Origin of the sequence: Streptomyces sp. NPDC059861, assembly GCF_042731435.1 — a bacterium.
Classification (GTDB): Bacteria; Actinomycetota; Actinomycetes; order Streptomycetales; family Streptomycetaceae; genus Streptomyces.
Genome location: NZ_JBHWJQ010000027.1, coordinates 1 through 57238 on the forward strand (window position 1 = coordinate 1; position 57238 = coordinate 57238).

The 57238-nt window shown below is 71.7% G+C and carries 49 protein-coding genes and 1 pseudogene (1 of these 50 cut by a window edge); 20 read left to right on the top strand and 30 right to left on the bottom strand.

Annotated elements, in window-relative coordinates; genetic code table 11:
* Positions 1-282, top strand: a 282-nt coding sequence (locus ACFV6X_RS22905) for a hypothetical protein (RefSeq protein ID WP_385386232.1), incomplete at its 5' end; no start/stop codon positions are given.
* Positions 283-411: 129 nt separating this feature from the next.
* On the opposite strand, the gene ACFV6X_RS22910 is transcribed toward ACFV6X_RS22905, so the two are convergent.
* Entirely contained in the window at positions 412-1419 is a 1008-nt protein-coding gene (locus tag ACFV6X_RS22910; RefSeq protein ID WP_385386234.1) for a stage II sporulation protein M, read from the bottom strand.
* Positions 1420-1550: 131 nt separating this feature from the next.
* Here ACFV6X_RS22910 and ACFV6X_RS22915 point away from each other — a divergent pair, with 131 nt between their 5' ends.
* Positions 1551-2627 (top strand): RDD family protein, encoded by a 1077-nt coding sequence (locus tag ACFV6X_RS22915; protein ID WP_385386236.1) that lies wholly within the window; start codon positions 1551-1553, stop codon positions 2625-2627.
* Positions 2628-2658: 31 nt separating this feature from the next.
* Here the strand turns inward: ACFV6X_RS22915 and ACFV6X_RS22920 are convergent, their stop codons facing one another.
* Together ACFV6X_RS22920 and ahcY are read right to left on the bottom strand one after the other, a co-directional pair.
* On the bottom strand, positions 2659-3273 hold the full coding sequence (locus ACFV6X_RS22920) for a hypothetical protein (RefSeq protein WP_385386238.1): 615 nt from the start codon (positions 3271-3273) through the stop codon (positions 2659-2661).
* A 173-nt stretch (positions 3274-3446) separates the two neighbouring features.
* Entirely contained in the window at positions 3447-4904 is a 1458-nt protein-coding gene (ahcY, locus tag ACFV6X_RS22925; RefSeq protein WP_385386240.1) for an adenosylhomocysteinase, read from the bottom strand.
* A gap of 667 nt (positions 4905-5571) precedes the next feature.
* Between ahcY and ACFV6X_RS22930 the strand changes: the two are divergent.
* Positions 5572-6033 (top strand): annotated as a pseudogene (locus tag ACFV6X_RS22930) (PTS sugar transporter subunit IIA); the annotation flags it as partial.
* Positions 6034-6122: 89 nt separating this feature from the next.
* Here ACFV6X_RS22930 and ACFV6X_RS22935 read toward each other — a convergent pair.
* The 7 genes from ACFV6X_RS22935 to ACFV6X_RS22965 all read right to left on the bottom strand — a co-directional run bounded on the left by ACFV6X_RS22935 (position 6123) and on the right by ACFV6X_RS22965 (position 14164).
* Positions 6123-7100 carry a cation diffusion facilitator family transporter gene (locus tag ACFV6X_RS22935; protein ID WP_385386242.1) on the bottom strand — a complete coding sequence of 326 codons (978 nt, stop codon included), beginning with the start codon at positions 7098-7100 and terminating at the stop codon, positions 6123-6125.
* Between the two features lie 132 nt (positions 7101-7232).
* Entirely contained in the window at positions 7233-8384 is a 1152-nt protein-coding gene (gene manA, locus ACFV6X_RS22940) for a mannose-6-phosphate isomerase, class I (RefSeq protein ID WP_385386244.1), read from the bottom strand.
* A 157-nt stretch (positions 8385-8541) separates the two neighbouring features.
* Positions 8542-9681, bottom strand: a complete 1140-nt coding sequence (locus ACFV6X_RS22945; protein ID WP_385386246.1) for an SIS domain-containing protein — start codon at positions 9679-9681, stop codon at positions 8542-8544.
* Positions 9682-9774: 93 nt separating this feature from the next.
* A complete protein-coding gene (locus ACFV6X_RS22950; RefSeq protein WP_141360461.1) occupies positions 9775-9945 on the bottom strand; it encodes a Trm112 family protein in 171 nt (56 codons plus the stop codon).
* Between the two features lie 570 nt (positions 9946-10515).
* Entirely contained in the window at positions 10516-11880 is a 1365-nt protein-coding gene (locus tag ACFV6X_RS22955; protein ID WP_385386249.1) for a phosphomannomutase/phosphoglucomutase, read from the bottom strand.
* Between the two features lie 102 nt (positions 11881-11982).
* Positions 11983-13599 carry an L-lactate permease gene (locus ACFV6X_RS22960; RefSeq protein ID WP_385386386.1) on the bottom strand — a complete coding sequence of 539 codons (1617 nt, stop codon included), beginning with the start codon at positions 13597-13599 and terminating at the stop codon, positions 11983-11985.
* Positions 13600-13741: 142 nt separating this feature from the next.
* Positions 13742-14164 (bottom strand): DUF3499 domain-containing protein, encoded by a 423-nt coding sequence (locus tag ACFV6X_RS22965; RefSeq protein WP_385386251.1) that lies wholly within the window; start codon positions 14162-14164, stop codon positions 13742-13744.
* Between the two features lie 294 nt (positions 14165-14458).
* Between ACFV6X_RS22965 and ACFV6X_RS22970 the strand changes: the two genes are divergently transcribed.
* On the top strand, positions 14459-14908 hold the full coding sequence (locus ACFV6X_RS22970) for a metallopeptidase family protein (protein WP_385386388.1): 450 nt from the start codon (positions 14459-14461) through the stop codon (positions 14906-14908).
* Positions 14909-14948: 40 nt separating this feature from the next.
* Here the strand turns inward: ACFV6X_RS22970 and ACFV6X_RS22975 are convergent, their stop codons facing one another.
* The 3 genes from ACFV6X_RS22975 to ACFV6X_RS22985 form a co-directional block, all read right to left on the bottom strand.
* A complete protein-coding gene (locus tag ACFV6X_RS22975; protein WP_385386252.1) occupies positions 14949-16409 on the bottom strand; it encodes a DUF5719 family protein in 1461 nt (486 codons plus the stop codon).
* Complete coding sequence (locus tag ACFV6X_RS22980; protein ID WP_385386254.1) at positions 16406-20116, bottom strand: glycosyltransferase; 3711 nt, start codon at positions 20114-20116, stop codon at positions 16406-16408. Before ACFV6X_RS22980 ends, ACFV6X_RS22975 begins: the two co-directional genes overlap by 4 nt.
* 181 nt (positions 20117-20297) lie before the next feature.
* Positions 20298-20561 (bottom strand): WhiB family transcriptional regulator, encoded by a 264-nt coding sequence (locus tag ACFV6X_RS22985; protein ID WP_003975777.1) that lies wholly within the window; start codon positions 20559-20561, stop codon positions 20298-20300.
* A gap of 710 nt (positions 20562-21271) precedes the next feature.
* Between ACFV6X_RS22985 and ACFV6X_RS22990 the strand changes: the two genes are divergently transcribed.
* The 4 genes from ACFV6X_RS22990 to ACFV6X_RS23005 all read left to right on the top strand — a co-directional run bounded on the left by ACFV6X_RS22990 (position 21272) and on the right by ACFV6X_RS23005 (position 25148).
* A complete protein-coding gene (locus tag ACFV6X_RS22990; protein ID WP_365447343.1) occupies positions 21272-21763 on the top strand; it encodes a cysteine dioxygenase family protein in 492 nt (163 codons plus the stop codon).
* A gap of 41 nt (positions 21764-21804) precedes the next feature.
* Positions 21805-22788, top strand: coding sequence for a 2-phospho-L-lactate transferase (gene cofD, locus ACFV6X_RS22995; RefSeq protein ID WP_385386256.1), 984 nt, complete (start codon positions 21805-21807; stop codon positions 22786-22788).
* Positions 22785-24080, top strand: coding sequence for a coenzyme F420-0:L-glutamate ligase (locus tag ACFV6X_RS23000; RefSeq protein WP_385386258.1), 1296 nt, complete (start codon positions 22785-22787; stop codon positions 24078-24080). Before cofD ends, ACFV6X_RS23000 begins: the two co-directional genes overlap by 4 nt.
* A 63-nt stretch (positions 24081-24143) precedes the next feature.
* Positions 24144-25148: a DNA-3-methyladenine glycosylase family protein gene (locus ACFV6X_RS23005; RefSeq protein ID WP_385386260.1), complete on the top strand. Its 1005-nt coding sequence runs from the start codon at positions 24144-24146 to the stop codon at positions 25146-25148.
* Between the two features lie 651 nt (positions 25149-25799).
* Here ACFV6X_RS23005 and ACFV6X_RS23010 read toward each other — a convergent pair.
* Together ACFV6X_RS23010 and ACFV6X_RS23015 are read right to left on the bottom strand one after the other, a co-directional pair.
* On the bottom strand, positions 25800-26882 hold the full coding sequence (locus tag ACFV6X_RS23010) for a sugar phosphate nucleotidyltransferase (protein WP_385386262.1): 1083 nt from the start codon (positions 26880-26882) through the stop codon (positions 25800-25802).
* A 180-nt stretch (positions 26883-27062) separates the two neighbouring features.
* Complete coding sequence (locus ACFV6X_RS23015; RefSeq protein ID WP_385386264.1) at positions 27063-28463, bottom strand: N-acetylmuramoyl-L-alanine amidase; 1401 nt, start codon at positions 28461-28463, stop codon at positions 27063-27065.
* Positions 28464-28592: 129 nt separating this feature from the next.
* On the opposite strand from ACFV6X_RS23015, the gene ACFV6X_RS23020 reads away from it, so the two are divergent.
* The 4 genes from ACFV6X_RS23020 (at position 28593) to ACFV6X_RS23035 (ending at position 34613) form a co-directional block, all read left to right on the top strand.
* Positions 28593-29348, top strand: coding sequence for a TIGR03089 family protein (locus tag ACFV6X_RS23020; protein ID WP_385386266.1), 756 nt, complete (start codon positions 28593-28595; stop codon positions 29346-29348).
* A 229-nt stretch (positions 29349-29577) separates the two neighbouring features.
* Positions 29578-30825: an LCP family protein gene (locus tag ACFV6X_RS23025; protein ID WP_385386268.1), complete on the top strand. Its 1248-nt coding sequence runs from the start codon at positions 29578-29580 to the stop codon at positions 30823-30825.
* Positions 30826-31069: 244 nt separating this feature from the next.
* The gene (locus tag ACFV6X_RS23030; RefSeq protein ID WP_385386270.1) at positions 31070-32842 is read left to right on the top strand and encodes an LCP family protein; all 1773 of its coding nucleotides are present in this window, start codon (positions 31070-31072) and stop codon (positions 32840-32842) included.
* A 94-nt stretch (positions 32843-32936) separates the two neighbouring features.
* Positions 32937-34613 carry an LCP family protein gene (locus tag ACFV6X_RS23035; protein WP_385386271.1) on the top strand — a complete coding sequence of 559 codons (1677 nt, stop codon included), beginning with the start codon at positions 32937-32939 and terminating at the stop codon, positions 34611-34613.
* 40 nt (positions 34614-34653) lie between these two features.
* Here ACFV6X_RS23035 and ACFV6X_RS23040 read toward each other — a convergent pair whose 3' ends face one another.
* Positions 34654-35688, bottom strand: coding sequence for a glycosyltransferase family 2 protein (locus tag ACFV6X_RS23040; RefSeq protein ID WP_385386272.1), 1035 nt, complete (start codon positions 35686-35688; stop codon positions 34654-34656).
* 138 nt (positions 35689-35826) lie between these two features.
* Here ACFV6X_RS23040 and ACFV6X_RS23045 point away from each other — a divergent pair, with 138 nt between their 5' ends.
* Complete coding sequence (locus ACFV6X_RS23045; protein WP_385386274.1) at positions 35827-37290, top strand: LCP family protein; 1464 nt, start codon at positions 35827-35829, stop codon at positions 37288-37290.
* Positions 37291-37333: 43 nt separating this feature from the next.
* Here the strand turns inward: ACFV6X_RS23045 and ACFV6X_RS23050 are convergent, their stop codons facing one another.
* Entirely contained in the window at positions 37334-37900 is a 567-nt protein-coding gene (locus ACFV6X_RS23050) for an acyl-CoA thioesterase (protein WP_385386276.1), read from the bottom strand.
* A gap of 119 nt (positions 37901-38019) precedes the next feature.
* Between ACFV6X_RS23050 and ACFV6X_RS23055 the strand changes: the two genes are divergently transcribed.
* Entirely contained in the window at positions 38020-39312 is a 1293-nt protein-coding gene (locus ACFV6X_RS23055; RefSeq protein WP_385386277.1) for an LCP family protein, read from the top strand.
* On the top strand, positions 39305-39928 hold the full coding sequence (locus ACFV6X_RS23060) for an HAD family hydrolase (protein ID WP_385386279.1): 624 nt from the start codon (positions 39305-39307) through the stop codon (positions 39926-39928). The genes ACFV6X_RS23055 and ACFV6X_RS23060 overlap by 8 nt, the downstream gene beginning before the upstream one ends.
* A 26-nt stretch (positions 39929-39954) precedes the next feature.
* On the opposite strand, the gene ACFV6X_RS23065 is transcribed toward ACFV6X_RS23060, so the two are convergent.
* The gene (locus ACFV6X_RS23065; RefSeq protein ID WP_385386280.1) at positions 39955-40305 is read right to left on the bottom strand and encodes a four-helix bundle copper-binding protein; all 351 of its coding nucleotides are present in this window, start codon (positions 40303-40305) and stop codon (positions 39955-39957) included.
* Between the two features lie 231 nt (positions 40306-40536).
* Positions 40537-41694: an acyl-CoA dehydrogenase family protein gene (locus ACFV6X_RS23070; RefSeq protein WP_385386282.1), complete on the bottom strand. Its 1158-nt coding sequence runs from the start codon at positions 41692-41694 to the stop codon at positions 40537-40539.
* Positions 41695-41878: 184 nt separating this feature from the next.
* On the opposite strand from ACFV6X_RS23070, the gene ACFV6X_RS23075 reads away from it, so the two are divergent.
* Positions 41879-43222, top strand: coding sequence for a UDP-glucose dehydrogenase family protein (locus ACFV6X_RS23075; RefSeq protein WP_385386284.1), 1344 nt, complete (start codon positions 41879-41881; stop codon positions 43220-43222).
* A 100-nt stretch (positions 43223-43322) separates the two neighbouring features.
* Here ACFV6X_RS23075 and ACFV6X_RS23080 read toward each other — a convergent pair whose 3' ends face one another.
* The gene (locus tag ACFV6X_RS23080) at positions 43323-43829 is read right to left on the bottom strand and encodes a CGNR zinc finger domain-containing protein (RefSeq protein ID WP_385386286.1); all 507 of its coding nucleotides are present in this window, start codon (positions 43827-43829) and stop codon (positions 43323-43325) included.
* Between the two features lie 82 nt (positions 43830-43911).
* Here ACFV6X_RS23080 and ACFV6X_RS23085 point away from each other — a divergent pair, with 82 nt between their 5' ends.
* Complete coding sequence (locus ACFV6X_RS23085; protein ID WP_385386288.1) at positions 43912-44271, top strand: VOC family protein; 360 nt, start codon at positions 43912-43914, stop codon at positions 44269-44271.
* A gap of 16 nt (positions 44272-44287) precedes the next feature.
* A complete protein-coding gene (locus tag ACFV6X_RS23090; protein ID WP_385386290.1) occupies positions 44288-44680 on the top strand; it encodes a VOC family protein in 393 nt (130 codons plus the stop codon).
* A 59-nt stretch (positions 44681-44739) separates the two neighbouring features.
* On the opposite strand, the gene ACFV6X_RS23095 is transcribed toward ACFV6X_RS23090, so the two are convergent.
* From ACFV6X_RS23095 to ACFV6X_RS23110, 4 genes are all read right to left on the bottom strand, one after another.
* Positions 44740-45861 carry a dipeptidase gene (locus ACFV6X_RS23095; RefSeq protein ID WP_385386292.1) on the bottom strand — a complete coding sequence of 374 codons (1122 nt, stop codon included), beginning with the start codon at positions 45859-45861 and terminating at the stop codon, positions 44740-44742.
* 181 nt (positions 45862-46042) lie between these two features.
* Positions 46043-47221 (bottom strand): dipeptidase, encoded by a 1179-nt coding sequence (locus tag ACFV6X_RS23100; protein WP_385386294.1) that lies wholly within the window; start codon positions 47219-47221, stop codon positions 46043-46045.
* A 76-nt stretch (positions 47222-47297) separates the two neighbouring features.
* On the bottom strand, positions 47298-47822 hold the full coding sequence (gene purE / locus ACFV6X_RS23105) for a 5-(carboxyamino)imidazole ribonucleotide mutase (RefSeq protein ID WP_385386296.1): 525 nt from the start codon (positions 47820-47822) through the stop codon (positions 47298-47300).
* The gene (locus ACFV6X_RS23110) at positions 47819-48958 is read right to left on the bottom strand and encodes a 5-(carboxyamino)imidazole ribonucleotide synthase (RefSeq protein ID WP_385386298.1); all 1140 of its coding nucleotides are present in this window, start codon (positions 48956-48958) and stop codon (positions 47819-47821) included. The genes purE and ACFV6X_RS23110 overlap by 4 nt, the downstream gene beginning before the upstream one ends.
* A gap of 140 nt (positions 48959-49098) precedes the next feature.
* Here ACFV6X_RS23110 and ACFV6X_RS23115 point away from each other — a divergent pair, with 140 nt between their 5' ends.
* Complete coding sequence (locus ACFV6X_RS23115) at positions 49099-49602, top strand: GtrA family protein (RefSeq protein WP_385386300.1); 504 nt, start codon at positions 49099-49101, stop codon at positions 49600-49602.
* A gap of 29 nt (positions 49603-49631) precedes the next feature.
* Here the strand turns inward: ACFV6X_RS23115 and ACFV6X_RS23120 are convergent, their stop codons facing one another.
* Positions 49632-50900 carry an ATP-binding protein gene (locus ACFV6X_RS23120; RefSeq protein ID WP_385386302.1) on the bottom strand — a complete coding sequence of 423 codons (1269 nt, stop codon included), beginning with the start codon at positions 50898-50900 and terminating at the stop codon, positions 49632-49634.
* Positions 50901-50954: 54 nt separating this feature from the next.
* Positions 50955-51632: a response regulator transcription factor gene (locus tag ACFV6X_RS23125; RefSeq protein WP_141311399.1), complete on the bottom strand. Its 678-nt coding sequence runs from the start codon at positions 51630-51632 to the stop codon at positions 50955-50957.
* 489 nt (positions 51633-52121) lie between these two features.
* On the opposite strand from ACFV6X_RS23125, the gene ACFV6X_RS23130 reads away from it, so the two are divergent.
* The gene (locus ACFV6X_RS23130; RefSeq protein WP_385386304.1) at positions 52122-53624 is read left to right on the top strand and encodes a peptide MFS transporter; all 1503 of its coding nucleotides are present in this window, start codon (positions 52122-52124) and stop codon (positions 53622-53624) included.
* A gap of 58 nt (positions 53625-53682) precedes the next feature.
* Here the strand turns inward: ACFV6X_RS23130 and ACFV6X_RS23135 are convergent, their stop codons facing one another.
* From ACFV6X_RS23135 to ACFV6X_RS23150, 4 genes are all read right to left on the bottom strand, one after another.
* Positions 53683-54936, bottom strand: coding sequence for a hypothetical protein (locus tag ACFV6X_RS23135; protein WP_385386390.1), 1254 nt, complete (start codon positions 54934-54936; stop codon positions 53683-53685).
* Between the two features lie 35 nt (positions 54937-54971).
* Positions 54972-56021 carry a hypothetical protein gene (locus ACFV6X_RS23140; protein WP_385386392.1) on the bottom strand — a complete coding sequence of 350 codons (1050 nt, stop codon included), beginning with the start codon at positions 56019-56021 and terminating at the stop codon, positions 54972-54974.
* Positions 56022-56023: 2 nt separating this feature from the next.
* Positions 56024-56887, bottom strand: coding sequence for a hypothetical protein (locus ACFV6X_RS23145; protein WP_385386306.1), 864 nt, complete (start codon positions 56885-56887; stop codon positions 56024-56026).
* 203 nt (positions 56888-57090) lie between these two features.
* Positions 57091-57238: the final stretch of an LPXTG cell wall anchor domain-containing protein gene (locus ACFV6X_RS23150; protein ID WP_385386394.1), read on the bottom strand. The gene runs 539 nt beyond the window's last position; the window shows 148 of its 687 coding nt (coding positions 540-687); its start codon lies beyond the right edge, outside the window; its stop codon occupies positions 57091-57093.

Genomic DNA, 57238 nt, shown 5'->3' on the forward strand with positions numbered 1-57238 from the left:
TTTGGCACGCTGTTGAGTTCTCAAGGAACGGACGCTTCCTTTGTACTCACCCGAGAATCTCTCTCGCGGCTTTCCTCCGGGCGCTTCCCTTCGGTCTTGCGTTTCCGACTCTATCAGATCTTTTCTCGACCCGATTTCCTCGGTGCTTTCCAGGTTTGCGCTTTCGCGTTTACCTTTCCGGCGGATCCGACTTTATCAGAAGTTTCGGCCCGGACTTACCGGCCATCCATTCCGATTAATCGGGAGGAGCTTCTCGAAGCTGGTGTTCCAAGAAGCAAGTAGGTTCTCAAGGTGCCGACCGGATCCTCTCCAGTCCAGGCAACTGTTTGAATCTACCTCCCCAGCTGCTCCGTGTCAACGGCTCCTGTGGGGCGAAGAGGAGACTAGCAGTCCGGCGGGCCTGTCCGCACATCAGGCGGCGGTCGGCACCGTGGCGCTCTGCTCGGCCGCGTCCACGTCACCCGTTGCGCCGGTCTCGGCGGCACGCCGGCCGAGTACGTAGACGTATGCGAGGAAGGCAACCTCGGCGACGACACCGATGCCGATGCGAGCCCAGGTCGGCAGGCCCGACGGGGTGACGAAGCCTTCGATGGCACCGGCGACGAAGAGCACCAGGGCAAGGCCGATCGCCATGCCGACGGCGGCTCGGCCCTCCTCGGCGAGGGCCTTCCTCCGCGTGTGTGGTCCTGGGTCGATCACTGTCCAGCCGAGGCGTAGCCCTGTGCCGGCGGCCACAAAGACCGCGGTCAGCTCCAGCAAGCCGTGCGGGAGGACCAGGCCGAGGAAGGTGTCGAGTCGGCCTGCCGAGGACATCAGGCCGAAGCCGATGCCGAGGTTGAGCATGTTCTGGAACAGGATCCAAAGGACGGGGATGCCAAGGAAGACGCCGAAGACCAGGCACATGGCGGCGGCCTGGGCGTTGTTCGTCCAGACGCGGGCCGCGAAGGACGCTGCCGGGTGAGAGGAGTAGTAGCTCTCGTACTGCCCGCCGGGGCGGGTGAGCTCGCGCAGTTCGCTGGGCGCCGCGATGGTGGCCTGGACTTCGGGGTGCGCGCCGATCCACCAGCCGAGGAGCGCCGCGACAAGCGTCGACAGGAGTGCGGTGGGGACCCACCAGTGGCGCGCTCGGTAGACGGCGGCGGGGAAGCCGTAGGCGAGGAAGCGGGTGACATCGCGCCAGGACGCCCGTCGCGTACCTGTCACGGCACTACGCGCGCGTGCGACCAGTTGGCTGAGGCGACCGGTGAGCTGGGGATCGGGTGCGCTGGACTGGATCAGGGAAAGATGAGTGGCAGTGCGCTGATAGAGCGCGACGAGTTCGTCCGTCTCGGCGCCGGAGAGCCGACGCTGGCGCCGGAGCAGGTCCTCCAGGCGGTCCCATTCCGCTCGGTGGGCGGAGACGAAGACGTCGAGGTCCATCGGTTTGCCTGCTCCTCGGCTGCTCGTCGGCGGGCCCGTCGTGAGTATCGGCTTGTCGTACTGCGATGCTCGATGCCCTCAGCTTGGCAGACTGGCCGTTCCGGGGGCAGGCCAGGGGAAGGACGGCGGGCGTGAGTGAGCTGGTGACGGGCGAGGCGGTGGCGCTGGAGTTGCGCCCTGCGAGGCTGCCCAGCAGGGCGCTGGCCGTCCTGCTCGATCTGGTCGTGGCCTTTGCCGCGTACGTGATCGTGAGCGTGGTCCTGGTGATCTCCACGGCCTCCCTTGACGAGGCCGCGCGGATCGCGGTGTCCATCGCAACGTTCCTGCTGGTTCTGGTGGGCGCGCCGATCGCCGTGGAGACGCTCAGCCATGGGCGGTCGCTGGGGAAGATGGCGTTGGGGCTGCGCGTGGTGCGCGACGACGGCGGGCCGATCCGGTTCCGGCACGCACTGGTGCGAGGTGCGATCGGCGTCGTCGAGATCCTGCTGACGCTCGGGGTCATCGCCTGTATCGCTTCGCTCGTGTCCGAACGCGGGCGTCGGCTCGGGGATGTGTTCGCCGGGACTCTCGTCGTGCGGGAACGGATTCCCACTGCACGTGCGCGTTTCGTTCCGCCTCCACCGCCCTGGCTGGCCGGGCGCTTCTCAGGACTCGATCTGTCGGCGGTCCCTGACGGGCTGTGGCTGGCCATACGGCAGTACCTCACGCGCATGCGGCAGCTGGACCCCCAAGTCGGCGGGGCCATGGCCGAACGGCTCGCCGCCGACCTCGCGGAGCGGACGGGGACTCCGATACCGCAGGGGATACCCCCGGCCGCCTATCTGGCCGCGGTCGTGCAGGAGCGGCAGGCGCGGGAGATCCGGCGGGCCCAGTCGAACGCGGCCGGTGTCCATGGGCCCGGCGGGGAGGGGCAGTACGGGGGTGGTGCGGCGCCGGGCGCGTATTCCGCCAACCCCTTCCACCCCGCCCAGTCCGCCTACCCCGTCTATCCCACCCAGCCCGCCTATCCCGCCCAGCTCACGGTCGCTCCCCCGCCACCCGCCGGGCAGTTCGCCGCGCCACAGCCGGCACACGATGCCGCGCAGCCCGAACGCCGTCCCGAAGCCCCAGTGCAGACGCCACAGGCCGCTCCGGCTGGGCAGGGCGGCCCGGCCGCCAATCCGGCAGACACGGATCGGCCATCGACCGGCTTCGCGCCGCCCGCGTAAGCCAGGCGACACACTCCCCGCAACCGCCCGCTCAAGGAAAGACGGACGGCGGCGACTCCAGGTCCTCCAGCTCGATGCCGGGCGCCGCGAGGACCACGTCCCCGGCGATGTGGACGACGTGCTGCTCGCCCGTGTCGAGGGCGGTGACCTGGTACTCCTCCACCGTCAAAGGGCCGTTGTCAGTGCCGTGTGCTTCTCTTTTCAGCAGAGCCCAGGACTGGTCCACGGTGCGCGGAGCGAGGACCGGATCCGTGAAGGCGACCAGGCGTACCCGGGTCGCGGAGCCGGAAGGGGTGAGGCGCAGCAGACGGGTGGTGGCGATGAGGAACGCGGGGGAGGTGCCGGTGAAGGCGTGGGCGCCCACGTTGCCTTCCGTGGCATCGGTGCCGGTGGGGTCGGTGCGGACCCAGGTGACGCCGTCGAGGGCGGCACCGCGCACCTGCCAGCCCCCCGCGTGGAGTTCGAGACGGATGGGGCGGCCGAGTTCGTCGAGGGCGAGGTCGACGGAGCCGTGGTGATCGCCTGAGGGGGCGGTCAGCTGGGAGACATAGCGCCAGCCGGACGGGCCGGGGGCGCAGTGGAAGTGCTCTTCTGCGAGGGGGGTGTGATCGTGCGGATCGTGGAGCGAATAGCGGCCGCGGGGCATAGGGGTCCTGGGGTGTGACGGGCTGGTCCGGTTCGCCGCGACCAGTCGGTGACAGCCTGCACGGCCAAAGGGACAGGCCCCCGGCACGGGGGTGCGGGGGCCTGTCTCCGAGGACCTGCTGCTGAGCCGCGCGTCAGTGCACGGGCGGGCAGCTCAGCGGGCCGGCTGCGGACTCAGTAGCGGTAGTGGTCCGGCTTGTACGGGCCCTGGACGTCGACGCCGATGTACTCGGCCTGCTCGGGGCGGAGCGTGGTCAGCTTCACGCCGAGCGCGTCGAGGTGGAGACGGGCGACCTTCTCGTCGAGGTGCTTGGGCAGCACGTAGACGTCGGTCGGGTACTCGTCGGGCTTGGTGAACAGCTCGATCTGGGCCAGGGTCTGGTCCGCGAAGGAGTTGGACATCACGAACGACGGGTGGCCGGTCGCGTTGCCCAGGTTCAGCAGGCGGCCCTCGGACAGGACGATGAGGACCTTGCCGTCGGCGAAGGTCCAGGTGTGGACCTGCGGCTTGACCTCGTCTTTGACGATGCCGGGGATCTTGGCGAGGCCGGCCATGTCGATCTCGTTGTCGAAGTGGCCGATGTTGCCGACGATCGCCTGGTGCTTCATCTTGGCCATGTCCGCGGCCATGATGATGTCCTTGTTGCCCGTCGTGGTGACGAAGATGTCGGCCTTGTCGACGACCTCGTCCAGCGTCGTCACCTGGTAGCCGTCCATCGCCGCCTGCAGGGCGCAGATCGGGTCGATCTCGGTGATGATCACGCGGGCGCCCTGGCCGCGCAGGGACTCCGCGCAGCCCTTGCCTACGTCGCCGTAGCCGCAGACGACGGCGGTCTTGCCGCCGATGAGCACGTCCGTCGCGCGGTTGATGCCGTCGATCAGGGAGTGGCGGCAGCCGTACTTGTTGTCGAACTTCGACTTGGTGACGGCGTCGTTGACGTTGATCGCCGGGAACAGGAGGGTGCCGTCGCGGTGCATCTCGTAGAGACGGTGGACACCGGTCGTGGTCTCCTCGGTCACGCCGCGGATCTCGGACGCCAGCTGGGTCCACTTCTGCGGGCTCTCACCCACTGTGCGGGTGAGCAGTTCGAGGATGACGCGGTGCTCGTCGGACTCGGCGGTGTCGGGCGAGGGGACCTTGCCGTCCTTCTCGTACTCGACGCCCTTGTGCACCAGGAGGGTGGCGTCGCCGCCGTCGTCCAGGATCATGTTCGGGCCGCCGGTGGGGGTGTTCGGCCAGGTCAGAGCCTGCTCCGTGCACCACCAGTACTCCTCCAGGGTCTCGCCCTTCCAGGCGAAGACCGGGATGCCCTGGGGGTTGTCGGGCGTGCCGTTCGGGCCGACGGCGATGGCGGCGGCCGCGTGGTCCTGGGTGGAGAAGATGTTGCAGGATGCCCAGCGGACCTGCGCGCCCAGGGCGGCCAGGGTCTCGATGAGCACGGCGGTCTGCACGGTCATGTGCAGGGAGCCGGTGATGCGCGCGCCCTTCAGGGGCTGCGTCTCGGCGTACTCCCTGCGGATCGCCATCAGGCCCGGCATCTCGTGCTCGGCGAGGGTGATCTCCTTGCGGCCGAACTCGGCAAGGGAGAGGTCGGCGACCTTGAAGTCCTGTCGGTTCTCGACAGTGGTCATGCGGGCTGCTCCTCGGTGGTTTGGGTCGAGGTGGGTACGGCTGATCTGCGCGGCGGCGGACACAGGGGTGCCCGAAGAGCACACGGGCACGCCCGCGTGCGCGCAGCGCAGTCCGTCGGAGGCCCTCTCTCCCTCGGCCGGTCCGCTGGGGACCGCCCGACCGCCATCAGCAGCGACGTCTGACTCGGTCCCAAGCTACACCGGGCGGCCCAGCCGTCCCCAGTCCGCCTGCGAACAATTCGCGCCGAAGACGGCAGGCGGTCACTGTCGGCGACGGATCGCCGTGACGGCGGCTTGGCGCGCCGGCGATGGGAGCGCCTATGGGCCGACATAGGTGGTCAACCAGGGCTTTCCGCTGTGGAGAAGTCAGAGGCCGAGCTCGCCAGTGGCGCGAAGCCAGAGGGTGAGCTCGCCAGTGGCGCGAAGCAGAGGCAGTGCCTGCCGGTGACGCGAAGGCCGAGGCGGAACCGCCGGTGACGCGGAGGGTGAGGCGGAACCCGCCGGTGATGCGACGGCCCACGCGGCACCCGCCGATGACGCGCAGGCCGACACGGAAAACGCCGGTGACGCGAAGGCCCACGCAGCACCCGCCGATGACGCCTAAGCCGACGCGGAACCCGGCGGTGACGCGGAGGGTGAGGCGGGGGCGGCCGGTGGGGTCGGCGGCGGTGCGGAGGGGGAGGTTCTTTCGGGCTATTTGAGCGGGGAGACCGTGCTCGTCGGGCTCGCGGCGCGGGACAAGGACGCGGCCATCCGTGAGATGGCCGATCTGCTGGCGCGCAGCGGCAGGGTCGCCGACGTCGACGAAATGGTGCGGACGGCGCTGCGCCGCGAGAGGCAGGGCACGACCGGGCTCGGCGAGGAGATCGCGATCCCGCGCGCCAAGACGGACGCGGTGACCGCGCCGGTCGTGAGGTTCGCACGGTCGGACGAGGGCGTGGAGTGGGGTTCGCCGGACGGTACGAAGGCGAGGCTCGTGTTCATGATCGCCGTACCGGAGGCTGCCGCAGGGGACGAGCATCTGCGAATCCTGGCGCTGCTGTCGGGGAAGTTGATGGATGCCGGGTTCCGTGACCGGTTGCTGACGGCGTCGCAGGGCGCGGTGCCGGGCGTTCTGCGCGAGGTCGGGTCAGCCGGGCCGGGTCCGCCGGGGCTCACAACCGGCCGGGGGCCCGCCGAGCGACTCGGCGGGCCCCCGGCGTGGGAGAGCGAGGGAGATCAGTGCCCCGTGGTCTGGCTCGGGCCACCCGGTGAGGCTTCCTCGTCCGGGCCCTTGGCCGCTTCCGACTCGCTGTAGATGTCGGGCTCCAGGTAGATGACGCGGGCGATCGGGACGGCCTCGCGGATGCGGGCCTCCGCGGCGTCGATGGCGGCGGCGACCTCGCCTGCCGTGTTGTCGTGGCGCACGGCGATCTTGGCGGCGACCAGGAGCTCCTCGGGGCCGAGATGCAGCGTGCGCATGTGAATGATGCCGGTGACGGTGCTGCCGTCGACGATCGAGTCCTCGATCTTCCTGACGTCCTCGACGCCGGCCGCCTCGCCGAGCAGCAGCGACTTGGTCTCGGCGGCCAGGACGAGCGCGATCAGGATGAGCAGGACGCCGATGCACAGGGTGCCGATGCCGTCCCAGACGCCGTCGCCGGTGAGCAGGGCGAGGCCGACGCCGCCGAGGGCGAGGATCAGGCCGACCAGGGCGCCGAGGTCCTCCAGGAGAACGACCGGCAGCTCGGGCGCCTTGGCGTGCCGGACGAACTCCTTCCAGGACTTGCTGCCACGCAGGACGTTGGACTCCTTGATGGCCGTCCGGAAGGAGAAGGTCTCGGCGATGATCGCGAAGACCAGCACGCCCACCGGCCAGTACCAGTGCTCGATCTCGTGCGGGTGCTTGATCTTCTCGTAGCCCTCGTAGATGGCGAACATGCCACCGACCGAGAAGAGCACGATCGAGACGAGGAAGGCGTAGATGTAGCGCTCGCGGCCGTAGCCGAACGGGTGTTGCGGGGTCGCCTCGCGCTGGGCCTTCTTGCCGCCGAGGAGCAGCAGGCCCTGGTTGCCGGAGTCTGCGAGCGAGTGCACCGACTCGGCCAGCATCGACGACGAGCCGCTGAAGAGGAACGCCACGAACTTCGCTACCGCGATCGAGAGATTGGCGAGCAGTGCCGCCACGATCGCTTTGGTGCCGCCTGACGCGCTCATGTGTTCGCGTTGTCCCTTCGTACGCCGTCCACCGGGGCTTGGCCCGCTCACGGGCTTTGCCGGTCCTTTGCCGGTGGGCCATTGTTGCAGCCCCGCCCGGCAGGGGCGCGCCAGGTCAGCACACCCGTGGAATCAGGCCACCACGGTCGCCCGGAAGAGCGTGCCCGTACCGGACACTTCGGCCTTTTCGCCGGCCGCTGCGAAGACGGAGCGGCCCGGCGTCAGTTCGTGCTCGCCCGCCCGGACCGAACCCGCGGTGCAGAGCAGGATCTGCGGGGTCGGGCGGGTGAGGTCGCGGGGGGCGCCGCCCTCGGAGAGGACGTAGCGGGACAGCCGGAACTCGTCGATCGGGGTGTCGTAGACCTCCTCGCCGTCCGGGGACGCCTCAGGCCGCAGGACGCCCGCGTCGTTCGCCTCCAAGCGGACGACGCGCAGGAGTTCGGGGACGTCGATGTGCTTGGGGGTCAGACCGCAGCGCAGCACGTTGTCGGAGTTGGCCATGATCTCGACGCCGAGACCGCTGAGGTAGGCGTGCGGGATGCCGGCGCCGAGGTACAGGGCCTCACCGGGCTGCAGGCGGACGTGGTTGAGCAGCATCGCGGCGATCACGCCGGGGTCGCCCGGGTAGTGGTGGGCGAGGTCGGCGTAGGGGGCGTAGTCGCCGCCGAGGCGGGCGCAGGCGGCGGTGGTCTCCGCGACCGTGCGGGCCATCTCCTCGGGGTCCGCGGTGAGAACGGCGGTGAGGACCTCGCGCAGCGCCGCCTCCTCGGGGTGGGCGCGCAGCAGATCGGCGTACGGCTTGAGGGAGTCGACGCCGAGGCCCGCGAGGAGGTCGGCGGTCCGGTGCGGGTCACGGAAGCCGCACAGGCCGTCGAACTCGGTGAGGGCGCAGATCAGTTCCGGCTTGTGGTTGGCGTCCTTGTAGTTGCGGTGCGGGGCGTCCACGGGGACGCCCCGGCGCTCCTCCTCCTCGTAACCCTCCTTCGCCTGCGTCAGGTTGGGGTGCACCTGGAGGGAGAGCGGGGCGCCCGCGGCGAGGATCTTCAGGAGGAAGGGGAGTCCGGGGCCGAACTTGGCCACGGTGGCCGCGCCCAGTTCCTTCTCGGGGCCGGCCGCGATGAGGTCGACGAGCGTGCCGCGGTCGGTGCGCGAGGGTGCGCCCGGGTGGGCCCCCATCCACATCTCCGCCTGCGGTTCGCCGGTCGGCTCGACGCCCAGCAGCTGCGGGATCGCGGTGGTGGAACCCCAGGCGTAGGGGCGGACGGTGTTGTCGAGGCGGTCCATTCGATTCTCTCTGCCGGGTCAGCTGCGCGGCGGACGGGCGCACGAACGGCGTACCTGGTTCGTACGTCGTTCGCACGTCGTCCGTACGCCTTCGGTCTTCTTCGCGTACGGGCGCCGATTCTCCGCGCGTGCGGAGATCGGGGCGTTCCGAGCCAGATCAGGCCCTCGAGGCGAGCGCCAGGTAAACGGCGGCGAAATCCGTGATGGCGATCAGTTCGGAGAGGGTCTCCAGTTCGCCGCCGGGTTCGGGCTCCAGCTCGCTGATCGGCGTGTCGTGGCTGAGGGCCAGCTCACGGGCGGCGGGGGCGGCGGTGAGGCCGCCGATCGGGCGGTCGCGAAGCAGCACCACGTGCGCGTGCAGTGCGGGCGGCTCCTCCACACGGTCGCGGAAGAAGTCGTCGGGGTCGGCGCTGGCGGCGAGCCGGCCGGCCAGCAGGGCGCTGTGCGCGGCGAGCGCCTCCGGGAGTTCGGCCATGACGGCGGGCCGGCCGGCCAGTTCCCCGAGGGCGGCGGCGAAACGGCGGCCCGCGGGACCGGCCGAGGCGCCCTCCGTCCAGATCACCGGAAGCGCGTCGGCGAGCTCGCCGGCGAGGGTCTTGGCGGCGTTGCTGTACGCCTCGATGGCGGGCCCGCACCGTTCGGCGATCTGGTCGAGGCGGTCGGCGACCTTCTCCAGCGCGTCCGGCGGCGCGGTGAGCAGGCCGATCCGGTCCAGCAGCGCCAGCAGCGGGGTGAGCAGCGCCCACAGGACGCCGGGGGCGGACGCGGCGAGCGGCTGCTCGTCCCTCTCGTCCTGCTCGTACGGGGCGGTCGCCATCGGTACGAAGAGGCCGTGGGCGCCCCCGACGGCCTCGGCGAGCGGGGTGCCGGCCGGGGCCACAGCGGCGACGGTGGAGCCACGCCGGTAGGCCTGCTCGGCGAGCAGGGACAGGCCCGGTTCCGTGCCGTCGGGGGTGGCGATCAGGAGCAGGTCGACGGAGCCGGCCCAGCCGGGGAGCTCCCAGCGCAGCGCGCCCGCGACGGGGGCGACGCCGGTCGGGGCGAGGCGGATGACCGGGCTGCCCGGGCCTGCCAGCGTGCCGAGGAAGTCGGCGGCGTGGGTGGCGGCGGCGCCGGGGCCGGCGATGAGGACGGCGCGGGGGCGGCCGTCGGGTTTCAGCTCGCCGACTCCGGCCTCGACGGCGAGCCGGGCGGCGGTGCGGACACGGGCACCGGACTCGGCGGCACCGCGCAGCAGGCCGCGCTGGTCGGCCTCTGCGAGGCCCTCCGGGGAGTCGAGCAGCGATTCGTCGAGCATGGGCGGCAGCCTCCGAACGCCGGGGTCGGCGGTTGTGCGGGCGGCGGGCCCCTCCTTGGGGCGGGCCCGGTCTGCGCGGACGTCTACGGGCCGTTACGCCGGGCGGCGGGCCTCGTCGACGAGGAGGACGGGGATGCCGTCGCGGACGGGGTACGCCAGGCCGCAGTCCTGGCCGGTGCAGACCAGCTCGGTGTCCTGCTCCTTGAGGGGGGCGTGACAGGCCGGGCAGGCGAGGATCTCCAGGAGGCCGGCTTCGAGCGGCATGTGGGGTCCCTTCGGGGCGGGTTGTGGGTACCGGTTCGGGTACGTGTGGTTGTGCGGATGTGCCTGGTCAGGGTACCGCCGTGCGGGCGGGGGTGTGGGGGGTTGGGGGCATGGTCGCGGGGTTTGGGGGCTGGGCCGGGTCGGGGGCCCGGTGACCGGGGACACGGCCGCCGGGCCGGGGCAACTCGGGAGAACCGCGACCGGGGCCTAGACCGCCATGACCGGCAGGAGCCGCCGTGACCGGCGACGCAGCCGATAAGCCGGGGCAGGTGGGAAGCGCCATGACCGGCGACATAGCCGCCACGCCGGGGCAACTCGGGAGAACCGCGACCGGGGCCGAGGCCGCGCGGCCGGGGCTGGAGCACCATGACCGACGACATAGCCACCAGGCCGGGGTGGGGCGGAGGCCGCGGTGAGCGGCGACGAGACCACCGGGCGGGCGCTCGGCCCGGCGCGACGGGGCGCCGCCGCCCCGAACCCGCAGCCCCCGGTCCACTCGCCACCGGGACTCCGTCACCCTGGGCCCCGGTCACCCGGCCCCTCACCCCAGCCGCCCCACCCCGGCTTCGCTCACCCCCGGATGATCGCCAGCGCCTCGTCCCGCACCCGTGCCATCGTCGCCTCGTCGCGCGCCTCCGCGTTCAGGCGCAGCAGCGGCTCCGTGTTGGACGGGCGGACGTTGAACCACCAGTCGGCGGCCGTGACCGTGAGGCCGTCGAGTTCGTCGAGGGTGACGCCCTCGCGGCCCTCGAAGGCCGACTTGAGCGCGTCGAGGCGGCCCTGCTGGTCGTCCACGGTGGAGTTGATCTCGCCCGAGCCCGCGTAGCGGTCGTACTCGGCGACCAGCGCCGAGAGCGTGCCCTTCTGGCCGCCGAGGGCCGCGAGGACGTGGAGGGCGGCCAGCATGCCCGTGTCGGCGTTCCAGAAGTCTCGGAAGTAGTAGTGCGCGGAGTGCTCGCCGCCGAAGATCGCGCCGGTGCGGGCCATCTCGGCCTTGATGAAGGAGTGGCCCACGCGCGTGCGGATCGGCGTGCCGCCGTTCTCCTTCACGACCTCCGGGACCGTCCACGACGTGATCAGGTTGTGGATGACGATGCCCTCGCCGCCGTGCTTGGCCAGCTCGCGCGCGGCGACCAGGGCGGTGACCGCGGACGGCGAGACCGGGTCGCCGTTCTCGTCGACGACGAAGCAGCGGTCGGCGTCGCCGTCGAAGGCGATGCCGAGGTCTGCGCCCTCGGTGCGCACCCGCTCCTGGAGGTCGACGATGTTGGCCGGATCCAGCGGGTTCGCCTCGTGGTTGGGGAACGTGCCGTCCAGCTCGAAGTACATCGGCACGAGGTCCAGGGGCAGGCCCTCGAAGACCGTGGGGACCGTGTGGCCGCCCATGCCGTTGCCCGCGTCGACGACGACCTTCAGGGGGCGGATGGAGGTCAGGTCGACGAGCGAGCGCAGGTGGACCGCGTAGTCCTCCAACGTGTCACGCTGCGTGATCGTTCCCCGCCGTGCGACGGGCTCGGGTGAGCCCGATTCGCTCCACCGCTCGACGAGTTCACGGATCTCGGCGAGGCCGGTGTCCTGCCCGACCGGGGCGGCGCCCGCACGGCACATCTTGATGCCGTTGTACTTGGCCGGGTTGTGCGAGGCCGTGAACATGGCGCCCGGCAGGTTCAGCGCGCCCGAGGCGTAGTACAGCTGGTCGGTGGAGCAGAGGCCGATCTCGGTGACGTCGACGCCGCGCAGCGCCGCCCCGCGCGCGAAGGCGCGGGACAGTCCCGGGGACGAGGGCCGCATGTCGTGCCCGATCACGATCGCGTCGGCATCGGTCACCTGGGCGAAGGCCGCTCCGAAGAGCTCTGCCAGCGACTCGTCCCACTGGTCGGGGACGACGCCGCGCACGTCGTAAGCCTTCACGATCTGCGACAGATCAACAGCCACGGCCAACCCTCCTGGAAGTCCTATCGGAACCCCCAAACTACCCGCCCCGGCCGACGACGCACGGCGTGGACCGAAACTGGTCCCCCAGCCGTAACCCTGAGGTCAGGGCAGCATCCAGCCGAGCACCGGTGAACTCTGGCCGACCACAATCAGACACATCACGAGCAACAGCGCCAGGCTCCACGGGAGCACCTTGCGCAGCAGGTCACCCTCCCGGCCCGCGAGACCGACCGCGGCGCAGGCGATGGCGAGGTTCTGCGGGGAGATCATCTTGCCGAGGACACCGCCCGAGCTGTTGGCGGCGGCCAGCAGCTCCGGCGACAGTCCCGACTCGCGCGCGGCGGTCACCTGGAGCGCTCCGAAGAGGGCGTTGGCCGAGGTGTCCGACCCGGACACGGCGACTCCGAACCAGCCGAGGACCGGCGACAGGAAGGCCAGCCCGGCGCCGGCCGCCGCCACGAAGTGACCGATGGTGGCCGCCTGCCCGGAAAGGTTCATCACGTACGCGAGGGCCAGCACGGAGGTCACCGTGAGGATCGCGAACCGCAGCTCGTACACGGTCGCGAGCCACTCCTTGACCGCCACGCGCGCGTGCACCCCGATCACGACCGCCGTGAGCATGCCCGCGAGCAGCACGAGCGTGCCGCCGGTGGAGACGATCGGCCAGGTGAACACGTTGCCGCCGACCCGCTCCCCGTCCGGGTCGAGGACGTCCAGGAAGGGCCAGTCGTAGGTCTGCGTGGCTCCGGCCAGCCAGTCCTTGACCACCGGGATCTGCGCCACGGAGAAGACGGCCACGATCAGCGCGTACGGCGCGTACGCCCGCACGACCTCCGCGCGGGGGTCCTCCTCGTCGAGCTCCTCGCTGCGGGCGCCGGTCAGCACGGACGCGCGGACCGGTTCGGCGGCGGGCCTGCGCGACTGCGGTACGGCGACCAGGGCGCCCGCGCCCGCCAAAGCGGCCGCGATGTCGGCGAGTTGCGGGGAGAAGTAGTTCGAGGCGGCGAACTGGGCGACGGCGAAGGCGATTCCGCACGCCATGGCCGGCACCCAGGTCTCCCGCAGGCCACGCTTTCCGTCCACGAGAGCGACCAGCACCAGAGGCACCACGAGAGCCAGCAGCGGGGTCTGCCGCCCCACCACGGACGCCACGTCCTCCAGGGGCAGACCCGTGACCTGAGCCAGCGTCACCACCGGCGTCCCCATGGCACCGAACGCCACCGGCGCCGTGTTGGCGACCAGCGCCACGATCGCGGCCTTCACCGGATCGAAGCCCAGGGCGACCAGCATCACCGCGCTGATCGCGACCGGCGCACCGAATCCGGCAAGCGCTTCCAGGAGGGCACCGAAACAGAAGGCGACGACGAGCGCCTGGATGCGCGGGTCGTCGGAGAGCCGCCCGAACGACCGTCGCAGGATGTCGAAGTGTTGGGTCCGCACCGTCATGCGGTACACCCACAGGGCGTTGACGACGATCCACAGGATGGGGAAGATCCCGAACACCGCCCCGTGGACCGCGCTGGAGATCGTCTGGTCGATCGGCATGCCGTACGCGAGCGCGGCGACGAGGACGGCCGCCAACAGACCTGTGAGGCCCGCCAGATGGGCCTTCATGCGCACACCGCCGAGCAGGATCAGGACGATCACCAGAGGCAGGGCCGCCACCAGGGCGGACAGGCCTAGTGAGCCGGCTACGGGGGCCAGTTCCTGGACGTACACGAGCGCCTCCCCGGATTCCGCCATGCGGAAAGCGATTTCTCACGGGTGACGGAATGATCGTGTCCGCGACAAGCGCGCGTCAATGGGTGTGCAGCATTCGACGAAATGAGGCGAACGGGACCGAGGGGAACTGACCGACCGCTCAGTTGTCGGGGGAGCGCAGAACCCGCAGGTGACCGCGGCGCGCGACCTCCATCGGGTCCGCCGCACGGCCACCGCCGCCGGCCTGCGCCGCGCGCTCCTGGGGCCGGGCGGCCTCGCGCACCGCGTTGGCGAGCGCTTCCAGGTCGTCGCCGCTGGGACGGGCCGGAGCGGAAGCGTCGAGGAGCCGGACGACCTCCCACCCGCGAGGGGCGGTGAGGCGCTCGGAGTGCTCGGCGCACAGGTCGTAGCAGTGGGGTTCCGCGTAGGTGGCGAGCGGGCCGAGAACCGCGGTCGAGTCGGCGTAGACGTACGTCAGCGTCGCTACGGCGGGACGGCCGCAAGCGGTGCGCGAACAGCGACGTACAGGGCTCACGACGTTGGACGGTACCGCACTCTTGAGCGGGCCGCGACGACTCTCCACCAGGTCACTCCACCGTGTCGTGTTGTGAAACGCCCCACAGGCCCCTTCCAGCACCCGCCGCTGACCTGCATGGACATACTTGTGCAGGGTCCCGTACGACCATGAAACCGGTCAACACTCCACATAAACGCCGTCAATTGGCTTCTGATCGCCGGTCTCGGAGAGATACGGAATCGAGCCCAATCTTGGCTGGAATGGTCATCCGGCGACATGCCGTACGGCGGCGGGCGGAGGGCCGGAATGGAGCGTGGACGCCCGGCACGCGCCTCGCGCGAGGACTACCCTTCACCAGTGATGGACAACCGAGTACCGCCCCGTGCCGCCGGCCCCGGGCCCCGCCGTCGTGATCGTCACGGCAGGGGCATGCGCGGGCCGATCGCGCCCCCTCAGGTGCCGCTCGCGGCGAGCCGTGCCGAGGCGTTCGCCGATCTGGTGCAGGACTCCGTGGAGCGCCTGGAGCGGCGGTGGCCGCAGCTCGCCGACGTCGATTTCCTCGTCCTCGAAGTACCGCGGCTGGACGGTCCCGGACAGGCGTGGAACGACGAGGCGGTTCCGCTCGGGAGCACCGTTCCCGCGCGTGAGGGGCGTCCCGCGCGGGTGGTCGTCTACCGGCGCCCCGTAGAGATCCGCACCAAGGGCCGCGACGAGCGGGCGGCACTGGTCCACGAGGTCGTCGTCGAACAGGTCGCCGAGCTGCTCGGTCTGACCCCGGAGACGGTGGACCCGCGCTACGGCGAGGACTGAGCAGCCCGGTACGACACCTGCCGGGCTGCCCGTGCGGCGCCTACTTCTGCAGCACCGACAGATCCTGCTCCGCCTCAGGCACGGCCACCGTCCCCCGGTCGTCGGGCAGGGTCTGGACCGTGAACGCCGGGACGCCGTCCTGCGTCGCGGCCAGGGTCCGGGACGCGTGGACCGGGCCCCCCGAGACCCGCTCCACCGTCAGTGCGTACGTGCCCTTGAGGCCGCTCGGCACCGGTACCTCGACGTCCTGCGTCGTGCCCGCCTTGACCGCGAACGTCTTCGACACCGTCCCGCCGCCCTCGGTGCCCGCCGACGCCGTGACCTTGACCTGCGCCGACTCCCCCGGTGCCACCAGCGACAGGGTCACGCCCTTCCCGGTGTTGCCGACCGACGTCGCGCGCGTGCCCACGGCTCGCGTGGCGGGAATGAACGCCGTCTCCTGGGCGGCGCCCTTTCCGCGCACCACCTGCACGGCGGCCACCACCGGCACCGCCTGGTCCGAGGGGGTCAGGACCAGGGACCCGGGCTCGCCGCGCGTCACGTCGCCGAGGTCGACGGCGGTCGTCATGCCCGACTTCAGGTGCAGGGTCTCGTTCCCGGCCGGGGTGATCAGCCCGTTCGGCGAGGCGAGGCGCACCTTGAGGTCCGCGTCGGCGTCGCCCGGTGTGAACGCGATCAGGCGCACCGCCGTCGCGTCCCTGGGGATCCCCGGGACGACCAGGCTCCCCGCCGGATCCGCGGCCGCCGAGAGCCAGTCGCCGCCCGCCTTGTCGTCCAGCGCCTGCACCGCGGCGCCGACCCGCCCGCTGCGGACGTTCACATGGACCGTGAGGTCGGCCTCCTCGGCGTCGGTCAGCGTCGACAGCAGGATCGGCTCGCTGGACCGGGGGGCGACGGTGATGCCCTCGCCCACGGTGGACTGGAGCGCCCCGTCCTTGCCGTACAGCTCGATGTCCACCACGGCGGCGGATTCGTCCGGGTTGGTCAGGTGCGCGTAGTCGGTCCGCCCGCCGGTCGTACTGGCCCCCGGGAACCAGAAGTCGGTGTCCGGGGCCGAGCAGTTGACCCCGAGCAGCCCGCGCCCTGCGCCGGCCGCGACCTCGGTCGTCTGCTGCACGGTCCAGCCGGGCGCGAACTTCCCCTCCGCCGTGCCGATCAGCGCGGGCGCCTCACCGCCCGAGCTGTCCCCGGAGACCGGCGAGCCGGGCTCCTTGGGCTTCAACACGGGCTTCTTGTCCTTGCCTCCGCCGGCGGGCAGCAGCTCGCCCTTCCCCTCGCTTCCCGTGCCCTCGGTGACCGGGGTGAAGGACGAATACGTCGTCTCGGCGAGGTCGGAGGTGCTCGGCGCGGGGCAGGCCAGGCTCGAGCGCTCCACCGGCAGCTGGGCCGCGGCCTTGGCGGTGTCCGTGCCGGTCGCCTCCGGGGCGGACAGCGTGGCGAACCCGGTGACGGCGGCGAGCGCGCCGACGCCGGCGATCAGGGACAGGGTGGTGCGGTTCACTGCTGACTCCCGTCGGGGCGCTCGTTGCCGCTGCCATGCGGGTGTTGCTGCTCCGGGTCGTACGCCGGGTCGTAGCCCTGCGGGTACTGGTCGTAGGGCTGCTCGTACGCCCCCGGCTGCTGCTGTCCGTACGCGTACGGGTCGTACTGGCCGCCCTGGTACGGGTCCGCCTGGTACTGGTCGTTCGGGTACTGCTCGTTCTGGTACTGCTCATTCTGGTACTGGTCGTTCTGGTACGGCTGCCCGTAGCCGTCCGCGGGGTACTGCCGGCCGGCGCTCTGGTACTGCTCGCCGCCGTACGTGCCGTACTCGGCGCCCGCGTAGGTGGCCGTGTCGTACTCGCCGTAGGCGGGCTGCTGCGGGACCGGCACCGGGGTCTCCTCCGATGCCACAGACGGGAACTCCTCGTCCCGGGCGGCCTCTTCGGCCTCGGCCTGCGCGCGCAGACGGCGGGCCCGGCGGCCCTCGCCTGCGACGGCCTGTGCGGGGATCACGGGCTCCTCGGGAAGGTCGTCGTCGACGTCGCGGCGGCGCCCGGGCAGCGCCAGCACGACCAGGACGACGGCGAGGAAGCCCTGCGCCCACAGCCAGGCGGTGTGGCTGATCGGGTCGTCGTAGGTGACGTCCAGGGTGCCGCCGCCGGCGGGGAGTTCGAAGCCCTGGGCCCAGCCGTCGACGGTGGTGCGGGTCAGCGGCTTGCCGTCGACGGTGGCCGTCCAGCCGTCGGACGCGGCGTCCGCGAGGCGCAGGATCCGGCCGTCGGCGCCGGCGGGGACCTTGGTGTGGATCTCGACGGGTCCGGCGGCGACCGGCTGCGGGGCGCCCGAGCCGGAGGCCGGGACGACGAGCGCGCGCGCGACCTGGCGGTCGACCCGCCACAGGGCGCCGCCGTCCTGCTGGCTGAGCCGGCTCAGGCCGGGCGTGGCGTCGAGGACGCGGCTGACCTCGCGGGGCGCGCCCTTGTGCACGAGGACGTAGCGCACGGCGAAGTCGCCGAGCTGATCGGCCTGGTCGGCGCCGGAACCGGCGACGAGGTTGGCGACGACCTTGTCGAGCGCGGCGTTGCCGCCGTCGGCCGCGGCGAGTTCGGCGTCGCCGAGGCGGGCGCCGGAGCCGCGGACCAGGGTGTAGCCGACGTGGGCGGCGGAGTCGCTGTCGAGGACGAGGGTGCGGGCCTGGTCGCGCGTGCCGCTCTCCTCGGCGACGAACGCGGGCACCTGCACCGGGTCGCGACGCTCCACGGGTCCGTCGGCGCCGCGGGTCATCCAGCCGGCGGCGACGAGCAGCGGGCCCGCGACCGAGGCGAAGGCGATCAGCGCGGCGACCGGCTGGCGCCAGCCGAAGCTCTGCTCGGCCACGCGCGTGCGCCCTCCCTCGGCGCCGATCACGGCGGCGGCCAGGAGCGCGATGCCGTATACGAGGGTCGCGGGGCCGGCCCAGGCGGAGCCGTTGGACAGCACCGCGAGGACGAGGCCCACCAGGGCGACCGCCCAGGCCGACCAGATGCCCCGTCGGCGCTCGCCGCGCAGCAGGGCGGCCAGCGCGGCCAGCACGATGCCGATCAGCATCAGGCCGCTGACCGTGCCGGGCCCGCCCGGGCTGGCGCCGAGCAGGTCGAGGGCGGAGGCGGCCGAGGCGCCGTACTCCAGGCCGGCCTCGCGGAAGAAGCCGAACGGCAGCAGGGACAGCGACCAGGGCGCCAGCACCAGCAGGGGCGTGCCCAGCTGGGCCAGGAAGCGCAGCCCGTAGGCGGCGATGTCGCCGCGGTGCACGGCGAGCAGCCCCACACCGAGAATCAGCGCCACGGGCCACACGATCGGCGTGAACGCGGTGGTGACCGTCAGCAGCAGGGCATAGGCCCAGGTGGCGCGCCAACTGCCGCGCGCACCGGAGGTGTTCGCGAGGCCGCTCGCCGCGACGGCCGCGCGCGCGAGCAGCGGCAGCAGCAAAGCGAGGACGGCGGTGCCGAGCCGGCCACCGGCGAGGGCGCCGGTGGCGGCGGGCAGGAAGGCGTACGCCACGGCGGCCCAGGCGCGCAGCAGCCGGGACTCGACGAGCGGGCGGGAGGCGAAGTACGCGGTGAGTCCGGCCAGCGGCACCGAGCAGACCAGCAGCACCGTGACCGCGAGGCCCGTGGAGCCGAACAGCGTCGAGGCCAGCATCGCGACCAGCGCGAGGTACGGCGGCGCGGAGCCGTCACCGCCGGCCCCCACCGGGTGCCAGGAGTCGAGGTAGCGCGACCACAGCTCGCCGGAGTCGGCGGGGGCGGGCAGCAGGGCGCCGCCCGCGAGGGAGCCGCCGCCGAAGAGTTCGCGGCAGGCGGCCAGCGAGACGAGCAGCAGGACCAGGAAGAGCATCGGTGCGGGGTTGCGGGCGATGCGCTTGAGGCGGGCGAACTGCTCGATCTCCAGGAAGTCCACGTCGTCGCCGCCGGGCCCGGACTCGACCGCGCCGCCGTGCCGTCCGGCGCCGGAGGTGACCTCCGGGTCGGAGCTGCCCAGGACGCTGCCCGCCACCTGTTCGACGGTGGCCCGCACCGTCGCGCCGGGCGGCGGGAAGAGGGGGCGCAGCTCGCCCTTGTCGACCATCGGCCGGCCGCGCCCGCGGCGGCCCGCGATGATCCGCTCGGGCCGCAGGAGTACGCCCATCAGGCCGCGGATCTCGTCGACCGCCTGCCCGGGCACCTTGCCGACGAGGTAGGCGACGGTGCGCAGCAGGGTGCCGAGGACCAGGCGGAGCAGCACCCAGGGCAGCGTGGCCGAGCGGGCGTTGACGAGGAGGGTGTAGACGGCGCCGGCCTTGTCGACCTTGTGCGGGGAGGCGGTGGTGCGGCCCGCGCAGTCGACGGCGCGGCGCTCGCGGGAGGCCGCCTCGGCGTGGCGTACGACCGCGTCGGGGGCGACGAGGACGCGGTGGCCCGCGGCGTGGGCGCGCCAGCACAGGTCGACGTCGTCGCGCATCAGCGGCAGGCGCCGGTCGAATCCGCCGAGCTCCTCGAAGACGTCGCGCCGGATCAGCATGCCGGCGGTGGACACGGACAGCACGGTCCGGACGTGGTCGTGCTGGCCCTGGTCCTGCTCGCGGCGGTCCAGGCCGGTCCAACGGCGGCCGGAGTTGGCGATGCTGACACCGACTTCGAGGAGCTGCCTGCGGTCGTACCAGCCGCGCAGCTTGGGGCCGACGACGGCCACGTCGTCGCGGCCGAGTTCGAGTTCGTTCTCCACCACCCGCAGCAGCTCGGCCAGCGCGTCCGGTTCGGGTGCGCAGTCGTCGTGCAGCAGCCACAGCCACTGCACGGGCTCGCCGTGCGGCAGCTCGGGCATGTCGTAGGCGTCGTCGCGCCAGGTGCGCGTGACGGGGTCCCAGCCGCTCGGCCGCTTCAGGTACGGCAGCTCCTCCGGGGTGAGGAGCGGCGCCGTGCGGTTGACCTCCTCGACGGCCTGGCCGAAGCCGGTGCGCCGTGCGAGGTGCAGGACGCGGTCGGGGCCGAGCGCGTCGGTGACCTGCTGCGCGGAGTCGTCGGCGCTGCCGGTGTCGGCGCCCATGGCGAACTGAACCGGCCGCTCCTGGCCGAGCAGCCCGGCGAGCGCGTCGGGCAGCCAGCGGGCGCCGTCGTGGGAGACGAGGACCGCGGTCACCACATGACGCGGGAACTCTGGTGTGGCAGCGGCATCGTGATGGGCTGCCGTGTGGCTGTGCACGGACATCGAGGTACGGGCCCCGGTTCGGTGGACTGCGGTGGACACCTGTGCCGTATGGGGGCGGCGGGGTGTCTCGGACGAGCGCCCACACTATCGGCTGCCCATGACGACGGCCCGCCGCCTGTGGACAACCCACCCGCGACGGGCCGTTCGCCCCGTATGTACGAGGACGACGCATGCCGTCGGGTCAGACCGCCGCCTTCTTCAGGCGGCGGCGCTCACGTTCGGACAGACCGCCCCAGATGCCGAATCTCTCGTCGTTGGCCAGGGCGTACTCAAGGCATTCGGAGCGGACCTCGCAGGCGAGACAGACCTTCTTGGCCTCGCGGGTCGAGCCGCCCTTCTCGGGGAAGAAGGACTCGGGGTCGGTCTGGGCGCACAGCGCGCGCTCCTGCCAGCCGAGTTCCTCGTCCGCGTCGTCGACCAGCAGTTGCTGCACCAGCTCGGTCATGTGCGCCCCTCGTCTGTCTTTCGCGTCCCCGTGATGTAGCCGTTACCGATTCCGGCTGAACGACACGAGTGAAATTACAAGTGTGCTGCTCCGGGCGAGTCAAGCCGAGATCTGCTATTGAGCCCCTTATTCACTCTGCGGAACCAAGGCCGAGCGGAAAGTGTTCAAATCGCCATAAACCTTGACACGCTGTTGGGGCCCGGGAGGCCATCGGCCCCACGCGAGCCCTGTACGGAGAAGGACGCCCAGTGGCTCAATCTCGTTCCGACGCGCGCATCGAAGCGAACCGGATCACATTCGGATCACGGGATCACCACGAGGCTTGCGCACCGGTTGTGCGCCATGTGTCCCGGTCAACGCATGAGCAAACCTTTCATCTGAGTGATGAACCGGAACAGGTGAAACAGGTCCCACAAATCGGGCGTCGAGTTGACAGTGAAGGTGTGAGCCGCTGTGCTAGTGGGCATGCTCGCGAACTTGGCGCCCACCTCGACCCGCTCCGCCGGGTCACGCGGTGCTGCCCACGCTCGCCGTAGCTGTTGTTGCTGTTCCAGCTGTTGAGCCCAACGCGCTCCGGCTGCCCCTGAGTCCACCGCGACTCGGCTGCTGTTCCCCACGCCCGCACCCGGGCACCCCTCCCGCCCGTGACCCGGGCGGACGGTCGTGACATCCAGCCCCCACCTCTTCCCGCCGAGGAAACACCGCATCCCATGAACAGCGACAGCGACCTCCAGATCGCCGGCGACATCCTCGAAGTCCCGCACCTCCTCCAGGCCCCGCGCGAGCACCCGGCCACCGTCGCCGAATTCGTCGGCCTGGCCCGCTCCATCGCCGCCGACCGCGCCCAGTGGGAGCACCTCGTCCGGTACGACGCCACCAGCCGCTGGTACCACCGGCTGCGCACCGGCCCGGGTTACGAGGTCTGGCTGCTGTCCTGGGTGCCGGGCCAGGGCAGCGGACTGCACGACCACGGCTCCTCCTCCGGCGTCCTCACCGTCCTGGAGGGCACCCTCACCGAGCGGACGGAGCGGGGCACGCGCGTGTGGGAGCCGAGCGGGCAGCTGGTGTTCGCGCCGGGCTATGTGCACGAGGTGCTGAACGACACCCTCGAACCGGCGGTCAGCCTGCACGTCTACTACCCGGGCCTCACGGAGATGCCGATGCACACCCCGCAGTGCACGGCCCTCGCCGAGCTCCCGTAACCGCGTGCCACGTTGTCGTACCCGCCTGCAACACTTGCTCCATGCGGATTGTGGTTCTGGCAGGCGGCATCGGCGGTGCCCGGTTCCTGCGCGGTCTGAAGCGGGCCGTGCCGGACGCGGACATCACCGTCATCGGCAACACCGGTGACGACATCCACCTCTTCGGGCTGAAGGTCTGCCCGGACCTCGACACGGTGATGTACACGCTCGGCGGCGGCATAAACGAGGAGCAGGGCTGGGGGCGGGCCGACGAGACCTTCCATCTGAAGGAGGAGCTCGCGGCGTACGGCGTGGGGCCGGAGTGGTTCGGCCTCGGCGACCGGGACTTCGCCACGCACATCGTGCGGACGCAGATGCTCGGCGCCGGATACCCGCTCAGCGCGGTGACCGAGGCCCTCTGCGACCGCTGGCAGCCCGGCGTACGGCTCATCCCGATGACGGACGACCGCGTCGAGACGCACGTGGCCGTGACCCTGCCCCCCAGCGGCCCCGGCGCGGGCGAAGGCGAGCGCAAGGCGATCCACTTCCAGGAGTACTGGGTCCGGCTGCGGGCCTCGGTCCCCGCCCACGCGGTCGTGCCGGTCGGGGCCGAGCAGTCCAAGCCGGCGCCGGGCGTCCTGGAGGCGATCGCCCAGGCGGACGTCATCCTCTTCCCGCCGTCCAACCCGGTCGTATCGGTCGGCACGATCCTGGCCGTGCCCGGTATCCGCGAGGCGATCGCCGATGCCGGGGTGCCGGTGGTCGGCCTCTCCCCCATCGTCGGGGACGCGCCGGTGCGCGGAATGGCCGACAAGGTGCTCGCCGCGGTCGGCGTGGAGGCCACGGCGGCGGCGGTCGCCGAGCACTACGGCTCCGGGCTGCTCGACGGCTGGCTCGTGGACACCGTGGACGCGGGCGTGGTGGAGCGGGTCGAGACGGCGGGCATCCGCTGCCGGGCCGTACCGCTGATGATGACCGACGAGGAGGCGGCCGCGCAGATGGCGCGTGACGCGCTGGCGCTGGCGGAGGAGGTGCGGGCGTCATGACCGGTTACCGGGTCTGGGCGGTGCCCGGCCTGCCGGAGGTGGCGCCGGGCGACGACCTCGCCAAGCTGATCGCCGCCGCCGAACCGGGTCTGGCCGACGGGGACGTGCTCCTCGTCACGTCGAAGATCGTCTCCAAGGCGGAGGGCCGGATCGTCCAGGCGGACGACCGGGAGGCCGCGATCGACGCGGAGACGGTGCGGGTGGTGGCCCGGCGCGGGCCGCTGCGCATCGTCGAGAACCGGCAGGGCCTGATCATGGCGGCCGCCGGTGTCGACGCCTCCAACACGCCCGGCGGGACGGTGCTGCTGCTCCCGGAGGACCCGGACGCCTCGGCGCGGGCGATCCGCGAGGGCCTCCGCGACGCGCTCGGCGTCGACGTCGGTGTGGTCGTCACCGACACGTTCGGGCGGCCCTGGCGCGCGGGGCTCACGGACGTGGCGATCGGCGCCGCCGGTGTGCGGGTGCTCGACGACCTGCGCGGCGGCGTGGACGCGCACGGCAACCCGCTCAGCGCCACCGTCGTCGCCACCGCGGACGAGCTCGCCGCCGCGGGCGACCTGGTCAAGGGCAAGGTGGCCGGGCTGCCGGTCGCCGTCGTGCGCGGCCTGGCGCACACGGTGGCCGAGGAGGACGGGGAAGGGGCGCGGGCACTGGTACGGAGCGCACGTGACGACATGTTCCGGCTGGGCACGTCGGAGGCGGTGCGCGAGGCGGTGACCCAGCGGCGTACGGTCCGGTCCTTCACGGACGAGCCCGTGGACCCCGGCGCGGTACGCCGGGCGGTCGCCGCGGCCGTGACGGCGCCGGCGCCGCACCACACGACGCCGTGGCGTTTCGTCCTGCTGGAGTCGCCCGGGTCGCGGGCCGAACTGCTGGACGCGATGCGGGACGCCTGGATCACGGACCTGCGGCGGGACGGCAAGACCGAGGAGTCCATCGCCAAGCGCGTGAAGCGCGGGGACGTCCTGCGCCACGCGCCGTACCTCGTGGTCCCCTGTCTGGTCATGGACGGCTCGCACACCTACGGGGACGTGCGGCGGGACGGGGCCGAGCGGGAGATGTTCGTGGTCGCCGCCGGGGCGGGCGTACAGAACTTCCTGGTGGCGCTGGCCGGGGAGCGGCTGGGTTCGGCGTGGGTGTCGTCGACGATGTTCTGCCGGGACGTGGTCCGTGAGGTGCTGGGGCTGCCCGGCGACTGGGACCCGATGGGGGCGGTGGCGGTCGGTCATCCGGCGGAGGAACCCCGGCCGCGTCCGGACCGGGACGCGGGCACGTTCATCGAGGTGCGGTGACCATGCCCCTCGGGCGCCTACCCTCATAGGGCACCTTGTCCTCTCTCCCCTGGGATCACCTTCGTGGCCGGCCGTTTCGCTCCGCGTCCCACGCGTACGACAGTGCGCGGCGGGGAGGTCGCCGTGCCCGCGGGCGTGCCACGGCAGGCGGCGCGGGCGGCGGCACGGGTCCGGACCTGGGCGCCCGACGGCCCGCTGGAGCTGGGGCTGGCCCTGGGACCACTGCGGCGGGGCCCCGGCGACCCGACGTTCCGCACGACGCCCGACGGATCGGTGTGGCGGGCCTGCCTCACCCCGGCCGGACCGGGGACCTTGCGCGTGTCGGCGCACGACGGTCAGGTGCGCGGCGAGGCGTGGGGTCCCGGTGCGGACTGGCTCCTCGACCAGCTCCCCGACCTCCTCGGCGCCTCGGACGACCCGTCCCGCTTCACCCCACGGCACCGGATCGTCGCCACCGCCCGCCATCGGCGGCCAGGGCTGCGGCTGGGGCGGAGCGGCCTCGTACTGGAGTCCTTGATCCCGTCGATCCTTGAGCAGAAAGTCACGACCGACGAGGCGTACCGGGCGTGGCGGTTGCTGGTCCGGAAGTTCGGCGAGCCGGCGCCGGGGCCGGTGCCCGGGGGCATGCATGTGATGCCGGGGCCGCGGACCTGGGCGCTGATCCCCTCCTGGGAGTGGCACCGGGCCGGTGTCGACGACAAGCGGGCGTCCACGATCCTGCGGTCGGTACGGGTCGCTGCGCGGCTTGAGCAGGCGATGGGCATGGAACCCGCGGCCGCGCGGGCGCGCCTGGAGGTCGTACCCGGGGTGGGGCCGTGGACGTCGGCGGAGACCGTCCAACGCAGCCATGGCGCACCGGACGAGGTGACCGTCGGGGATCTGCATCTGCCGGGGATCGTCGGCTGGGCGCTGGCCGGGGACCGGGACGCGGACGACTCCGTGATGCTGTCCCTGCTGGAGCCCTACGCCGGACAACGGCATCGCGCGGCCCGTCTCATCCTCCTCAGCGGCAGGGTCCCCCCGAGACGAGCCCCCCGAATGCCTCGCGGCGACATCGGCCGCCTGTAGCCTCGCGGCACGGCCCCGCGCGGGTGCTGAGGCCCCGGCGATGCGCAACCCGGCGCGACGGCGTGCCGCCCGCGCCCACCCGTGCCGCCTCAGGCGGCACGCATATCCGCGGCGTGCGCGGCCGGTTGCCCGCGGCGTGCGCGGACCGGCTGCCCGGGGCCAGGCGGATGGCGCAGCCGGGCACACGGCGCCGCACCCGCGTACAGCGAGAAGCCCGACACACTGGGGGCACCCGCCTCCGGCGAGAAGGAACCGTGCCCGGAGCCGGCGCACGGAGCGGCACCCGGACATGACGGGAAGCCGGGCGCACGAAGCCGCACCCGCCCACGGCGAGAAGCCCGGCCCCCGAGGGCGGCACCCGCCCGCGGCGAGAAGCCCGACACACGCGGGGCACCCGCCCACGGCGAGAAGGAACCGTGCCCGGAGCCCGGCCCCCCGAGGGCGGCACCCGCCCGCGGCGAGAAGGGGTCGTGTCGGGGGGTGTCCGCCCGCAGCGGGTGGCGCGTCAGCCCGGGTGCGTCGGTAAAGGACCGATTCCGCGCCGTTCCGAGGACGGACACCCCCCGACACGGCCCCGACCCACCCCCGGCACGGCGCGGACCCACCCCCGGACAGAAGGCGCCGCAGCAACCAGGCACGCTCTCAGCCTGGCTACTGGTCCGACGAGAACCGCACCGCACCCCCCGGAATCCGCACGTCGCACCACACCCGCGCGCCCTCGCGCAGTTCGTTGTCGGGACCCACCACCGCACCGTCGCCGATGACCGTGCCGGTCAGGACGGAGCGCCGGCCGACGCGGGCGTGGTTGCCGATGAGGGAGTCGGTGATGACGGCGCCCGGCTCGATCACCGCGCCCGGCAGGATCGTGCTGCCGAAGACGCGCGCGCCCTCCGCGACGAACGCCCCCTCACCCACCACCGTGCCGCCGGCCAGCTTCGCGTCCGGCGCCACCCTCGCCGTAGGCAGGACGAGACGGTCACCGCAGCGCCCGGGCACCGCCGGAGAGGGCGCCCGGCCCAGCACCAGGTCCGCCGAGCCCCGCACGAACGCCGCCGGCGTGCCCAGGTCGAGCCAGTACGTGGAGTCGACCATCCCCTGCAGGTGCGCGCCCGCCGACAGCAGCCCGGGGAACGTCTCCCGTTCCACCGACACCGGCCGGCCCGCCGGGATCGTGTCGATGACCGACCGGCGGAAGACATACGCCCCCGCGTTGATCTGGTCGGTGACGATCTCCTCCGGCGTCTGCGGCTTCTCCAGGAACGCCGTCACCCGCCCCGTCTCGTCCGTCGGCACCAGCCCGTACGCCCGCGGGTCCGTCACCTGCGTCAGGTGCAGGGACACATCCGCGCCGGTCGTCTCGTGCGTGCGCACCAGCGCCCTGATGTTCAGCCCGGTCAGGATGTCGCCGTTGAAGACCAGGACCGGATCGTCAGGACCGGAGTGCAGCCGCGACGCCACGTTCCGGATCGCGCCACCCGTACCGAGCGGCTCGTCCTCCGTGACGTACTCGATGTGCAGCCCCAGCGACGAGCCGTCCCCGAAGTGCGGTTCGAAGACCTCCGCCAGATAGGACGTGGCGAGCACGATGTGCTCCACGCCCGCCGCCCTCGCCCGCGCCAGCTGATGGGTGAGGAACGGCACCCCCGCCGCCCTGACCATGGGCTTGGGCGTGTGCACCGTGAGCGGGCGCAACCGGGTGCCCTTGCCGCCGACCAGGAGGATCGCTTCTGTCACCTGTCGTCTCTGCTTCCTGCCGGGACCGGCCGAACTGTCTTTCGGCCGGCCAGTGTATGCAGACCGATGTCCGGTGCCTTCGACGGCCGTACGCCCTCACCGAAAGCCCCCCTCTGAACACGTCCGCCCCGTATCTCCACCTAGTGGATCCGCAGAGCCCCGCGACACGCCTCCCGGCCCTCACGGCCGCCCCTGGAGACGTGACGCCTGCTCACGGATGGATCCGAGCTTGCCGTACAGAACCCGTCCTGGGCAGTCCGTCGCGAAACCGTCCCGGTGCCCCGAGACGACATTCAGTCGTACGTTCGTACCTTTTTTGTAGAGGTTGCCACCCCCGGACTTCAGGTATGTCCTGCCTCCCGGATTGCTTCCGAAGAGCCCGAGCTTCCAGGCCGCCAACTGCCCCACGGCCTTCACCGTCGTCGCGGACGGTGAAGCGGTGTTGAACGTGCCGATGACGGCGATGCCCGTGCTGTCGTTGTTGAACCCGAGGGTGTGAGCCCCCATGACCGCCTTCGCCACGCCCCCGGCGCGTCCCTCGTAGATGTTTCCGCACTTGTCGACGAGGAAGTTGTAGCCGAGGTCCCGCCAGCCCATGCTCAGGACGTGGTAGCGGTAGATACCGCGAATGACGGACGGGGCCTGTGCGCAGGTGTAGTTGTTCCCGGTGGCGGTGTGGTGCACGAAGGCCGCCTTGACCGTCTTGGTGTAGAGGAACCCCTTCTCACGCACCTTCTCGTCCGCTCCCCAGCCGTGCCGGGTGGTGATGCGCGGACGCGGGCCGATGTACGGCTGGGCCAGCTGTTCCTGCGTCATCTCGCCGGCGCGCAGCACGAACAGCTCGTCCTCGGTGTCCGCCCGGCCCAGCGCGGGGATCTCGGTGGCGCCGAGCGGGGCGAGCAGGGCGTTGGGCTCCGCGGATGCGGCGGTCTCCGCGCTGAGGGGACCGGTGAGCGGGGGGTCGTCGTCGGCACCGGCACGCCGGGCGGGGGCGCCGGCTGTGGCGCCTGCGGTGGCGTCCGCGGTCTCCGCCCGGCCGGGGTCGACGAGTTCGAGGCGGAGGCCGGCGGGGAGCGGGGCGGCCGTACGCCCGGCCGGGCTCTCGGGTTGGACCCGCACCTCCACGCCGTCGGAGTCCCCGACCCACAGCGGTGCGGTGGCGCCGCGGAGGCGGCCGGAGGTGGCCTCGGGGCTGCCCGGGTCGGGAGCGTGCTCGGCGGTGTGGGTCTCGACGTCCTGCCAGCCGGACCAGGCGCCGGTCCCGGCAGCCCGGGTACGGACCTGGACCCGGCCGTGGAGCGCGGTGTCCGGGTCGTCCCAGACGACACCGACGAGGGAGAACCGCCGTACGTCCTGACGGGGCAGGCCTTGTGCGGCAGGCGCGCCGGGAGCACGCTCACCGGTCAGAGGGACGAGGGGAATGGACTGGGTGCTGCCCGGCACTGCGGGCTGCACGGACCGGCCGGCGGCTTTGCCGGCCTCGGTGCCCGGTGCTGCCAAGGCGTTCGCGGGCAGGGTCAGCGGTAGGGAGAGGGCGGCGGCACACGTCACGCCGATGGAGGAAGCAAGGAGTCCACGCATGCTCCTGATCCTGGACATAGCCCTATAAATCTGTCCATCGGGGAATTGACACGCCGTCGGAACGGACTCGCCCGAACCGGTGGCCCCGCCACTCGATGCGCGCCCGGCCGCGCGCGTACGCTTGCGCGGGTGAACGCCACCGATCGCACCCCTGCCGACCTGCTGCGTTCCGCGCTCGCCGCGGACCCCGCGCGCCCCCTGGTCACCTTCTACGACGACGCCACCGGAGAACGGGTCGAATTGTCCGTGGCCACCTTCGCCAATTGGGTGGCCAAGACGGCGAACCTCATCCAGGACGGACTGTCGGCCGAGCCCGGCGACCGGATCGCGCTGCTGCTGCCCGCGCACTGGCAGACGGCCGTATGGCTGCTGGCGTGTTCGTCGGTCGGCGCGCTCGCGGACATGGACGGCGATCCGTCGCGGGCGGACTTCGTGGTGGCCGGCCCGGGCCGGTTCGAGGACGGCCTCGCCTGCCGCGGCGAGCGGTACGCGCTGTCCCTGGCACCGCTGGGCCGGCGCTTCCCGTCGCCGCCGGAGGGATATGCCGACTACGCCGTGGACGTGCCCACTCACGGCGACCGCTTCGCGCCGTACGCGCCGGTCGACCCGGAGGCGCCCTCGCTGATCGTGGCCGGAGCGGAGTACACCGGGGCCGAGGTCGTGGAGCGGGCGGCGGCCGACGCACCCGGGCTGGACCTGACGGGTCCCGGATCACGGATCCTGTCCGCACTGCCGTACGACACCTGGGAGGGCCTGAGCGCCGGGCTGTACGCCCCGCTCTCGATCGGCGGGTCCGTGGTGCTGTGCCGGAACCTGGACCAGCTGGACGGCGAGCCCCTGGCCAAGCGCATCGAGGCCGAACGCGTCACGGCGACCGCCCGCTAAGGCCTGTCCGAACCCGGTGCGGCATCCGGGAGGGGGCCCCTCCAACGCCCCCCTCACGGGGGTCCCCTTGAGGAACCCGGCGTCACCCGATCGGCCCACCACCACCCGCGCCCCCACCCCGTCCGGGTCATGGTCGTAGGAGCAGTAAGGGCAGCACGACACGATCGGACCGTTCGTACACGCTCGTACTCCATGAGGGGTGGATTCCGTCGTGAGGGACACCGCAGGCATGCCATCCGGGGGCCCGGACGACAACACGCCGGCGGTGGCTCTGGGGCCGGGCGCCGGGGCGTCCGCCTCCGGCGACGGGCTCATACGCCGGCGCCGGCGGCGCTGGACCTGCGGGGGGACCGTGGGGATGGTGGGGGTCCTGGCCGGCGCGCTGGTGGCCGGATGGGTCGTGTACACGAAGCTCGACGGGAACATCACGCCCGACGAGGCCGCGGCCGCCGAGCTCGCACGCTACGAGCGGGAGCGGCCCACCGCGCTGGTGCGGGGCGCGCAGAACATCCTGCTCATCGGATCGGACTCGCGGGCCGGCGAGGGCAACGGCGAGTACGGTCGGGACACCGGGACCGAGCGCTCGGACACCACCATCCTGCTGCACCTGTCGGCCGGGCGGGGCAGCGCCACCGCGGTCTCCATCCCCCGCGACCTGATGGTGGACGTGCCGGGTTGCCGGCGCCCGGACGGCAAACGCAGCGCCCCGATGTTCGCGATGTTCAACTACGCCTTCGAGACGGGCGGTTCGGCCTGCACCATCCGCACCGTCGAGCAGATGACGGACATCCGGATCGATCACCACGTGGTCGTCGACTTCAGCGGGTTCAAGAAGCTGGTCGACGCCGTCGGCGGCGTACGGATCTGTGTGGCCGAGCCGATCGTCGACAAGGAGGCCAAGCTGCGGCTGCCGGCCGGCCTCGTGACGCTCGACGGCGAGCAGGCCCTCGGTTACGTCCGCGTCCGCAAGTCCCTCGGCGACGGCAGCGACACCGACCGGATGGAGCGCCAGCAGCAGTTCCTCGCGGCCCTGGTGCAGAGGCTGCGCGGCAACGACGTCCTGCTGAATCCCGTGAAGCTGTATCCCGTCCTTGACGCGGCCACGTCGGCGCTCACCACGGACCCGGGTCTGGCAAGTCTGCGTGGTTTGTACGACCTTGTCCGTGGTCTGCGTGACATTCCCACGGAACGTGTGCAGTTCCTGACGGTGCCGCGGGAGTCGTACGCGGGCAATGCCAATCGCGACCAGTTGATGGAGCCGGCGGCGCAGCGGCTCTTCGAGCGGCTGCGTTCCGACGCGCCGGTGCAGGTCTCAGGAAAGACGGTCCTGGATTTCGCCGGAAGCGCGCACGAAGGGGACGGCGGCACGGTTTCGGAGTCGAACGGTCACGGGGAGTATGCCGATTCCGTCCTCTCCCCTGCGTCTCCGGCACCCACGTTCAGCGGGAAGACCGCCGCCGAGGACGACTGCCGGTAAAGCGCGCACCAAGTCATCGGACATTCGTTCCGGGAAATGGGCGGATTGCCCAGTTGTAGGGAAGTGGAATTTGTCACCGTCGTCGCTCGACGTCGAACTGGGCGGATAGTGTGAGCGCTTCGGTGCACCCGGCCCCCGGCCACGCAGTCCATTTCCGGGGTCGCGCACTGTACGAGGTTTGTACGAGACCGAGCGCCTCAAGGGGGAAGGCGCCGCGTGGCCCCGACGGAGGATTCAGGCAACCGTGGACGCGCAAGGCCGTGGGCGGGCGGAGAACATCGATCCCGCAGACCAGTGGGTACTCAATCCGAACACCGGCGAATACGAACTGCGACTGAGCCCTTCCGCACCGCAGTCGACGGTTCCCGGCCCGCGCAGAGCAGGCACCCGCGGTTCCGGCGGAGCACCACGCGCCCGGACCTCGCCCGCAGCGCGGGAGAAGACCGGGCGGGAGCAGGCCGGAGGGGAGAGGCAGAGCGCGCCGGAGCGCGGTGAGGTGCCGGGTCAGCGCAGACGCCGTGGCGCGCCCGCCGAGCCCGCGGCCGGGCGACGCGGACGCCGGCCGGCGAAGAAGCCCAAGGGGCGCAAGGCCGTGCTGTGGACCGGCGGCGTCCTGGCCTTCCTGCTCGTCGCTGGGGCCGGTGCCGGATACCTCTACATCGAGCACCTCAACGGCAACATCACCTCCGTCGCCGACGACGGTGCCAGCACCGGTGGCTTCCAGAAGGACAAGGCCATCAACATCCTGCTGATCGGCACCGACAAGCGCACCGGCGCGGGCAACGAGGCCTACGGCGACTCGGGCAGCCCGGGCCACGCGGACACCACGATCCTGCTGCACGTCTCCAAGGACCGCTCCAACGCCACCGCGCTGAGCATCCCCCGTGACCTGATCGTGGACGTCCCGGACTGCCCGACCACCCAGGAGGACGGCACCAGCGAGGTGATCCCGGGAACACCGGGCGTCCGCTTCAACACGAGCCTCGGCCAGAGCGGTCGTACGCCGTCCTGCACCATGCGCACGGTCACCGAGCTGACCGGGATCACCCCGGACAACTTCATGGTCGCCGACTTCAACGCGGTCAAGACGCTGACGACGGCGGTCGACGGCGTCGAGGTGTGTCTGGCCAAGGACATCGACGACACGGACTCCAAGCTCAATCTGCCGAAGGGCACCCACACGATCCAGGGTGAGCAGGCCCTCGCCTTCGTGCGCACCCGGTACGCCGTCGGCAACGGCGGCGACCTGAGCCGGATCGGACTCCAGCAGCAGTTCCTCAGCGCGCTGATGCGCAAGCTGAAGTCCAACGACACGCTCACCGACCCGTCGAAGATGCTGAAGCTGGCCGAGGCGGGCACCAAGGCGCTGACCGTCGACTCCCAGCTGGACAGCATCGGCAAGCTCAAGGACCTCGGTCTGGAGCTGGGCAAGCTCGACACCAAGAACCTGACGTTCACCACCGTGCCGGTCATCGACAACCCGGCCGAGACGGTGAAGGCCACGGTCGTGCCCAACCCGACGACGGCGCCCCAGGTCTTCCAGATGATCAAGGAGGACGTCTCCTTCACCGAGGTCAAGCAGCAGAAGGCCAAGGAGAAGGCCGCGGTGGCCGCCCGGCTCAAGGGCAGCAAGGCCGATCCGGCCGAGGTGCGGGTGCGCGTCCTCAACGGCGGTGCCCCCTCGGGCAGCGCCCAGGAGACCCTCAACTGGCTGCAGAACGACGAGGGCGTCACGAAGTCCGAGAACGCGGGCAACGCCGACTCGGCGCTGAGCAGGACCACCCTGGAGTACGCGCCGGACCAGGCGGACCAGGCGCGCAGGCTGGCGGCCATCATGGGCCTGTCCGGGTCGGCGATGAAGCCCGGCGAGAGCGTCGACAACTCCCAGGGCCTGCCCACGATGACACTGACGCTGGGCAAGGACTTCAAGGGCGCGGGAGTGTCGCTCACCGCTCCCGCCAAGGCGCCGGAGGGCGTCGAGAAGTCCACGGCGGACAAGGTCGTGTGCGCCGAATAGAAAAATTGAGGGGTAACCCAACGGGTCCGTCGCGCGTCTGACTTGGCGCGGGGCGGACCCGTTCTCGATGGTGCAGGGGTGGGAGGGCAGGCAGGTGGCGCAGAGCAGTGTGCACAAGGACGTGCCCGCGGTGGAGGGCACGGACACGGGGTCCGTCGCCACGCGGGACGAGAAGCCGACGGCCACGCCCGGGGCGGACCGCCGCGGGCGGGGTGGCGGGGGCGGGCGGCGCGGGGGGCGCCGCGGCACCCCACGGCGGCCTCGCAGACGGCGCGTGCTGCGCTGGTCGGCGACGGTGCTGTCGGTGGTCATACTCGGGACCGCGGGCGCGGGTTATCTCTACTACCGGCATCTCAACGACAACCTGGAGACCGGCCGGCGCAGCGGCGGCGACTCCAAGGCCGAGAAGCCGCAGCCGAACGCGGCGGGGCAGACGCCGCTGAACATCCTGCTGATCGGCTCCGACAGCCGGAACTCGGCGGAGAACCTGAAGCTCGGCGGTTCCAGGAGCAGCGTCGGCGGCAAGCCGCTCGCGGACGTGCAGATGCTGGTGCACCTCTCGGCGGACCGCAAGAACGCGTCGGTGGTGAGCATTCCGCGGGACACCCGGGTCGACATACCCGCGTGCACGGACCCGGAGACCGGCGAGACCTATCCGGCGACCAACCGGATCATCAACGAGTCCCTCGCCCGCGGCGGCCCCGGCTGCACGCTGACCACCTGGGAGAACCTCACCGGGGTCTACATCGACCACTGGATGACGATCGACTTCGCGGGTGTGGTGGACATGGCCGACGCGGTCGGCGGCGTCGAGGTGTGCGTGGAGCAGAACGTGTGGGACCGCCCGCTGCCGAACGTGCCCGGCGGCTCCGGACTGAAGCTGGCGGCCGGCACCCGGAAGGTGCAGGGCAAGCAGGCCCTGCAGTGGCTGCGCACCCGGCACGCCTTCTACAGCGACGTGGGCCGGGCCAAGGCCCAGCACATGTACATGAACTCGATGATCCGTACCCTGAAGCAGCAGAACGTCTTCACGGACACCGGCCGGCTGATGACCCTGGCCGAGACGGCCACGAGGGCGCTGAAGGTCTCGGAGGAGATCGGCACGGTCACAGCCCTGTACGACCTCGCCATGCAGCTGAAGACGGTGCCGACGAACCGCATCACCATGACGACCATGCCCACCGCCACCGACCCGCAGGACCCCAACCATCTGGTGCCGGCCGGGGCGGACGCCGAGCAGATCTGGTCGCTGGTCCGCGACGACGTGCCCTTCGACAAGAACGGCAAGCCGTCCTCGAAGAAGCCGCAGGACCGGGACAAGAGCACCGGCAAGCCGTCCGGCGACCCGGCCGCCGACGACGCCGAGATCGGTGTGCTGGTGCAGAACGCCACCCGGTCCACCTCCGAGGGCGCGGTCGACGGGCGGGCGAGCGCGCTCGCCGGCGCGCTGGTGGCGAAGGGCTTCACACGGGCGGCGGCGGACACGACGGGCGGGCTGTCCGTGGAGAAGACCGTCGTCCGCTACCCGAGCGCCGAGTTGGAGGGCGACGCCCGGCGGGTCGCCGAGTCCCTCGGGATCCCGACGAGTTCGGTGCAGAAGTCGACCGATGTCACCGGGGTCACGCTCGTCGTGGGCGCCGACTGGCGCGAGGGCACGACGTATCCGAAGCAGAAGGCGCCGAAGGCCGGGGACGTGCCCGAGTCGGCGGGCGCGATCAACGGGTCGGACCGCAGCCAGTGCATGGACGTGTACGCGCCCTACCGCTGGTAGTCGTGCCGGGGGGCGCGCCGGCCGGCACGCCCCCTGACGGTCACGCGGTGGCGGAGTCCCGCACGGCCGGGCGGCGGGACGCGATGACCCGCTTCGCCAGGGACTTGGGGCTGGTCAGGAAGCCGTACCCCCACGACATGTGCATCGTGGCGAGGGCCACGGGGATCTGGAGCCGGGCCTTCAGGGGCAGGCCCTTGCCCGCCGGTACGGAACCCAGGGCGATCGCCGCCAGATAGCCGCCGGGGATCAGGAACCCCCACGGCGTGAGAGCCGCGCCCACGACCAGACCGGCGGCGATCGCGCAGACGGCGGTCGGCGGGGCGAGGTAGCGCAGGTTGATGGAGCCGGAGTGGTAGCGGGCGACGACGTGCCGCCAGCGGCCGTAGTCCTTGTACTGCTTGGCCAGCGCCCGCACGCCGGGCCGCGGCCGGTACGAGACCCTGAGCTCGGGCGAGAACCAGATCAGCCCGCCGGCCTCGCGTATGCGGAAGTTGAGCTCCCAGTCCTGGGCGCGGATGAACTCCTCGTTGTACCCGCCCTGCTGTTCGAGGGACGCGCGGCGGAAGACACCCAGGTACACGGTCTCGGCGGGGCCCGCCTGTCCGCCGGTGTGGAACGCGGCGTTGCCGACGCCGATCTTCGAGGTCATCGCGGCGGCGACGGCGTGCTCCCAGTCGTTCTCGCCCTCGGCGTGCATGATGCCGCCGACATTCTGCGCGCCGGTCTCCTCCAGGAGCCGCACGGCGGTCGCGATGTAGTTCGGGGAGAGGATGCCGTGGCCGTCGACGCGGACCACGACCGGGTGCCGGGAGGCCTTGATCGCGGCGTTCAGCGCGGCGGGCGTCCGGCCGGTCGGGTTCGGGACCGTGTGGACGCGGGGGTCCTCGGCGACCAGCTCGGCGGCGATCTCGTCCGTGCGGTCCGCGGAGGGACCGAGGGCGATCACGACCTCCATCTCGCCGGCGTACTCCTGGGCGAGGATCGCGTGGACGGCGCCGCGCAGATGCCGCTCCTCGTTGAGGACGGGCATGATCACGGACACGGCGGGGAGCTGCACGTCGGGCTTCGCGTTCATAGGGGGCTCACGTTACCGCGAACGGGGGACAGCGAGCCGCCCCGCCCGTGGCGGTGCACCGGTCCACAGATCGTATGGGCCTACGGTGCTGATGATCCCACGTACGGCCGTAGCGCCCGCTCCAGCGGAGGTTTTCCCATGCCCGCCTCGCCGCCTCGGTCCCCTGCCCGCCCGCAGCACCGCCCGCAGCCGCGTCGTGTGATGCGTCCGCCCGTACGGCGCAGGAAGCCGCGTTGGGCCATGCGGGCGGTGACCACGCTCTCGGTGGTGATTCTCGCCTCGGCCGGGATCGGACACGCGGTGGTCAGCAGCCTGGACGCGGGGATCGCCCGGGTCGATCCGTTCAAGGACATGAAGAACCGGCCGCGCGCCGGGCACGGGATGAACGTGCTGCTGGTCGGCACCGACGGACGGGACAAGATCTCCGAGGCCGAGCGGCGCAGATACCGCCTCGGCGGGGCGCCCTGCCACTGCACCGACACGATCATGATCGTGCACATCTCGGAGGACCGGGAGCGGGCCAGCGTGGTGAGCCTGCCGCGCGACTCCTACGCCGAACTGCCCCCGCACACCGACCGCAACAGCGGAAAACCGCACGCGGCGCATCCGGTGAAGCTGAACGCGGCCTACGCGGAGGGCGGGCCGCAGCTGACCGTGCGGACGGTCGAGCACATGACACGGCTCAAGATCGACCACTATCTGGAGATCGACTTCACCACCTTCATGCGGACCGTGGACGTTCTGGGCGGAGTGAAGGTCTGCACCGCCCACCCGCTGAAGGACTCCCACACCGGCCTGAACCTCCCCGCCGGCACGCACCGGCTCTCGGGCGGCGAAGCACTGCAGTACGTCCGCGCCCGCTACGTCGACGGGGCCTCCGACCTCGGCCGGATGCAGCGCCAGCAGCACTTCCTGGCCGGACTGATCGACCAGTCGACGTCCTCCGGGGTGCTGCTGAACCCGATGAAGTTCCGGGACGTGACCAGGGCAGTGCTGGGGTCGGTGCGCGCGGACAAGGGCTTCGGCACGGACGAACTGGTGGATCTGGGCCGGGCGATGCGCAACTTCTCCCCGTCCTCCTCGGAGTTCACGACGGTCCCCATCGGCCGGATGGGATACGCCGTGAAGGGCATCGGCTCGACGCTGAAATGGGACCCGGTGAAGTCCGGCCGCCTCTTCACGGCCCTGCGCGACGACAAGCCGCTGGCCGCGGACCGGCCCAGGGACACCTCGGTGCGCGTGGACGTGGCACCTCAGCAGATCCGGGTCCAGGTGGAGAACGGCACGAGCACCCCGGGCCTCGGCCGCCGCGCGGACGCCGCGCTCGCGGCGACGGGCTTCGGCACCACCCGCCGGCCGACGAACTCCGCGACGCAGTCGGTGCGCCGGACGATCGTCGCCTACGACCCCCGCTGGGACCGCTCCGCGAAGTCGCTCGCGGCCGCCCTGCCGGGCAGCGAACTGCGGGCGGTCAAGGGGCAGGGGGCCACGCTCAAGGTGATCGTCGGGACGGACTACCGGCAGGTGCGGAAGGTGAAGGCGGCGGATGTCCGCGAGGGGGAGTTCGGGGTGGTGCGGGGGGACGAGGTGAAGTGCTCCTAGCGCTCCGCCGGTTCTCGCACCCCCGCGGGCCCTGTGGCCCCCGTCAGTCCTCGATGCCGTCCGCCGCGCGCTTCGCACGCAGTTCCATGATGGCCCGGCGGCGGGCCAGACGGTGGGTGCGGCGGATCTGGGCCTCCTGGCAGCGGCGCTTGTCGCGCTCCGTCTCCGGCAGGACCGGCGGCACCCGGCGGGGCTTGCCGTCGGCGTCGACGGCGGCGAAGACGAGGTAGGCGGAGCCGACCTGGGTGGGCGGGGCGGACTCGTTCCAGCGCTCGGCGAGGACGCGGACGCCGACCTCCATCGACGTCCGGCCGGTCCAGTTGACCTGGGCCTTGACGTGGACGAGGTCGCCCACGCGGACCGGCTCCAGGAAGGCCATCTCGTCCATGGACGCGGTGACGGCGGGACCGCCGCTGTGCCGGCCGGCCACCGCGCCCGCCGCGTCGTCCACCAGTTTCATGATCACACCGCCGTGCACCGTACCCAGCAGGTTGGTGTCGCTGTTGGTCATGATGTGGCTGAGAGTGGTCCGGGAGGCGGAGGTGGGCTTACCCGGAATGTCCGGAGTGTCCTGGGTCTCCGGCTCCGGGGCGCTGGCCTGGTCTGTCATGGCCTCCACCTTATGCCGAGGTCGAGGGCGCGGATTTTGTGTCAGCTTGGCAACAGCACCGCTGTGATTTTCCGCCGAACCTTGTAAGGCACATGCCCCTGCCCTGCACACTGGGGCGCATGAATGACTGGCCCCAGGGATGGTCCGACGACAACCGCGACAACCGGTACGGACGCGGCAGTGCAGGCGCGCAGCCTGAGAGTGCCCGCGTGATGCGCCAGGTTCGGCGCGGCCCGGCGGCATCGCCCGGCGGCGGCCGGCCCGCACCGCCGTACGGAGTCCCGCAGCAGCCGTCGTACATCGACGGCCAGGGACACGACGGTTACGACAGCGGTTACAACACCGGCCAGGTCTACGGCAGTCCGGCCGGCCGGGGTCCCGGTGGACCCGGCGGGCCCGGCGACGGTTACGGCGGCGGTGCGCCGCGGCCCGCGCCGAACTGGCGGCGCCGCATCAAGGTGACATCCCTCACGCTGGTCACGGTGCTGGTCGTCACCCTGGTCGGCACGTACTTCTGGGCCGACTCCAAGCTCAACCGTGAGGTCGACCTCTCGAAGGTGATCGACCGGCCGGAGGCGGGCGAGGGCACGAACTACCTCATCGTCGGCTCCGACAGCCGTGAGGGCATGACCGACGAGCAGAAGAAGAACCTGCACACCGGGTCCGCCGAGGGCAAGCGCACGGACTCGATGATGCTCCTGCACACCGGCGGTGGCGCCCCGACGCTGATCTCGCTGCCGCGTGACTCGGACGTGGAGATCCCGACGTTCGTCGGCTCCGAGTCCGGCAAGACCTACCAGGGCACCGGCCGGCACGTGAAGCTGAACGCGGCGTACGCGGAGGACGGGCCCGAACTGCTGGTCCGTACCGTCGAGTTCAACACCGGACTGCACATCGACCACTACGTCGAGATCGGTTTCGCCGGTTTCGCGAACATCGTGGACGCGGTCGGCGGCGTCGAGATGGACATCCCGCAGGACATCAAGGACACCAAGTCCGGCGCGAACCTGAAGAAGGGCAAGCAGGTCCTCGACGGCCAGCAGGCCCTCGCCTTCGTCCGCACCCGCTACGCGCTGGCCGGCTCCGACCTGGACCGCACGAAGAACCAGCAGAAGTTCCTCTCCGCGCTCGCCGGCCAGGTGGCCACGCCGAGCACGGTCCTCAACCCCTTCAAGCTGTACCCGACCATGGGCGCCGGCCTGGACTCCCTCATCGTCGACAAGGACATGAGCCTGTTCGGCCTGGCCGACATGTTCTGGGCGATGAAGGGCGTCAGCGGCGGCGACGGCAAGTCGATGAACATGCCCCTCGCGGGCAGCTCCGGCGGCAACCTCCTGTGGGACAAGGACAAGGTCAAGACGCTGGTCGAGCAGCTGAAGAACGACGAGAAGGTCACGGTCTCGGGTGACTGACACCCGGGGCCCGCGGCCCTTCGACGCGGTGCTCTGCGATGTCGACAACGTGATCCGGTTCTACGACGCCTCCCGGGTGACCGCGCTGGAGCGCGCCGCCGGACTGGCCGAGGGCATCACGATGAAGGTGGCGTTCGCGCCGGAGACCGACCTGCCGCTGATGCTGGGCCGGATCGACATGCGGGAGTGGGTCGGGCAGATCGTGGCCGGCTTCGCCGGGCTCGCGCCGCAGCCGGTGGCCCACGACCTCGCCCGGGCGCTCGCCGAGGCGCCCTTCCACGCCGATGCGACGGTGGTGTCGCTGCTGCGCCGGGCACGGGCCCAGGTGCCGCTGGTCCTGGTCAGCAACGCCTCGGTGACCCTGGAGGCGGACCTGGACACGCTCGGGCTGTCCGATCTCGCCGACCACGTCGTCAGCAGCGCCCGCGTCCGGCTGGTCAAGCCGGACCCGCGGATCTACCGCATCGCCGCCGATCTGGCGGGCGTACCGCTCGACCGGTGCCTGTTCGTGGACGACAGCCTGGAGAACACGGAGGCGGCGGCCGCGCTCGGCATGACGCCCGTGCACTTCCGTGAACCGGCCGACCTCGAACGGGCCCTGGCGCCGCTGCTCTGAGCGGCGCCGGGGCCCGCCGTCGGGGCCTACGCCATCGCGCGGCACATGTCGGCGCAGCGGCGACAGGACTCGGCGCAGCGCATCATCTGCGGGTCGTCGGGCATGGACATACACGCCTCGGCGCACATGTCACAGGCCTTGGCGCACATCGCGCACATCTCGGCCGCCAGTGGTGAGCGGCGCATCATCATGTCGGCGCACATGCGGGTCATCTCGGAGCAGTCGATCAGTGCCCGCATGATCTGCATCTGGGCCTGACCGCCCTTCTGCATGCAGGAGCTCATGGTCTCCTCGCACACCGAGTGGCAGGACATGCACGCGTCGACGCAGTCCTGCATCGCCTTGCTCATCGTGGTCATGGTTCCGGGCTGAGTCATGGCTCCTCCTGGGGTGGGTGGGGGCGGGAGGGGTCCGTGGCCGGACCCCGTGCCCTTCCGTCGTACGCCTCCCGGCCACCGCGCGCCATCGGGCGGACGCCAACAATTCGCCACGAATGCGACGCCCGCAAAGCGCGATGAAAGGCCAGCAAAGCCACAAAAGCCCCCGGATTCGCTCCGGGGGCTCGTGTGCCGATACGCCGAACGACTGGCGTCGTGGCGGACCGGGGGCTACGGCAGGTTGCGCGCCATGACGATGCGCTGGACCTGGTTCGTGCCCTCGTAGATCTGGGTGATCTTGGCGTCGCGCATCATGCGCTCCACCGGGTAGTCACGGGTGTAGCCGTAGCCGCCGAGGAGCTGGACGGCGTCCGTGGTGACCTCCATGGCCACGTCGGAGGCGAAGCACTTGGCGGCGGCACCCTGGTAGGTGAGGTCGGCGTCGCCGCGCTCGGAGGCGGCGGCGGCCTGGTAGGTCAGGGCGCGGGCGGCCGAGATCTTCATGGCCATGTCGGCGAGCATGAACTGGATGCCCTGGAAGTCGGCGATCGGCTTGCCGAACTGCTTGCGCTCCTTGACGTAGCCCTTGGCGTAGTCGAGGGCGCCCTGGGCGATGCCGAGAGCCTGCGCGGCGATGGTGATACGGGTGTGGTCCAGGGTCTTCATCGCCGTCGCGAAGCCGGTTCCCTCGTCGCCGATCATGCGGTCGGCGGGGATCCGGACGTTGTCGAGGTAGACCTCGCGGGTCGGGGAGCCCTTGATGCCGAGCTTCTTCTCGGGGGCGCCGAACGAGACGCCCTCGTCCGACTTCTCGACGACGAAGGCCGAGATGCCCTTGGAGCGCTTCTCGGGGTCCGTCACGGCCATCACCGTGTAGTACTCGGAGACGCCGGCGTTGGTGATCCAGCGCTTCACGCCGTTCAGCACGTAGTGGTCGCCGTCACGGACCGCGCGCGTCTTCATGCCGGCCGCGTCGGAGCCCGCGTCAGGCTCGGAGAGGCAGTAGGAGAACATCCCGTCACCCTTGGCGAGCGGCGTCATGTACTTCTTCTTCAGCGCCTCGGAGCCGGACAGGATCACCGGCATGGAGCCCAGCTTGTTCACCGCGGGGATGAGGGAGGACGAGGCGCAGACCCGCGCCACCTCCTCGATGACGATCACGGTGGCGAGCGCGTCCGCGCCGGCGCCGCCGTACGACTCGGGTACGTGGACGGCGTGCAGGTCGCCGGCCACCAGCGCGTCCAGCGCCTCCTGCGGGAAGCGGGCGTCCTCGTCCACCGCGGCGGCGTACGGCGCGATCTTCGCCTCGGCCAGCGCGCGAACGGAGTCGCGGAGCATCTCGTGCTCCTCGGTCGGGCGGTACAGGTCGAAGTCAGCCGATCCGGCCAAGGTCTCTCACGCTCCAAGGAAGACGCTGTGATGCTGCTGGCGCTAATTACCGTTAAGTAACCCAAATTTTAGGGGTCCGCCCACGCCAGGGGTACGTGAGCTTGACGACAGCGGGAAAACTGCCCGTCGACACCGACAGCTATGCTCGGCCCCGCACTACCGACGCTACCCAGTGGAGTCCCCCATGGCCCTCAAGATCACCGTGATCGGTACCGGTTACCTCGGCGCCACCCACGCCGCGGCGATGGCCGAGCTCGGGTTCGAGGTGCTGGGGCTCGACGTGGTCCCCGAGAAGATCGAGACGCTCCGCCGGGGCGAGGTCCCGATGTACGAGCCCGGCCTCGAGGAACTGCTGCGCAAGCACGTCGCCGGGATCGAGGGGTCCAGCGGACGGCTGCGGTTCACCACAGATTACGCCGAGGTGGCGGCCTTCGGCGACGTCCACTTCGTCTGCGTGAACACCCCGCAGAAGCACGGCGAGTACGCCTGCGACATGAGCTACGTCGACTCCGCCTTCGCCTCCCTCGCGCCGCATCTGACCGGTCCCGCCCTGGTCGTGGGCAAGTCGACCGTGCCCGTGGGCTCCGCCGACCGCCTCGCCGCCTACCTCGCCGAGCACGCGCCGGCCGGCGCGGACGCCGAGCTGGCCTGGAACCCGGAGTTCCTGCGCGAGGGCTTCGCCGTCGAGGACACGCTGCACCCGGACCGGATCGTGGTCGGCGTGCGCAGCGACCGGGCCGAGAAGCTGCTGCGCGAGGTGTACACGACGCCGGTCGCCGGGGGTTCGCCGTTCGTGGTGACCGACTTCCCGACCGCCGAGCTGGTGAAGACCTCCGCGAACTCCTTCCTCGCCACCAAGATCTCCTTCATCAACGCGATGGCGGAGGTGTGCGAGGCCGCGGGCGGCGACGTGCTGAAGCTGGCGGAGGCGATCGGTTACGACGACCGGATCGGAAGGAAGTTCCTGCGGGCCGGGATCGGATTCGGCGGCGGCTGCCTGCCGAAGGACATCCGGGCGTTCATGGCGCGCGCCGGTGAGCTGGGGGCCGACCAGGCGCTGACCTTCCTGCGCGAGATCGACTCCATCAACATGCGCCGGCGCGGGCAGATGGTCGAGATGGCGCGGGAGGCGCTCGGCGGCGGCTCCTTCCTGGGCAAGCGGGTGGCCGTGCTCGGCGCCGCGTTCAAGCCCGACTCCGACGACGTCCGTGACTCGCCCGCGCTGAACGTCGCCGGGCAGATCCACCTCCAGGGCGGCCAGGTCACGGTGTACGACCCGAAGGGCATGGCCAACGCCCGGCGGCTCTTCCCGACGCTGGGGTACGCCGACTCGGCGCAGGCGGCGGTGCAGGGTGCCGACGTGGTGCTGCACCTGACCGAGTGGCGCGAGTTCCGCGAGCTGGACCCGGCCGCGCTGGGCGAGTCCGTGAAGTCCCGCGTCATCCTGGACGGCCGCAACGCCCTCGACCCGGAGCTGTGGCGGCGGGCGGACTGGACGTACCGCGCGATGGGCCGGCCGACGGCCTGAGCGCGCCGCGCGAGCCGGGACCGAACGGCGACGCCGGTTCGGCCGAGGCTCAGTCGGCCGAACCGGCGTCTTCACGCATTCTGCACCACGGGCCCTTCACTCAGGCGCCCTTCGCCCGGTACCGCCGCATCTTCGCGCGCGCCCCGCACACCGACATGGAGCACCAGCGACCCCGGCCGGCCGGGCTGCGGTCGTAGTACGCCCAGTGGCAGTCGGGCAGCTCACAGGCCTTCAGCCGCTGCCAGGTGCCCTCGGTCAGCGCCTGTGCCACGGCCGCCGCCACTCGCGAGAGCAGCGGTTTTCCGTCGACCGGCGCGAGGCGCGCCGAGCCGTCCCGCTCGTCGACCGCGACGTACAGCGGCGCCCGTGCCAGCAGTGCGCCCAGCGGCGTCACCGCGCGGTGCGGCGGGTGCCCGGCGTGCGCGAGGCAGGCGGCGCGCAGCGACTCGCGCAGCTCGCGTACGTCCGGCAGGTCCCGCTCGCCGATCCCGAACGGGGCCCGGCCCTCGGCCGAGTCGAGGGCGTCGCCGCCCGACTCCAGGTCGACCGTGTTGACCAGGGCCTCCACCAGGGCGAGGCCGCCGGGCGCGGGCAATCTCGCAGTCATGCTTGCGACGTTACCGCCATTGCGGGAGCATGAGGTAACCGTTACCGGTTGGACCCATCTGCAGGTAACCCGAGGAGTGGTCATGGCTCTCGCACAGCTCGGCGTCGTCGTCCTGGACTGTCCCGACCCCCGCGCACTGGCCGGCTTCTACGCCGAACTGCTCGGCGGCACCGTCGAGGGCGACGCGGAGTGGATGGACCTGAAGGTGCCGGGAGGGCAGCAACTGGCCTTCCAGGCCGCGCCCGGGTTCACGGCTCCGAAGTGGCCGTCCGCCGAGGACTCCCAGCAGTTCCATCTGGACCTCACGGTCGAGGACCTGGACGCGGCCGAGGCGGGCGTGCTGGCGCTGGGCGCCCGGGTGCTGGACGCCGAGGACCGCTCACGCACGTGGCGTGTGTACGCGGACCCGGCGGGGCACCCGTTCTGCCTCTGTGCCTGCTGAGCCGGAAGGCAACCCCATGGAACCCGGGATCCGTTTCCGTTTCGTCGTCCTCGACTGTCCCGACCCGCGCGCGCTCGCCCGCTTCTACGCCGGGGTCCTGGGCGGCACCCCGCAGGAGGTGGACGGCGAGTGGGTCGTCCTGCGTGTCCCCGGCGGCCCGGGGCTGGCCTTTCAGCGCGTGGACGGCTACACGCCGCCGGAGTGGCCGCGCGCGGACCGCAATCCGCAGCAGTTCCACATCGACCTCGACGCCGGGTCGACCTGGGAAGAGGTGGACGCGGCCGAGAAGCGGGTGCTGGAGCTGGGCGCACGGGTGCTGGACGCGGAGGACTACGAGACCAAGGACTTCCGGGTCTACGCCGACCCGGCGGGGCACCCGTTCTGCCTCTGCCGGATCGAGCACACCTGACACCCGGAGCCTGTCCATGGCGAGCGCCCCTGACATCGGCAGTCCTTTCTCGTGTCCGCTCAGGCGTCCAGATCCGCGATCCGTGCGGTCGACGGCGCGCGTCGCTCCTGGGCCGCGCGGGCGGTGAAGTCGGCCGTGCGCAGTACCCTCTGGAGATTTCCCCAGGTCAGCAGGGCCAGGTCGGTCTCCGGCCAACCGCGTCGCAGCAGCTCGGCGACGAGGTGCGGGTAGCAGGAGGCGTCGGTCAGCTCCTGCGGATGGGCGCAGCCGGCGTCGTAGGTGCCGGACAGACCCACGCTGCCGGGCCCGGCGACGGCGCGGACATGGTCGAGGTGGTCGGCGACGTCCCGGATGGTCGGCCCGGTCTGCTCCGCCGTCAGCGGCACCAGGCACAGGCCCTTCGCCCTGCCCAGCGCGGTGAGCAGTTCGTCGGGGAGATTGGCGGGGTGGGGGCGCAGGGCGCGGGCACCGGAGCGGGTGCACAGGACGGGGGACTTGGAGGCGGCGAGGACGCGTCCCATGGTCCGCTCGGAGGCGCCGGAGAGGTCGACGAGCACACCGAGGCGGTTCATCTCGCGCACGACTTCCTCGCCGAACCGGGTCAGCCCCGCCTCGCTCGCCCAGGAGGTGCCGGTGAGGGTGACGATGCGCAGGCCGAGGGCGTGCAGGACGCGCAGCAGACTCACGGAGTCGTCCAGCGCGGCGGCGGTGGCCGGGCCGAGCAGCACGGCGGTGCGCCCGCAGTTGCGGGCGTCGATGACCTGCCCGGCGGTGCGCGCCAGGCGCAGTCCCTCGGGGTGGTTACCGATCACCGTGCGGACCAGGTCCAGCTGCTCCAGCGTCGCGGCGACGGCCCGGTCGGCGGCGAGGCCCTCGGGCAGGTGCAGCGAGCAGAGCAGCGCGCCGACATGGCCCTGCCGCATCCGCGGGACGTCGGTGTCGACGGCGATCTCGCCGAGCTCCAGGTCGTACCAGGGCAGATGGCGCAGCGCCCACGGCAGCCCGCTGTAGCCGTCGGCGACGGGGTGGGCGGCGAGCAGGGCGTGCGCCCGGCCCAGCAGGTCGGCGTCCGGCTCGTCCGTCGCGGGGTACGGATCCGGCGGGAACGAGGGGTCCAGGGACAGGGCGTCGAGCTCGCCGACCTCAGCTGTGGTGTGCAGGTCGTTCTGGAGATCGGCCATGGCTGGCTCCGTACGTGCGCGGGCGATCGCTGTACGGCCACCGTCGCACGGGCCACCGGAGGGCTCCTGGTGGGCGCGGCGTTCGGGCTAGCCGCGGCGGGGCCCCGGCCAGACCGACTCCGGCCCCGCCGGGACCGGGCCTCAGCCCCGGGCGCGCACCACCGCACCCGCGCCCTCGCGTTCAGCCGTCCAGCGCTTCGATCGTCGCGTTGGACGGGCCGCGGGTGGACTGGAGGTCGCGGGCCACGTCCTCCGCCGCGCCCAGTACCCGTACCGCGTTCCGCCAGGTCAGCTTGGCCAGGTCGGACCTGGACCAGCCGCGGTCCAGGAGTTCCGCGACGAGGTTCGGATAGCCGGAGACGTCGTCCAGGCCCTCGGGGGTGAAAGCGGTGCCGTCGTAGTCGCCGCCGATGCCCAGGTGGTCGACGCCGGCCACCTCCCGCATGTGGTCCAGATGGTCGGCGACGGTCGCCACGGTCGCGACCGGGCGCGGATTGCGCTCCTCGAAGGCCCGGTGCACCCGCATCGCCTCGGCAGTGGTGTCGAGGTGGTGGAAACCGTGCGCGCGCATGTTCTCGTCCGCGGCGGCCGTCCAGTCGACGGCCGCCTGAAGCACGAACTTCGGCACGAACGTCACCATCGCGATGCCCCCGTTGGCGGGCAGCCGCTCCAGGACGTCGTCGGGGATGTTGCGCGGGTGGTCGCAGACGGCACGGGCGGAGGAGTGCGAGAAGATCACCGGCGCGGCGGTGGTCTCCAGCGCGTCCCGCATGGTCGTCGCGGCCACGTGCGAGAGGTCGACCAGCATGCCCTCGCGGTTCATCTCCCGCACCACCTCACGGCCGAAGGCCGACAGGCCGCCGACGCCGGGCTCGTCGGTCGCGGAGTCCGCCCAGGCCACGTTGTCGTTGTGGGTGAGGGTCAGATAGCGGACGCCGAGCGCGTACAACGACCGCAGTGTCGCGAGGGAGTTGGCGATGGAGTGACCGCCCTCGGCACCCATGAGGGAGGCGATACGGCCCTCCGCGCGCGCCGCCTCCATGTCACCGGCCGTCAGGGCGGGCGCGAGCACCTTCGGGTACCGGACGAGCAACTGCCGTACGCAGTCGATCTGTTCCAGCGTCGCGGGCACCGCGTCGGGCAGGTCCGAGCGGACGTACACCGACCAGAACTGCGCCCCGACCCCGCCCTCGCGCAGCCGCGGCAGGTCGGTGTGGAGGTGGGCGCCCTGGGGAGCGGCGATGTCCCGGGCGTCGAGGTCGTATCGGACCTGCTCACGCAGCGCCCAGGGCAGGTCGTTGTGCCCGTCGGCCACCGGGAACTCGCGCAGCAGTTCCCGTGCCTGGTTCAGTGCGGTCATGGCCGCCCCCCTGTCTGTCGCCATAGTTGCCGAAACGTCCTTCGCCCTCGGTCGCCGAGCGTCAATTGCCGAAGCCTCAGTTGCCGAATCCGAAGCCGCCGCCAGCGCCGTCGACCTTGGCGCGCAGCCGCTTGCCCTTCTCGGTGGCCTGGACGTTCAGCTCCTGCTGGAAGTCCTTCATCCGGACGAGGAGGTCCTCGTCGTGGGCGGCGAGGATCCGGGCCGCGAGCAGTCCGGCGTTGCGGGCCCCGGCGACCGAGACCGTGGCGACCGGCACACCGGCCGGCATCTGCACGATGGACAGGAGACTGTCCATGCCGTCCAGGTACTTCAGCGGCACCGGGACACCGATCACCGGCAGCGGGGTCACGGACGCGAGCATGCCGGGCAGATGGGCGGCGCCGCCCGCACCTGCGATGATCACCTTGAGTCCCCGGTCCGCGGCCTGCTCGCCGTACGTGACCATCTCGCGCGGCATCCGGTGCGCGGAGACGACGTCGACCTCGTAGGCGATCTCGAACTCGTCGAGCGCCTTGGCGGCGGCCTCCATGACGGGCCAGTCGGAGTCCGACCCCATGACGATGCCAACAACGGGGCTCATTCGGTGATCGTGCCTCTCAGGTAGCCGGCAGCGTGACGGGCGCGCTCCAGCACGTCGTCGAGGTCGTCGCCGTAGGTGTTGACGTGACCGACCTTGCGGCCGGGCTTCACGTCCTTGCCGTACATGTGGATCTTCAGTTCGGGGTCGCGGGCCATGCAGTGCAGGTACGCGGAGTACATGTCGGGGTAGTCGCCGCCGAGGACGTTGACCATGACCGTCCACTTCGCGCGCGGGCGCGGATCGCCGAGCGGGAGGTCGAGGACGGCCCGGAGGTGGTTGGCGAACTGGGAGGTGATGGCGCCGTCCATCGACCAGTGGCCGGAGTTGTGCGGTCGCATCGCCAGTTCGTTGACGAGGATCCGCCCGTCGCGGGTCTGGAACAGCTCGACGGCGAGGTGGCCGACGACGCCGAGCTCCTTGGCGATGGTCAGCGCCATCTCCTCGGCGCGCAGGGCGAGGGCCTCGTCGAGGTCGGGGGCGGGCGCGATCACCGTGTCGCAGACGCCGCCCACCTGCTGGGACTCGACCACCGGGTAGGCGACGGCCTGGCCGTGCGGGGAGCGGACGACGTTTGCCGCGAGTTCCCGTACGAAGTCGACCTTCTCCTCGGCGAGGACGGGGACGCCGGCGCGGAAGGGTTCGGCGGCCTCCTCGACGGAGCCCACGACCCACACGCCCTTGCCGTCGTAGCCGCCGCGGACGGTCTTGAGGACGACGGGGAAGCCCTCGCCCTCGGCCGCGAACGCGGCCACGTCCTGCGGGTCGCTCACGAGGCGGTGCCGCGGACACGGCACGCCGATCGCGTCGAGCCTCGCCCGCATCACACCCTTGTCCTGGGCGTGCTGGAGCGCCTCGGGGCCGGGGCGCACGGGGATGCCGTCCGCCTCAAGGGCCCGTAGGTGCTCGGTGGGCACGTGCTCATGATCGAACGTGATCACGTCGCACCCGCGTGCGAAGGCGCGCAGCGTGTCGAGGTCGCGATAGTCGCCGACCACGACATCGCCGACCACCTGCGCCGCGGAATCCTGCGGGGTGTCACTGAGGAGCTTGAACCTGATGCCCAACGGGATGCCCGCTTCGTGCGTCATACGCGCGAGCTGGCCCCCGCCGACCATGCCGACTACCGGGAACGTCACGCCCCCAGGGTATCCGCCACGCAAGGTCGGCCGGTTTCCGCCTCTTCGGCGGGCGTGAGGACATACACAGGCGATCACGGGAAGGCGGTGGTTAGCATGGCGGAGTTGACGAAACCGACCGACTGGGGGCCTGTACGACCATGGGACGTGGTTCCGCAGGGCTGCGCAGGCTCGTACGGGAGGTCGCGAGGTTCGGGGCGGTGGGTGGCGCGGGCCTCCTCGTCAACCTCCTCGTGTTCAACCTGGTACGGCATGTGACCGACCTCCAGGTGGTGCGCGCCAGTGTGATCGCGACGGTGGTGGCGATCGCCTTCAACTACCTGGGCTTTCGCTACTTCACCTACCGCGACCGCGACAAGGGCGGCCGTACGAAGGAACTGACGCTGTTCCTGCTCTTCAGCGGGGTCGGCCTGGTGATCGAGAACGGTCTGCTGTACGCGGCGACGTACGGCTTCGGCTGGGACAGCCCGCTGCAGAGCAACATCTTCAAGTTCGTCGGCATCGGCGTCGCGACGCTCTTCCGGTTCTGGTCCTACCGCTCCTGGGTGTTCCGGGCGCTGCCCGCCCAGGAGGCCGTGGCCGACGCGGAATCGTTCCTGGAGACCGCCGGGCCGGTGCGGCCGACGCAGCGGGCCCGGGTGTGACCCGGGGCCGTAGGCCCCCGGCGCCCGCCTCAGCGAACCGTCCGCTCCTCGTCCGACGCCTTCGTCACCGGCGTACGCGACAGGAACAGCCCGAAGACCGGCGGCTGGGCCTGCAGCATCTCCAGGCGGCCCCCGTCGGCCTCCGCGAGGTCACGGGCGACGGCCAGGCCGATACCGGTGGAGTTGCGGCCGCTGATCGCGCGCTCGAAGATGCGGGCGCCCAGGTCGGCCGGGACGCCGGTGCCCTCGTCGGTGACCTCGATGACCGCCTGGTTGCCGGTGACGCGGGTGCGCAGGGCGACCGTGCCGCCACCGTGCATCAGGGAGTTCTCGATCAGGGCCGCCAGCACCTGCGCGACCGCGCCCGGCGTGCCCACCGCCTCCAGGTGCCGCTTGCCGGAGCTGACGATCGCGCGGCCCACGTTGCGGTAGGCCGGGCGCCACTCGGCGAGCTGCTGCTGGATCACCTCGTCGAGGTCGAAGGTGACCGCCGAGCCGGTGCGCGGGTCGCGGCTGTTGGTGAGCAACCGCTCGACGACGTCCGTGAGGCGCTCCACCTGCGTGAGCGCGATGGTCGCCTCCTCCTTCACGGTGGTCGGGTCGTCGGTGAGGGTGATCTCCTCCAGCCGCATGGACAGCGCGGTGAGCGGGGTGCGCAGCTGGTGGGAGGCGTCGGCGGCGAGGCGGCGCTCGGCGGTGAGCATCCGGGCGATGCGTTCGGCGGAGGCGTCCAGGACGTCGGCGACGCGGTCCAGCTCCGGGACGCCGTACCGCTTGCGGCGGGGGCGGGGGTCGCCGGAGCCGAGGCGCTCGGCGGTCTCCGCGAGGTCGGTGAGCGGTGAGGCGAGGCGGTTGGCCTGCCGCAGGGCGAGCAGCACCGCGGCGATGACGGCCAGCAGCGCCACCGCGCCGATCATCAGCAGCGTACGGCCGACCTCCTGGGTCACCGCGGAGCGCGGCTCCTGGACGGTGACCGTCTCGCCCTCCTCGCCCTGCCGGGTCGACTCGATCACGTCACCGGACGGCTTCTGGCCGATCTCGATCGGCGGCTGACCGGGGATGTGCACCACGGCGTACCGGTCGTCGCCGACCTGGTCGACGAGGATCTCGGAGGTGATCTGCTCGTGGCCGAGGATCCGGCTGTCGACGATGCCGGTCAGCCGCACCGCCTCGGACTCGACCCGCTCCTGGGCGCTGGCGCTGATCGTGCGGGTCTCCACCACGACGAGGGAGACGCCGAAGACGGCGATCACGACGAGCACCACGGCGAGCGTGGACTGGATCAGTCGGCGGCGCATGTCCCTCTTACCCGTGTGTTACCCGCGGCTTACCCCGGGAGGCCCGGCGCGGGGCTAGCTCTTCTCGAAGCGGAAGCCCACGCCGCGTACGGTCGCGATGTAGCGGGGGTTCGCCGCGTCGTCGCCCAGCTTCTTGCGCAGCCAGGAGATGTGCATGTCGAGGGTCTTGGTGGACGACCACCAGGTGGTGTCCCACACCTCGCGCATCAGCTGGTCGCGGGTGACGACCCGGCCGGCGTCCCGCACAAGGACCCGCAGCAGGTCGAACTCCTTGGCGGTGAGCTGGAGCTCCTCGTCACCCATCCAGGCGCGGTGCGACTCGACGTCGATCCGCACCCCGTGCGTGGCGGGCGGCTGCTGGGGCTCGGCGGCACCGCGCCGCAGCAGGGCCCGGACCCGGGCGAGCAGCTCGGCGAGGCGAAAGGGCTTGGTGACGTAGTCGTCGGCGCCTGCGTCGAGACCGACGACCGTGTCCACCTCGTCGGCGCGTGCCGTGAGGATCAGGATGGGCACGGTGTGGCCTTCGGCACGCAGTCGACGGGCCACCTCCAGGCCGTCCATGCCGGGCAGCCCGAGGTCCAGCACGACCAGGTCGACGCCGCCCTGGATGCCCGCGTCGAGCGCGGTGGGTCCGTCCTCACGCACCTCGACCTCGTAACCCTCCCGGCGCAGTGCGCGCGCCAGCGGCTCCGAGATGGACGCGTCGTCCTCGGCGAGCAGTACACGGGTCATGAGCTGATGGTAGTCCGCCCGTGGCCTGGGCCGGGGCGCGATGACGAGGCCGGGATTCTTACCCGGCCGTGCTTTGGTACGAACCTGGGTCTGTAGCGTGGAATCAGGCAGAGACCTTGGAAAGGGCGGGTGCGGTTCCCGCGACACCTGTGATCCGCGTCTCAAGTCCTTCCATTTCCGGCAGTGTCCTGTCGTATGGTGATTGGACGCCTGTAGCACCGCGGGGACCTTTGGCGGACGTCATGTCGCCAAGGGTCACTTTTGTGTGCGGGCCGGCCGGTGGCCGGCCACGAAAGGAAAGACCTGTGGCCGGGCCGCGCGCGCAGAGAGGCACGCGAGGCGTGGATCCCGGTGGGCGTCGTCCACCGCTCCGTGATCCGGGGCGGACTCCCCGTGGGCGTGGGGTGGACGACCGATCCGCCGGTGCCGGCCGTCCCCCACCGGGCGCGCATCGCTCTATGAGCGCGTCCCGACCAGCAAGGATCGACCATGGCGTCCAGCCTGACGAAGGACTCGGCCTCCCCGGGCACCGAGAAGACCTTCTTCGGCCACCCCCGCGGTATGGCCACGCTTTTCATGACGGAGATGTGGGAGCGCTTCTCCTGGTACGGAATGCGCGGCATCCTCGTTCTCTACCTGATCGCGGGCGTCCTCGACGGCCCCCTGGCGGGCCGGGAAGCCCTCGCCGCCTCGATCTACGGCGTGTACAACGCGGTCGTGTACATGGCCGCCATGCCCGGTGGCTGGGTCGCGGACCGGCTCTGGGGTGCCCGTAAGGCCGTACTGGTGGGCGGCATCGTCATCGCCCTCGGCCACTTCACGCTGGCGATCCCCGCGGACGCAGCCTTCTTCTGCGGTCTGGGTCTGATCGCGATCGGCACCGGGCTGCTCAAGCCGAACATCTCCGCGATGGTCGGTGGCCTCTACGAGGGCCAGCCCAGCGCCCGCCGCGACGCCGGTTTCACGCTCTTCTACATGGCGATCAACATCGGCGGCATGGCTGCCCCGCTGGTCGTCGGCTACCTCGGCGAGAACGTCAACTGGCACCTCGGCTTCGGTGTCGCCGGTGTCGGCATGACCCTCGCCGTCATCCAGTACGTCCTCGGCGGCCGCCACCTGGGTGACATCGGCAAGCACCCCGGCACCCCGGCCTCGCCGGAGGAGAAGCGGTCCGCGCTGCGCAAGGTCGCGCTGTGGAGCGGTGTCGCCGTCGCCGCACTGGTCCTGGACATCGCGCTGGGGACGTACGACATAGAGCACATCGTCAACGTGCTCGCGGTCCTCGGCATCGTGATCCCGGTCATCTACTTCGTGACGATGTACCGGAACCCCGCCCTGACCAGCCAGGACAAGCCCAAGATCCAGGCCTTCGCCTGGTTCTTCGCCACCGCCGTGCTGTTCTGGATGATCTACGACCAGTCCGGTTCGCTGCTGACGATCTTCGCGGACGGCAAGACGGACCGCACGATCGGCGGCTGGGAGTTCCCGGCGTCCTGGTACCAGTCCGTGAACCCGGCCATGGTCATCGTGCTCGCCCCGGTCTTCGCCGCCCTCTGGGTGAAGCTGGCCAAGCGCGACCGTGAGCCCAGCACGCCCATGAAGTTCGCCCTGGCGATGCTGCTCATCGGTGGCTCGTTCGGCATCATGGGCCTGGCCGGCGCCGCCGCCGCGAACAGCGACACGGGCAAGGTCACCGTCTTCTGGCTGCTGAGCGTCTACCTGGTGCAGACCCTCGGCGAGATGTGCCTGTCGCCGGTGGGGCTGTCCCTGTCGACGAAGCTGGCGCCGAAGCAGTTCGTGGGCCAGATCATGGGTCTGTGGTTCCTGGCGACCGCGACGGGCAACGCCCTCAACGGCTGGACCACCAAGCTCAACGCGCCGCTGGGCGACGCGGTCTACTACACGATGTGGGCGATCATCGCCGTCGCGGCCGGACTGGCCTTCATGACGGCCGGCCGCAAGATCCGCTCCCTGATGGGCGACGTGAAGTAGCCGTACGTGCCCCAAGGGCCACCGCATCCTCCTCGGATGTGGTGGCCCTTGGCGTTTCTCAGGGCTTGCGGGGCAGGAACGTGAACACCGCGCCGCCCAGCAGGACCGCCGTGCCGGCGACCAGGGCGAGGGCCTTGAGGGTGGCGTTGTCGCCGGCGCCCGTCTCGGCGAGGCCGCCGCCGGAGGACGAACCGCCCGCGGACGAACCGCCCGACGAAGAACCTCCCGAGGACGAGCCGCCCGCGGCGCCGCCCGGCTGCTGGGTGGTGTCCAGGGTGAGCGAGACCTCGGTCTTCGCCGGGGTGCACGTCGTGGTCGTGCCCAGGGCCTCGACCGTCAGCACACCCGGCGACAGCGTCGACTCACCGCTCGCCCCCGGCTTGTAGGTCCCGGTCAGATCGGGGATCTCGATCGGGTCGCCCGCCTTGATCGCCTCGGTGTTGGTGGGCCCCTCGACATGGACCGTGCCCGTGTCGGCACCGCCGAGCACCACCTCCATCGACGGCTTGACCGAGTCCTTCGGGATCTCGGCCGGGCTGTCCATCACCGACTTCTTGAACTGCACGGTGAGATCGAAGCTCCCGCCGTTCCTGCGGGCGTCGATCTGCACCGGCGAGGTGGCCTCCTTGTCACCGATGGGCGTCTTGCACTCGTAGGGGACCTGGATTTCCTTGCCGGTGAAGTCGGTCTGCCCGCTCGACGTGGGCGCGGGGCTTCCGGAGGGCGCGGGGCTGCCCGTCGGCGAGGGTGACGGCGATCCGCTGTCCGTGGGGCTCGGCGTCGGGCTGCCCGTCCCCGAGCCGCCGTCGGCCGGCGTCACATCGATGGTGGCCGCCGCCTGCACGGCCTCCTGCGGGGCGCACTTCGTGTCCGTCGACATGGCGTTGATGGCGTACGCGCCGGGCGTGAGCGTCACCGCGCCGGGCGCCGTCAGCTTCAGCGTGCCCTTCATGGCGGACAGCGCCATGGCGCCTCCCTTGGGAATCGGCGGGTTCTCCCGCGGCCCCCGCATCGCGATGTCCGCGACCTGGGAGCCGGCCGCCTTCAGGGTGCCGCTCGGCTGCACCGAGTTCGCCGGCAGGTCGACGAGGTCGGGGTTCCTGGAGGCCGCCTGCACGAACGTCCAGACCACCTCCACCTCGTCCCCCACCTTCGCCGTCGCCGGAGCGGCGACCGCCACCGTCGTGGTGCCCTGCACGGGCGGCAGTCCGGAGATGGGCGGCGGGATGCACTCGGTCCGGTACGACACCTCGGCAGCCTGAGCGGGCACCGCGGCCACGCCGAGCAGCACCCCGGCACCGCCCACCAGCATCGCCAGGGCGGCCGGTGTGACTCTCCTTCGCGTTCTCACGTGGGTCCCTTTCTGAGCGGAGTCGTACGACTCGGCGGACTGTCGTCGTGCCGTGCGGAGAGCCGACCGGCCGTGCCCGGATCCGCGTCCGGGGTGAACCACGGCAGGGTCGAGTTCGAGGAGGGCTGCGGTCGTCGACGGGCACTCGCATACGGCAGCCGCATGGAGAGCCGGCGGTGCCGTACACCGCCCGGCCGGCGCGGCCGTACCCGGTCCACCACGGCCATCCCGGCGCGGAACACCGCCGCCGGCACCACAAGGCAGACCAGGACCCAGAAGAGCGTCACGCCCCAGGGCCGGCCCACGGCCCAGGGCTGCTCGGCGAGGACCTTCCCGCCGTACTTCAGGGAGACGGTGTAGTCGCCGTGCGCCCCGGCCGCCAGTTCGGCCGGCAGCCGGATCTGCGCCTTCCGGCCCGGTGCGATCGTGCCGCGCCACTGCCGTTCCTCCCATGCGGGCGCGAACACGCCGTGCGAGGTGCCGACCTGGAAGACGGGGTCGGTGACGGCGGAGGTGCCGACATTGCCGACGGTGAGGACGAGGGTGCGGGCGGGCGGTGCGCCGAACCAGGTCAGCAGGCCGCTGGAGCCGTCGAGCCGGGTGTCGTCGAGCACCGACAGGCGCCCGCCCTCCGGTTCCGCGGGCAGCGGTTCGACGGTGTGCCCGGCCACCTGCAAGATCGCGTCGGCCTGTGCCTCGGGGCCGGTGACGGTGGCGACGTGCACGACACACGGGCACGGCACGGGCGGCTCGGCGACCGGCAGTTCCTTGCGGAACCGGCCCTCGGTGTCGGTGGTGACGGACCGTCCGTCCGCGTTGGCGCAGGAGTTGGTGCCCCCGATGACGCCCCGGGACGGCACGGACTGCCCGCAGATCAGGATCATCAGCAGCGTCCGCTTCCGCCACCCGCCGCCGGTCACGGTGACCGAACCCCCGGTCCCCGCCTGGGACGTGGACAGCTTCACGTCCGGCCCGTCGGCGGCGACGGCGGCAGGCGGGGGCACGAGCAGCAGCAGCGCCGCGAACGCCGGGACCAGGGACCGCATCCTCACCTCACCACTCCCGTCAACTCGGCTGGTTCACATACGCGTTCGGACGCAGGCGCGGGGTCGGGTGCCGTACGGCGCCTGCGCCGCAGGACCACCGTCAGCGCCGCCCCGCCGAGGGCCAGGGCGGCGCCGCCCGCCGCCACCCCGCCCCACGGCACGAACCTCGCCGAGGTCCGCGCGGTGTCCCGCGCCCCGCCCGCCGCGGTCACCGTCAGCCGTACGTCGACCGCGTCCAGCACGGGCCGGCCGGGCCAGGGTTCGCCGAGGTGCAGACGGCGGCCCGGGGGGAGTTCGACGGGCAGGGTGCGCGGCGCGCGGTCGAGGAGCGTGCCGAAGACGCCGTCGGCGTGCACGGAGAGGGTGGGTACGAGGTCGGTGGTGCCGCGGTTGACGAGGTCGTACGTGATGCGGTCACCGCGTACGGCGACCCGCTCGACGGTGAGCGCGGACAGCGCGGGCCCGCCGATCCGGAGCAGCAGGGGGACGGACCCCGACCCGCCGTCGCCGCCCCGTGCGGTGATCGTCCCTGTGCGGTCACCGGGCGCGGCCCCCTCGGGCACGGTCACGGTGAACGGGACGTCGGCGCGGGTGCGGGCGGGCACGCGTACCTCGGCGTCGGCGAAGGTGACCGGCACGCCGGTTCCGGTCAGCCGGACGGTGACCGGGTGCCGTGTGCGGTTGGTCACGGCGACCGTGTCCCGCAGCGCCGAGCCGGGCGCGCCCTCCGCGTAGATGAAGGGACGGCCGTCACCGGCGGGCGCGACGGACCAGCCCTCGCCCGCCGCGGTCGCTGCCGGGGCGGCACACAGCAGCGCGAGGAGCGAGAGGCAGACGGCGTGCACGGCACGGGTGGGACACGACATCGGCGGCTCCAGAGGTCGTACTCCGGGATGGTCGGCGGTGTACCGCCCGGTTCCGGTGACTCGGCGCGGCGTACGCGTACCGCGGGGTTCCGGCGGCTCAGCGGCGTACGCGTACCGCGAGGTCCGGCGGCTCAGCGGCGTACGCGTACCGCGGGGTTCCGGCGGCTCAGCGGCGTACACGTGCCGCCTTGGGTTCCGGCGGCTCAGCGGCGTACGCGTGCCGCCTGGTTCCGTCGCGTCAGCCACAGCGCGCCCGCCGCGCCCGCCAGCAGCACCGTTCCGCCGAGCGTGCCGAGGGCGATCGCGGAGTCCTGGGGGCCGGTCTGCGGGAGTTGCGCGCCTGAGTCGCCG

Excerpts from the sequence above, each read along its gene's own strand:
- ACFV6X_RS23135 (WP_385386390.1), bottom strand. The coding sequence starts at position 54,936 with ATGCTGGTGGGCGGTGCCGGGGTGCTGCTCGGCGTGGCCGCGGTGCCC.
- ACFV6X_RS23080 (WP_385386286.1), bottom strand. The coding sequence starts at position 43,829 with ATGACTGCGAGATTGCCCGCGCCCGGCGGCCTCGCCCTGGTGGAGGCC.
- ACFV6X_RS23145 (WP_385386306.1), bottom strand. The coding sequence starts at position 56,887 with ATGTCGTGTCCCACCCGTGCCGTGCACGCCGTCTGCCTCTCGCTCCTC.
- ACFV6X_RS23120 (WP_385386302.1), bottom strand. The coding sequence starts at position 50,900 with ATGCGCCGCCGACTGATCCAGTCCACGCTCGCCGTGGTGCTCGTCGTG.
- ACFV6X_RS22945 (WP_385386246.1), bottom strand. The coding sequence starts at position 9,681 with ATGCTCGACGAATCGCTGCTCGACTCCCCGGAGGGCCTCGCAGAGGCC.
- ACFV6X_RS22910 (WP_385386234.1), bottom strand. The coding sequence starts at position 1,419 with ATGGACCTCGACGTCTTCGTCTCCGCCCACCGAGCGGAATGGGACCGC.
- cofD (WP_385386256.1), top strand. The coding sequence starts at position 21,805 with ATGCGGATTGTGGTTCTGGCAGGCGGCATCGGCGGTGCCCGGTTCCTG.
- ACFV6X_RS23125 (WP_141311399.1), bottom strand. The coding sequence starts at position 51,632 with ATGACCCGTGTACTGCTCGCCGAGGACGACGCGTCCATCTCGGAGCCG.
- ACFV6X_RS22970 (WP_385386388.1), top strand. The coding sequence starts at position 14,459 with ATGGACAACCGAGTACCGCCCCGTGCCGCCGGCCCCGGGCCCCGCCGT.
- ACFV6X_RS23095 (WP_385386292.1), bottom strand. The coding sequence starts at position 45,861 with ATGGCCGATCTCCAGAACGACCTGCACACCACAGCTGAGGTCGGCGAG.
- ACFV6X_RS23140 (WP_385386392.1), bottom strand. The coding sequence starts at position 56,021 with ATGCGGTCCCTGGTCCCGGCGTTCGCGGCGCTGCTGCTGCTCGTGCCC.
- ACFV6X_RS23040 (WP_385386272.1), bottom strand. The coding sequence starts at position 35,688 with ATGAACGCGAAGCCCGACGTGCAGCTCCCCGCCGTGTCCGTGATCATG.
- ACFV6X_RS22980 (WP_385386254.1), bottom strand. The coding sequence starts at position 20,116 with ATGTCCGTGCACAGCCACACGGCAGCCCATCACGATGCCGCTGCCACA.
- ACFV6X_RS23075 (WP_385386284.1), top strand. The coding sequence starts at position 41,879 with ATGGCCCTCAAGATCACCGTGATCGGTACCGGTTACCTCGGCGCCACC.
- ACFV6X_RS23130 (WP_385386304.1), top strand. The coding sequence starts at position 52,122 with ATGGCGTCCAGCCTGACGAAGGACTCGGCCTCCCCGGGCACCGAGAAG.
- ACFV6X_RS23025 (WP_385386268.1), top strand. The coding sequence starts at position 29,578 with ATGCCATCCGGGGGCCCGGACGACAACACGCCGGCGGTGGCTCTGGGG.
- ACFV6X_RS22990 (WP_365447343.1), top strand. The coding sequence starts at position 21,272 with ATGAACAGCGACAGCGACCTCCAGATCGCCGGCGACATCCTCGAAGTC.
- ACFV6X_RS22935 (WP_385386242.1), bottom strand. The coding sequence starts at position 7,100 with ATGAGCGCGTCAGGCGGCACCAAAGCGATCGTGGCGGCACTGCTCGCC.
- ACFV6X_RS23100 (WP_385386294.1), bottom strand. The coding sequence starts at position 47,221 with ATGACCGCACTGAACCAGGCACGGGAACTGCTGCGCGAGTTCCCGGTG.
- ACFV6X_RS22920 (WP_385386238.1), bottom strand. The coding sequence starts at position 3,273 with ATGCCCCGCGGCCGCTATTCGCTCCACGATCCGCACGATCACACCCCC.
- ACFV6X_RS23065 (WP_385386280.1), bottom strand. The coding sequence starts at position 40,305 with ATGACTCAGCCCGGAACCATGACCACGATGAGCAAGGCGATGCAGGAC.
- ACFV6X_RS22985 (WP_003975777.1), bottom strand. The coding sequence starts at position 20,561 with ATGACCGAGCTGGTGCAGCAACTGCTGGTCGACGACGCGGACGAGGAA.
- ACFV6X_RS23015 (WP_385386264.1), bottom strand. The coding sequence starts at position 28,463 with ATGCGTGGACTCCTTGCTTCCTCCATCGGCGTGACGTGTGCCGCCGCC.
- ahcY (WP_385386240.1), bottom strand. The coding sequence starts at position 4,904 with ATGACCACTGTCGAGAACCGACAGGACTTCAAGGTCGCCGACCTCTCC.
- manA (WP_385386244.1), bottom strand. The coding sequence starts at position 8,384 with ATGGACCGCCTCGACAACACCGTCCGCCCCTACGCCTGGGGTTCCACC.
- ACFV6X_RS23055 (WP_385386277.1), top strand. The coding sequence starts at position 38,020 with ATGAATGACTGGCCCCAGGGATGGTCCGACGACAACCGCGACAACCGG.
- ACFV6X_RS23045 (WP_385386274.1), top strand. The coding sequence starts at position 35,827 with ATGCCCGCCTCGCCGCCTCGGTCCCCTGCCCGCCCGCAGCACCGCCCG.
- ACFV6X_RS23085 (WP_385386288.1), top strand. The coding sequence starts at position 43,912 with ATGGCTCTCGCACAGCTCGGCGTCGTCGTCCTGGACTGTCCCGACCCC.
- purE (WP_385386296.1), bottom strand. The coding sequence starts at position 47,822 with ATGAGCCCCGTTGTTGGCATCGTCATGGGGTCGGACTCCGACTGGCCC.
- ACFV6X_RS22950 (WP_141360461.1), bottom strand. The coding sequence starts at position 9,945 with ATGCCGCTCGAAGCCGGCCTCCTGGAGATCCTCGCCTGCCCGGCCTGT.
- ACFV6X_RS23090 (WP_385386290.1), top strand. The coding sequence starts at position 44,288 with ATGGAACCCGGGATCCGTTTCCGTTTCGTCGTCCTCGACTGTCCCGAC.
- ACFV6X_RS23000 (WP_385386258.1), top strand. The coding sequence starts at position 22,785 with ATGACCGGTTACCGGGTCTGGGCGGTGCCCGGCCTGCCGGAGGTGGCG.
- ACFV6X_RS23050 (WP_385386276.1), bottom strand. The coding sequence starts at position 37,900 with ATGACAGACCAGGCCAGCGCCCCGGAGCCGGAGACCCAGGACACTCCG.
- ACFV6X_RS23115 (WP_385386300.1), top strand. The coding sequence starts at position 49,099 with ATGGGACGTGGTTCCGCAGGGCTGCGCAGGCTCGTACGGGAGGTCGCG.